This is a genomic window from Flavobacterium davisii (genome assembly GCF_042182265.1).
Lineage (GTDB): Bacteria > Bacteroidota > Bacteroidia > Flavobacteriales > Flavobacteriaceae > Flavobacterium > Flavobacterium davisii.
The window spans coordinates 2,418,528-2,476,198 of the sequence record NZ_CP097869.1; the positions used below are offsets into that span (position 1 = coordinate 2,418,528).

At 30.8% G+C, this 57,671-nt stretch carries 42 protein-coding genes, 6 tRNA genes and 1 pseudogene (1 of these 49 only partly in view); 34 read left to right on the top strand and 15 right to left on the bottom strand.

The genetic code is table 11. The features are described 5' to 3' along the window. The first annotated feature begins 239 nt into the window (after positions 1–239). The 7 genes and pseudogenes from NAB20_RS10255 (at position 240) to NAB20_RS10285 (ending at position 5,467) form a co-directional block, all read left to right on the top strand. Complete coding sequence (locus tag NAB20_RS10255; protein ID WP_181142886.1) at positions 240–383, top strand: hypothetical protein; 144 nt, start codon at positions 240–242, stop codon at positions 381–383. 150 nt (positions 384–533) lie between these two features. Continuing rightward, positions 534–998 (top strand): annotated as a pseudogene (locus NAB20_RS10260) (IS30 family transposase); the annotation flags it as partial. 165 nt (positions 999–1,163) lie between these two features. Then, complete coding sequence (locus NAB20_RS10265; RefSeq protein WP_375605087.1) at positions 1,164–3,023, top strand: hypothetical protein; 1,860 nt, start codon at positions 1,164–1,166, stop codon at positions 3,021–3,023. Beyond that, positions 3,007–3,762: a hypothetical protein gene (locus NAB20_RS10270; RefSeq protein ID WP_375605088.1), complete on the top strand. Its 756-nt coding sequence runs from the start codon at positions 3,007–3,009 to the stop codon at positions 3,760–3,762. Before NAB20_RS10265 ends, NAB20_RS10270 begins: the two co-directional genes overlap by 17 nt. A gap of 166 nt (positions 3,763–3,928) precedes the next feature. Further along, positions 3,929–4,612, top strand: a complete 684-nt coding sequence (locus tag NAB20_RS10275) for a hypothetical protein (protein ID WP_375605089.1) — start codon at positions 3,929–3,931, stop codon at positions 4,610–4,612. Between the two features lie 41 nt (positions 4,613–4,653). Then, positions 4,654–4,797, top strand: coding sequence for a hypothetical protein (locus NAB20_RS10280; RefSeq protein ID WP_375605090.1), 144 nt, complete (start codon positions 4,654–4,656; stop codon positions 4,795–4,797). Next, entirely contained in the window at positions 4,784–5,467 is a 684-nt protein-coding gene (locus NAB20_RS10285; protein ID WP_375605091.1) for a hypothetical protein, read from the top strand. Before NAB20_RS10280 ends, NAB20_RS10285 begins: the two co-directional genes overlap by 14 nt. A gap of 462 nt (positions 5,468–5,929) precedes the next feature. Here NAB20_RS10285 and NAB20_RS10290 read toward each other — a convergent pair. The 6 genes from NAB20_RS10290 to NAB20_RS10315 form a co-directional block, all read right to left on the bottom strand. Further along, a tRNA-Arg gene (locus NAB20_RS10290) sits at positions 5,930–6,003 on the bottom strand. Between the two features lie 28 nt (positions 6,004–6,031). Continuing rightward, positions 6,032–6,106, bottom strand: a tRNA-Pro gene (locus NAB20_RS10295). A gap of 16 nt (positions 6,107–6,122) precedes the next feature. Continuing rightward, a tRNA-Ser gene (locus tag NAB20_RS10300) sits at positions 6,123–6,206 on the bottom strand. Between the two features lie 48 nt (positions 6,207–6,254). Further along, positions 6,255–6,328, bottom strand: a tRNA-Arg gene (locus NAB20_RS10305). Between the two features lie 28 nt (positions 6,329–6,356). Then, positions 6,357–6,431 (bottom strand) — tRNA-Pro (locus NAB20_RS10310). A 16-nt stretch (positions 6,432–6,447) separates the two neighbouring features. After that, positions 6,448–6,531 (bottom strand) — tRNA-Ser (locus tag NAB20_RS10315). Positions 6,532–6,897: 366 nt separating this feature from the next. Here NAB20_RS10315 and NAB20_RS10320 point away from each other — a divergent pair. The 13 genes from NAB20_RS10320 to NAB20_RS10380 all read left to right on the top strand — a co-directional run bounded on the left by NAB20_RS10320 (position 6,898) and on the right by NAB20_RS10380 (position 24,058). Continuing rightward, on the top strand, positions 6,898–8,076 hold the full coding sequence (locus tag NAB20_RS10320; RefSeq protein ID WP_164849138.1) for an acetyl-CoA C-acyltransferase: 1,179 nt from the start codon (positions 6,898–6,900) through the stop codon (positions 8,074–8,076). Between the two features lie 81 nt (positions 8,077–8,157). After that, positions 8,158–8,919: a C40 family peptidase gene (locus NAB20_RS10325; protein WP_127823141.1), complete on the top strand. Its 762-nt coding sequence runs from the start codon at positions 8,158–8,160 to the stop codon at positions 8,917–8,919. An 86-nt stretch (positions 8,920–9,005) separates the two neighbouring features. Further along, the gene (mnmE, locus tag NAB20_RS10330) at positions 9,006–10,403 is read left to right on the top strand and encodes a tRNA uridine-5-carboxymethylaminomethyl(34) synthesis GTPase MnmE (protein ID WP_127823140.1); all 1,398 of its coding nucleotides are present in this window, start codon (positions 9,006–9,008) and stop codon (positions 10,401–10,403) included. 51 nt (positions 10,404–10,454) lie between these two features. Further along, a complete protein-coding gene (locus NAB20_RS10335; protein WP_375605092.1) occupies positions 10,455–12,899 on the top strand; it encodes a type I restriction-modification system subunit M in 2,445 nt (814 codons plus the stop codon). Beyond that, entirely contained in the window at positions 12,893–14,044 is a 1,152-nt protein-coding gene (locus NAB20_RS10340; RefSeq protein WP_375605093.1) for a restriction endonuclease subunit S, read from the top strand. The genes NAB20_RS10335 and NAB20_RS10340 overlap by 7 nt, the downstream gene beginning before the upstream one ends. A gap of 12 nt (positions 14,045–14,056) precedes the next feature. After that, complete coding sequence (locus NAB20_RS10345; protein ID WP_375605094.1) at positions 14,057–14,299, top strand: hypothetical protein; 243 nt, start codon at positions 14,057–14,059, stop codon at positions 14,297–14,299. Positions 14,300–14,395: 96 nt separating this feature from the next. After that, positions 14,396–17,461, top strand: a complete 3,066-nt coding sequence (locus NAB20_RS10350; protein ID WP_375605095.1) for a type I restriction endonuclease subunit R — start codon at positions 14,396–14,398, stop codon at positions 17,459–17,461. Beyond that, complete coding sequence (locus NAB20_RS10355; RefSeq protein ID WP_375605096.1) at positions 17,461–18,156, top strand: M48 family metallopeptidase; 696 nt, start codon at positions 17,461–17,463, stop codon at positions 18,154–18,156. The genes NAB20_RS10350 and NAB20_RS10355 overlap by 1 nt, the downstream gene beginning before the upstream one ends. Before the next feature lie 400 nt (positions 18,157–18,556). Next, positions 18,557–19,306: a DUF3800 domain-containing protein gene (locus tag NAB20_RS10360; RefSeq protein ID WP_375605097.1), complete on the top strand. Its 750-nt coding sequence runs from the start codon at positions 18,557–18,559 to the stop codon at positions 19,304–19,306. A 178-nt stretch (positions 19,307–19,484) separates the two neighbouring features. Beyond that, complete coding sequence (locus tag NAB20_RS10365) at positions 19,485–21,275, top strand: DUF262 domain-containing protein (protein ID WP_375605098.1); 1,791 nt, start codon at positions 19,485–19,487, stop codon at positions 21,273–21,275. Next, complete coding sequence (locus tag NAB20_RS10370) at positions 21,275–21,466, top strand: viroplasmin family protein (RefSeq protein ID WP_375605099.1); 192 nt, start codon at positions 21,275–21,277, stop codon at positions 21,464–21,466. Before NAB20_RS10365 ends, NAB20_RS10370 begins: the two co-directional genes overlap by 1 nt. A gap of 109 nt (positions 21,467–21,575) precedes the next feature. Further along, on the top strand, positions 21,576–21,794 hold the full coding sequence (locus tag NAB20_RS10375) for a reverse transcriptase-like protein (protein WP_375605100.1): 219 nt from the start codon (positions 21,576–21,578) through the stop codon (positions 21,792–21,794). A 122-nt stretch (positions 21,795–21,916) separates the two neighbouring features. Next, positions 21,917–24,058, top strand: a complete 2,142-nt coding sequence (locus tag NAB20_RS10380; RefSeq protein WP_375605101.1) for a UvrD-helicase domain-containing protein — start codon at positions 21,917–21,919, stop codon at positions 24,056–24,058. Positions 24,059–24,462: 404 nt separating this feature from the next. Here NAB20_RS10380 and NAB20_RS10385 read toward each other — a convergent pair whose 3' ends face one another. The 3 genes from NAB20_RS10385 to NAB20_RS10395 all read right to left on the bottom strand — a co-directional run bounded on the left by NAB20_RS10385 (position 24,463) and on the right by NAB20_RS10395 (position 30,595). Further along, positions 24,463–25,443, bottom strand: a complete 981-nt coding sequence (locus NAB20_RS10385; RefSeq protein WP_375605102.1) for a hypothetical protein — start codon at positions 25,441–25,443, stop codon at positions 24,463–24,465. A 14-nt stretch (positions 25,444–25,457) separates the two neighbouring features. Then, positions 25,458–27,545 (bottom strand): AAA family ATPase, encoded by a 2,088-nt coding sequence (locus NAB20_RS10390; RefSeq protein ID WP_375605103.1) that lies wholly within the window; start codon positions 27,543–27,545, stop codon positions 25,458–25,460. Between the two features lie 2,576 nt (positions 27,546–30,121). After that, on the bottom strand, positions 30,122–30,595 hold the full coding sequence (locus NAB20_RS10395; RefSeq protein ID WP_105196374.1) for a hypothetical protein: 474 nt from the start codon (positions 30,593–30,595) through the stop codon (positions 30,122–30,124). A 529-nt stretch (positions 30,596–31,124) separates the two neighbouring features. Here NAB20_RS10395 and msrB point away from each other — a divergent pair. Genes msrB through ytxJ form a run of 3 tightly spaced genes read left to right on the top strand, consistent with a single transcriptional unit; the run spans position 31,125 to position 32,529 of the window. Then, entirely contained in the window at positions 31,125–31,583 is a 459-nt protein-coding gene (msrB, locus tag NAB20_RS10400; RefSeq protein ID WP_235878020.1) for a peptide-methionine (R)-S-oxide reductase MsrB, read from the top strand. Positions 31,584–31,597: 14 nt separating this feature from the next. Then, positions 31,598–32,146: a peptide-methionine (S)-S-oxide reductase MsrA gene (msrA, locus tag NAB20_RS10405; RefSeq protein ID WP_105196375.1), complete on the top strand. Its 549-nt coding sequence runs from the start codon at positions 31,598–31,600 to the stop codon at positions 32,144–32,146. Between the two features lie 23 nt (positions 32,147–32,169). Next, a complete protein-coding gene (ytxJ, locus tag NAB20_RS10410) occupies positions 32,170–32,529 on the top strand; it encodes a bacillithiol system redox-active protein YtxJ (RefSeq protein ID WP_088392643.1) in 360 nt (119 codons plus the stop codon). Between the two features lie 202 nt (positions 32,530–32,731). Here the strand turns inward: ytxJ and NAB20_RS10415 are convergent, their stop codons facing one another. Beyond that, complete coding sequence (locus NAB20_RS10415; RefSeq protein ID WP_105196376.1) at positions 32,732–33,349, bottom strand: outer membrane beta-barrel protein; 618 nt, start codon at positions 33,347–33,349, stop codon at positions 32,732–32,734. A 712-nt stretch (positions 33,350–34,061) separates the two neighbouring features. On the opposite strand from NAB20_RS10415, the gene pheT reads away from it, so the two are divergent. After that, positions 34,062–36,482 (top strand): phenylalanine--tRNA ligase subunit beta, encoded by a 2,421-nt coding sequence (gene pheT / locus NAB20_RS10420; RefSeq protein ID WP_105196377.1) that lies wholly within the window; start codon positions 34,062–34,064, stop codon positions 36,480–36,482. A gap of 441 nt (positions 36,483–36,923) precedes the next feature. Here the strand turns inward: pheT and NAB20_RS10425 are convergent, their stop codons facing one another. Both NAB20_RS10425 and fahA read right to left on the bottom strand, forming a co-directional pair. After that, positions 36,924–38,114, bottom strand: coding sequence for a hypothetical protein (locus tag NAB20_RS10425; RefSeq protein WP_105196378.1), 1,191 nt, complete (start codon positions 38,112–38,114; stop codon positions 36,924–36,926). A 76-nt stretch (positions 38,115–38,190) separates the two neighbouring features. Next, a complete protein-coding gene (gene fahA / locus NAB20_RS10430) occupies positions 38,191–39,474 on the bottom strand; it encodes a fumarylacetoacetase (RefSeq protein WP_105196379.1) in 1,284 nt (427 codons plus the stop codon). 113 nt (positions 39,475–39,587) lie between these two features. On the opposite strand from fahA, the gene glyA reads away from it, so the two are divergent. The 3 genes from glyA to NAB20_RS10445 all read left to right on the top strand — a co-directional run bounded on the left by glyA (position 39,588) and on the right by NAB20_RS10445 (position 43,327). Then, positions 39,588–40,862 (top strand): serine hydroxymethyltransferase, encoded by a 1,275-nt coding sequence (gene glyA / locus NAB20_RS10435; protein WP_105196380.1) that lies wholly within the window; start codon positions 39,588–39,590, stop codon positions 40,860–40,862. Between the two features lie 137 nt (positions 40,863–40,999). After that, positions 41,000–42,064, top strand: coding sequence for a chorismate synthase (aroC, locus tag NAB20_RS10440; protein ID WP_088392657.1), 1,065 nt, complete (start codon positions 41,000–41,002; stop codon positions 42,062–42,064). 3 nt (positions 42,065–42,067) lie between these two features. Further along, the gene (locus tag NAB20_RS10445) at positions 42,068–43,327 is read left to right on the top strand and encodes a dicarboxylate/amino acid:cation symporter (RefSeq protein ID WP_127823129.1); all 1,260 of its coding nucleotides are present in this window, start codon (positions 42,068–42,070) and stop codon (positions 43,325–43,327) included. A gap of 413 nt (positions 43,328–43,740) precedes the next feature. Here NAB20_RS10445 and NAB20_RS10450 read toward each other — a convergent pair whose 3' ends face one another. Then, positions 43,741–44,316, bottom strand: a complete 576-nt coding sequence (locus tag NAB20_RS10450) for a GNAT family N-acetyltransferase (protein ID WP_105196382.1) — start codon at positions 44,314–44,316, stop codon at positions 43,741–43,743. A gap of 72 nt (positions 44,317–44,388) precedes the next feature. Here NAB20_RS10450 and NAB20_RS10455 point away from each other — a divergent pair, with 72 nt between their 5' ends. The 7 genes from NAB20_RS10455 to NAB20_RS10485 all read left to right on the top strand — a co-directional run bounded on the left by NAB20_RS10455 (position 44,389) and on the right by NAB20_RS10485 (position 52,540). Then, the gene (locus tag NAB20_RS10455; RefSeq protein WP_088394429.1) at positions 44,389–44,670 is read left to right on the top strand and encodes a hypothetical protein; all 282 of its coding nucleotides are present in this window, start codon (positions 44,389–44,391) and stop codon (positions 44,668–44,670) included. Positions 44,671–45,135: 465 nt separating this feature from the next. Next, positions 45,136–45,570 carry a hypothetical protein gene (locus NAB20_RS10460; protein ID WP_127823128.1) on the top strand — a complete coding sequence of 145 codons (435 nt, stop codon included), beginning with the start codon at positions 45,136–45,138 and terminating at the stop codon, positions 45,568–45,570. Positions 45,571–45,849: 279 nt separating this feature from the next. Continuing rightward, the gene (locus NAB20_RS10465) at positions 45,850–46,413 is read left to right on the top strand and encodes a Crp/Fnr family transcriptional regulator (RefSeq protein ID WP_235878014.1); all 564 of its coding nucleotides are present in this window, start codon (positions 45,850–45,852) and stop codon (positions 46,411–46,413) included. 95 nt (positions 46,414–46,508) lie between these two features. After that, positions 46,509–47,294 (top strand): type 1 glutamine amidotransferase domain-containing protein, encoded by a 786-nt coding sequence (locus tag NAB20_RS10470; protein WP_205728012.1) that lies wholly within the window; start codon positions 46,509–46,511, stop codon positions 47,292–47,294. A 61-nt stretch (positions 47,295–47,355) separates the two neighbouring features. Continuing rightward, positions 47,356–47,739: a VOC family protein gene (locus tag NAB20_RS10475; protein WP_088394435.1), complete on the top strand. Its 384-nt coding sequence runs from the start codon at positions 47,356–47,358 to the stop codon at positions 47,737–47,739. Positions 47,740–48,850: 1,111 nt separating this feature from the next. Further along, on the top strand, positions 48,851–51,025 hold the full coding sequence (katG, locus tag NAB20_RS10480) for a catalase/peroxidase HPI (RefSeq protein WP_127823127.1): 2,175 nt from the start codon (positions 48,851–48,853) through the stop codon (positions 51,023–51,025). Positions 51,026–52,168: 1,143 nt separating this feature from the next. Beyond that, positions 52,169–52,540: a hypothetical protein gene (locus tag NAB20_RS10485; protein WP_105196514.1), complete on the top strand. Its 372-nt coding sequence runs from the start codon at positions 52,169–52,171 to the stop codon at positions 52,538–52,540. Between the two features lie 373 nt (positions 52,541–52,913). Here the strand turns inward: NAB20_RS10485 and NAB20_RS10490 are convergent, their stop codons facing one another. Both NAB20_RS10490 and NAB20_RS10495 read right to left on the bottom strand, forming a co-directional pair. Further along, the gene (locus NAB20_RS10490; protein WP_127823126.1) at positions 52,914–55,316 is read right to left on the bottom strand and encodes a thiamine pyrophosphate-dependent enzyme; all 2,403 of its coding nucleotides are present in this window, start codon (positions 55,314–55,316) and stop codon (positions 52,914–52,916) included. Positions 55,317–55,494: 178 nt separating this feature from the next. After that, positions 55,495–57,671, bottom strand: the 3' portion of a protein-coding gene (locus tag NAB20_RS10495) for an aminopeptidase (RefSeq protein WP_375605104.1). 628 nt of this gene lie beyond the right edge of the window; the window shows 2,177 of its 2,805 coding nt (coding positions 629–2,805); the start codon falls outside the window, past its right edge; it ends in the stop codon at positions 55,495–55,497.

Sequence of the window (57,671 nt, forward strand, 5' to 3'; positions counted from 1 at the left end):
TATTCTTTTAACAAAAGATAAACTATTAAACTAAACTCAGGCATTCCTTTTTTATTTTCCTTTTCAGTTCATTATATTCTCTTTAAAAGAGGCAATCTCAGATTCTGTATTAGACTTCGTTGTAAAACAAAATTTTTTAATAAAATCAAATGCTCACGGAAAATTTTAAAAGATGAAATAATTAGCTATTTTGATGAATAAAAAGGGAGTACTATTTTTGCGAAAATGAAATTTTTTTTATGCTAGCTGTATCTAGTATTCTCACATTTTGTACATACGAAGATGTGATTAATTACTTAAATGGTAATTTGACTAATGAACAAAAAGAACAAGTTAATAAAGAACAACTAAATCAGAAAATTAAGCCACCTACACACGGATAAAATAATTTGTGTTTTAATAATTTTAACCGCACCCTTTTCTATTTGTATGAACTTGTTTCTAACACACAAGAAGTTGATTTTTAATTTTTTACATACAAAAGTATATATGGGTCAGAGACATTTTCAGGGGATTTGACTAAATTTGTTTGACACAGGGAAGGCGACTTAATACTGGGAAAGAACAGAGAATCTGCCATCGGAACCTTAGTTGAAAGAACTACACGATTTTTAATAATGGTACCTCTTAAAAAGAAAGATACCACATCTGTCAGAAAAGCTTTTGAAAAAGCATTTTCAAACATCCCAAAACATTTAAAATTATCGCTGACTTACGACAACGGAACCGAAATGGCGCAACACAAATTATTCACTAAAAACACCAAAGTAAAAGTCTATTTCACACATCCATATTCACCCTAGGAAAGACCCACAAATGAAAACACAAATGGACTTATCAGAGATTATTTCCCAAAAGGAACCGACTTTAATTTACTCTCCAAAAAAGATATTTTAGAAGTCCAAAATCAGCTCAATGATAGACCAAGAAAAACACTCGAATACGAATCGCCATTAAATACGATTTCAAGGTTATATATGTCCCAAAATTTTATTTGAAAAATGACTAATATTCAAAAAAATAAGGTAGTTTTATTCTCGAATTTTGAAATCAAATCATTCAAAATTTGGTGCAAAAATGCGGGAAATAAAACGGTAAATTTAAAAACCAAAAAATTGCGCTAGAAACTTGAAACCGCCTTGAAAAACTAAACGTAAAAAACTATGAGCAAAATAACATATGTTGGAGGTGATTATTTAGAATGGACTGGAGGCGACTATAAAATGTATGCAAAAGGAGATATAACCTATAATTCAAATAAAGCAATAAGTATAACTTCTGATGTTGGTATATCTTTTGGAGAACCAAAAAGTCCTCCAAAAAGAGAAATTGTAGAAAGCGAATGGAAACTAGAGAGCACCTACATTCACGACCATATAAAAAGTGTGGCGACAGAAATGGTTGCTAAATTTAATGGAGACAACACTGGAATTGTATACAAATTATACAAAGATATTGCAGATGGCAAAGTTGTAAATCCGCCAATTGTAGTAACCAAAAGTTTACATTCTGGTTTAGCTTCTTATGATGAGGATGAGAAAAAAATACTAATTTGGGAAACTTCGCTCTTGATGATAGAGAAATTTAATGACCGAAAAATAAAACTAATAGCATCACTAGCAGAAGCTTATGGCAAGTATATAAACCACACTTTAGAAGATTTGAAAAATTCTGGCGATAATTATGAAACCTATGATTATGACCTTTTTCGATTTGACGCACCAAGCGATACCAATGTTACTATTGCAAAATTAGAATCGCCAAGTTATAGTGGAAATCTTGATATTTTTTTTCCAAAACAAGAACAAGAAGAACCACAACATTTTAGACAAAACAGATACTCAAAAGGAGGTCCAAATCCAACAGATTATGACGATTATGAAAATTCAACTACGAATTCTGGACCAGGAGATCCCCATTTTAATATGGGACTAAAATTCAGTTTTAGTCTTGGAGGTGGTTTTACTACAAGTTTATATGCAGGAATTTCAAAAAATATAAGTAGTGGTGATTTTCACTTAATGCCAAGTTTCAATGCCGCCTTAACCTATTATGGCAATGGCGCACCCGGAACCTCCCCAATGAGTAAGCATTTAGTTACGCTCTCTGGCACACCTGCTGTAACACTAGGGTATAAAACAGGCAATGCACTCAATATGAATTTGTTTAACAATTTTACGGGTTCTGGAGTAAACAACCCTTTTGAGTATGCTTTTACGCTTGGCTCAACGGGGGTTTTAAGTACGGGAAAAGTTACCAGTAACTTCAAAAAAATGGGAGAAAGAGAGAAAGACCCTTATAATTCACAAGACAATCCACACAGACATCAAATTATAGGTGGAGCATCTATAAAAGTGGGTAATTTTATGATTTCTTCCTACAATGATATTTATAAGCCACCTTTGTTTTTAGGCATGAATTCAGACCAATACTGGTCGGCAGGTGTTAATATGCAAGCCAAATTAACAGATAAAATAAGTATGGCCTATGCCTTTGATTTATACTACGGAAAATCAAACAATAAAATGCCATATAATCTTGACAAAAATATAAATGGGCAAAACTATGATTATCAAAGATTGTTCGATGTTTTGCTAAACCGCGGACAAGAAACATTCAATTATACGGATGCTAATGGCAATTTACATCAATCAACTAAATTTGGTTATGGTACTTTTTGGCCTTCAAATAATATGCACGATGCTATTGATTTTCCTGAAAGACCTATTGAGCCAAAAAAGCCAATAGAATCGGAATTTACGAGTAAAGAAAAATTAAAAGAGGCTCAAGCTAAATATGAAGAAAATTTAATAAAATACGAGGAAGATAAGCTAAATTATCAGATTAGTATCAATTTAAAATCTAGTCCAACATTTCATCATTTGTGGGTGGTTTATAAGCCCGGAACAAATGAAATAGATTATGAAAGGCTTTTTAAATACCTTCAAGCTGAAATACCACAAAAAGAAACACAAGAATTCTACAAACTAGAGAAAAATAACAAAAATGCAAATGGACAATAACTTCTTTAAAATAACATTAATTTTATTATTTCAATTCTTTATCTCTTGTAGTTCACATAGTTTACAAAAAAAAGGAAGTTGGGAAGACAAAGAATTTGAAGACTTTTTAACAAAAAAGAATATATTATTTAAAAAGAAAGAAAACGGCTATTTATATTCAGAGAAAAGTAAAAGTCTTTATGATGATTATTTTGCTGAATTTCTTAAATATGAAACAAAAACTGAATTAGAAAAGAATCCTTATTTAAAAGTTAATCAAGTTTATACTTTTTATAGTGAGACAAGAACACAAACATTTGGCACTTTTATAGATGAAGGTGTGCAGTCGGTAACTTTTGTGATTTATTCGGATGAGGGTCGTTTTTGTTTGAGCACTTTCGATTTGAGTAAATATCCTTTCACTGCACCCAAAAATGGTATAATTAGGCTATCAAAGCCAGTAGTTGTAGAAGATTTTGGAGGATTTGAAATTACAAATGATAAAATAAAGACAAAAAAAAGAAACAAAACCCCTTTTAAAGAATGGTATGACCACGTAAATGGTTATGTAAAAAATGACACCATTCATTTTACAAATACATACGTAGGTAAAGAATATAAATTTGAAAAAAAATGGTACGCTATAAAGCATAAGATAAACTTCGAAGAAATATATCAACCAAATCTTAAAGCAGAAAAGTTTAAAGGCAGTAACGGTCTTGTAAAATACAGAGTTACAGGTGAGTTTAGCATAAAATAATTTAAGATTTAAAAACTTAGCCCAACCTTTCATCATTTATTTGTGGTATATAAAGAAGATAATAAAATAGATTATGAAAGGCTTTTTAAATACTTTCAAGCGGATATACCGCAAAAAGAAACGCAAGATTTCTATAGGTTAGCAGAAGACAATAAAAAGAAAATTAATGACGATAAATAAAATAATTCTAATTCTTTTATTATCACTAATTTTAAGTAATTGTGGTAGTAAAAAACCAGATATTAATGATGAATATCGAGAATATCAAATTGCTAGAGGAGAAAATCCAAAAGATAAGAGGCCTTTTAAACATTTTGAAGATTTTTTAGCTTATAAAGATTCTATAAAAAAACAAAACTTATTAGATAATCCTTTTTTAAAAGTTAATCAAGTTTATGTCCATTATAGAACTCCTAATTCTGTTGAATTTTCTGTTTATTCGGATAAAGAAACATTTTGTTTGAGTGATTATGATTTAGATATGGACGGAAAAATTCTAAGTTTACCCGATGAAAACGGTATGGTAAAAGTAATAAAACCTATTGTTGTTAAAGATTTTGGAGATTTTGAAATAGTTAACAATATTATTAAAACACGAAAAAGAAGTAAAACACCTTTTAATGAATGGTACGATTATGTAGAAGGCAAAATAAGCAATGATACCATTTATTTATCAAAAAAATATTGGGGTAAAGCTAAAAAAAATTACAAATTCAAAAAATACTGGTTAGCAAAAACTCGAAAGACAAATTACAAAAAAATATATCAACCCACTCTTAAAGCAGAGAAGTTTAAGAATAGTTATGGTCTTACTTGTTTTGAGGTTACTGGAGAATTTAGTGTAAAATAAGTAACAATTTAAAAGCTAATCCAACATTTCATCATTTATTTATGGTATATAAAGAAAATAATAAAATTGATTTTGAGCGATTAAAAACTTATTTAGATGCTGAATTACATCCAAAATCTAAATTATTGCAAGATTTCTATAGGTTAGAAGAAGACAATAAAAAGAAAATTAATGATGATAAATAAAATAATTCTAATTCTTTTATTATCAATAATTTTAAGTAATTGTGGTAGTAAAAAACCAGATATTAATGATGAATATCGAGAATATCAAATTGCTAGAGGAGAAAATCCAAAAGATAAGAGACCTTTTCAACATTTTGAAAATTTTTTAGCTTATAAAGATTCTATAAAAAAACAAAACTTATTAGATAATCCTTTTTTAAAAGTTAATCAAGTTTATGTCCATTATAGAACTCCTAATTCTGTTGAATTTTCTGTTTATTCGGATAAAGAAACATTTTGTTTGAGTGATTATGATTTAGACATGGATGGTAAAATTTTGAGCTTACCTGATGAAAATGGCATTGTAAAAGTAGTAAAACCTATTATTGTTAAATATTTTGGAGATTTTGAAATAACGAACAACATCATTAAAACTCGTCGTCATAGTAGAAGCCCTTTTGCGGAATGGTACGATTATGTAGAAGGCAAAATAAGCAATGATACTATTTATTTATCCAAAAAATATTGGGGCAAAGCTAAAAAAAATTACAAATTCAAAAAATACTGGTTAGCAAAAACTCGCAAGACAAATATTAAAGAGATATACCAACCCAATTTAAAAGCAGTAAAATATAAAAGTAAATCAGGTCTTACTTGTTTTGAGGTTACGGGTGAGTTTAGTGTAGAGTGACGGCTTCAAAAAAATAAGGCTTCTTGTAGCAAGAGTTTTGCAATGGTGTGGCTTTTGGGTTAAATAGATTTCTAATGCGCAATTCTATCTAACTTAGCTAAAATTATTCTATACAAGATAACATGGTGTTGCATCATTAATTGTCTTAAAGGTCTTCCAAATGGAAGCCTTTTTATATTTCAGCCAAAATTTAGGAGAGGATAAATTCACCATTTTATAGATAGACTTCGATCGCAAGTACAAGTTAGTTCTCATTTGTCAAAGAACAATACTTTCTTGCAATCTGGGTTTAAGGTAATTTGATTGAGGGTTAAATACACTTTTTAGGTTCAAAAGTCCTATTTATTTAGGGTGAATTTTTAAGAGATGACCTAGGTTAAAATAGGATAGGAGTGAATAAAAAAATGCACAAATCATCATATAAGAATTTTTGTGCATTTTTGTCATATAAAGGAAACTCTGTGATCCAATCAGGATTCGAACCTGAGACCTACTGCTTAGAAGGCAGTTGCTCTATCCAGCTGAGCTATTGGACCTTTTAGATATAATCTAAACTTTTCTTTGTCGGGGTGGCAGGATTCGAACCTGCGACCTCCTGGTCCCAAACCAGGCGCGATAACCGGGCTACGCTACACCCCGAAAAGTTCAATAAAAGCGGAGAGACAGGGATTCGAACCCTGGCATCGGTTACCCGATGACAGATTAGCAATCTGCTCCGTTACCACTCCGGCACCTCTCCTTTATTGTTTAACATTTTAATGAACGTTAACTCTTTAAGTTATTTTTGTGATCCAATCAGGATTCGAACCTGAGACCTACTGCTTAGAAGGCAGTTGCTCTATCCAGCTGAGCTATTGGACCTTTTAGATATAATCTAAACTTTTCTTTGTCGGGGTGGCAGGATTCGAACCTGCGACCTCCTGGTCCCAAACCAGGCGCGATAACCGGGCTACGCTACACCCCGAAAAGTTTAATAAAAGCGGAGAGACAGGGATTCGAACCCTGGCATCGGTTACCCGATGACAGATTAGCAATCTGCTCCGTTACCACTCCGGCACCTCTCCAGTCTTTACTTACAAGAACTTTATTTCGTTTTGCGGTTGCAAAGATATAATAAGATTATGTTTTTACAAGTATTTATTTGTTTTTTTTTCAAAAAAAATAAGGACTCTTTTGTTTTAAAACATAACATCTTAAGCATGAAATATTTAGATCTATTAAATAATATTAATAAACTTTTTATTTTATACCCTCAATACAAAATAAGATAAAAAAGCTAAATCAAAAAAAAGGATGATAAAAGAAATTAAAATCAGATTGAGATAAAACAAAAAATTACACTCAACTTCTTATACGAATTATCATTAAAAGAGTTTATTTTTTCTATTTTAAATTAGTATTTTCGCACAAACTAATTTAGAAAATCATTCATAATGAAAAAAGTAGTTATAGTATCAGCTGCCCGTACACCAATAGGAAGTTTCATGGGAGCTTTATCAACGGTTACAGCTCCTCAATTAGGTGCTGTTGCTATTAAAGGTGCTTTAAATAAGATAAATTTAGATCCAGCCTTAGTAAATGAGGTGTATATGGGAAATGTTATTCAAGCAGGAGTAGGACAAGCACCTGCTAGACAAGCAGCATTGTTTGCAGGACTTACAAACGAAGTACCTTGTACTACTGTAAACAAAGTATGTGCATCCGGAATGAAAGCCGTTATGATGGGAGCTCAGGCTATAATGTGTGGCGATGCTGATATTATTGTAGCGGGTGGTATGGAAAATATGTCCCTTATTCCTCATTATGTACACATGCGTAATGGTGTAAAATTTGGGCCTACCACATTCGTAGACGGTATGCAAAAAGATGGATTAACAGACGCTTACGATAATAATGCTATGGGAGTATGTGCCGATTTGTGCGCAACAGAACATAATATTACGCGTGAAGAGCAAGACAACTTTGCTATTCAATCCTACCAAAGATCAGCTTCCGCTTGGGAGGCAGGAAAATTTGATAACGAAATTGTTCCCGTTACAATTCCTCAAAGAAAAGGAGACCCCATTGTTGTTTCTAAAGACGAAGAATATACAAATGTAAAACTAGATAAAATTCCAGCATTAAACCCTGTATTTACAAAAGAAGGGACTGTTACAGCCGCAAACGCTTCAACAATTAATGACGGAGCAGCTGCATTAGTCTTAATGAGCGAAGAAAAAGCAAATGAATTAGGATTAAAACCATTAGCCTATATTAAAGGATATGCTGATGCCGCACAAGAACCCAAATGGTTTACAACAGCACCAGCTAAAGCTCTACCATTAGCCCTAGCTAAAGCCAATGTTTCCTTAGATCAAGTAGATTTCTTTGAATTTAACGAAGCATTTTCAGTAGTAGGATTAGCTAATGCAAAAATATTAGGTCTAGCTAATGAAAAAGTAAACATAAATGGAGGCGCCGTTTCCTTAGGTCATCCTCTAGGATGTTCAGGAGCAAGAATTATCGTTACGCTCTTAAACGTATTAGAGCAAAATAATGCAAAGATAGGAGCAGCAGCCATTTGTAACGGTGGAGGAGGAGCCTCTGCTATTGTAATAGAAAAAATCTAATAATAAAATCGGATGAGTTATAAGTTTTCCTTTATACTATAAAGATTACTTATAACTCATAATTTAAATAAAACATATACAATGTTTGGTATTTGTAATTTAGCTAATATTCCTTTACGTTTTGAACCAAGTGATCGCAGTGAACTCGTTTCACAAATCTTATTTGGTGAGCATTTTCAAATTATAGAACAAAACACCAAATGGTCTAAAATAAAATTAGCCTTTGATAACTATGAAGGCTGGATAGACAACAAACAGTTCAAAACGTTAGATGCTGAGCAATTTGATGCGCTTAATCATTCCGATTTGTTATTTAATGGCGATTTGATCGAATATGTTACCTCTACAGACAATCTATTAATACCCATTCCTCTTGGTGCCTCTTTAAGTTTTTTATCTATACCCACTATAAATACAGAAAATTATCATTTTGAAGGGTTAAAAGTAACAGGACAAAAACAAAAAAACGAAATTATTAATACAGCCTTTATGTATTTGCACAGCCCTTATTTGTGGGGAGGAAGAACTCCTTTTGGAATAGATTGTTCGGGATTTACCCAAATGGTATATAAACTAAATGGGTATAAATTACTTAGAGACGCTTCGCAACAAGCCAATCAAGGCGATCCTCTCAGTTTTATAGAAGAAAGTGAACCTGGTGATTTAGCCTTTTTTGATAACGAAGAAGGAACAATTATTCATGTAGGAATTATAATGGAAAACAATTACATTATTCATGCCAGCGGAAAAGTAAGAATAGACCGTTTAGATCATTTAGGAATATACAATGCCGAATTAAACAAACATACCCATAAATTAAGAGTAATTAAAAAAATTATCTAAAGCATCCTTTTTTAATAGATTATGAGCATTCATTTAATCTTAAAAAATATAATTAACTTTGTAGCCAAATTTTTTTAAGATTATTCATGAATCAAGAAACCATTGTAGCACTTGCCACTCCATCAGGAGCAGGAGCTATCGCTATAATCCGTATTTCGGGTAAGGATGCCATTGTTAGCGCACAAAGTGTTTTTAAATCAATTAAAAACAAAGAACTAACAAAACAAAAAACGCATACACTACACTTAGGACATATTATAGATGGAGATAAAATAATAGATCAAGTACTCCTTTCCCTTTTTAAAGGACCTAACTCTTATACAGGGGAAGATACCGTTGAAATTTCCTGCCACGGTTCTACATTCATACAACAACAAATCATCCAGTTATTACTCCGCAAAGGCTGTCGTATGGCACAAGCAGGCGAATTTACGTTGCGGTCTTTCCTTAACGGAAAAATGGACCTATCGCAAGCAGAAGCCGTAGCCGATTTGATAGCTTCGGATAATGAAGCTTCTCACCAAATTGCTATGCAACAAATGCGCGGTGGATTTAGCAATGAATTAGCCAAACTTCGTGAAGAACTCTTAAACTTCGCTTCCTTAATAGAACTCGAACTTGACTTTGCCGAAGAAGATGTTGAATTTGCCGACAGAAGTCAGTTTGTCGATTTATTAAATCGTATCGAATTTGTTTTAAAACGCTTAATCGACTCGTTTGCTGTAGGAAACGTGATTAAAAACGGAATACCAGTAGCCATTGTGGGCGAACCTAATGTGGGCAAATCGACCTTGTTAAATGCCTTGCTAAATGAAGAACGCGCTATCGTAAGTGATATTGCAGGTACAACCCGTGATACCATTGAGGATGAACTAGTTATTAACGGCATAGGCTTCCGTTTCATTGATACGGCAGGTATTCGTGAAACCAAAGATGTGGTAGAAAGCATTGGGATCCAAAAAACATTTGAGAAGATTGAACAGGCGCAAGTCGTAATTTATTTGTTTGATGGTTCCAAGTTTAAAGTTTCAAGTTCACAACTTATCCTTGAAATAGAACAAATTAAAAACAAATACCCTCAAAAACCGTTAATCGTATTAATAAATAAAAAAGATGTTTTAACATTAGAAGAAATTTCAACCTTAAACCTTAAACTTGAAACTTTAAACTTGAAACAAATTCTAATCTCTGCAAAACAGAATATTGGTATCGAAGAATTAAAAAACACCCTATTATCATTTGTAAACACAGGAGCCCTGCGTAATAATGAAACAATTATCACCAATACAAGACATTACGACTCATTACTTAAAGCATTAGAAGAAATTCAAAAAGTACAATGGGGCATGCAACAAGGACTCTCTTCGGACCTTATGGCAATTGATATACGCCAAGCATTGTATTATTTTGGAGAAATTACTGGAGAGGTTACTAACGATGAGTTGTTAGGCAATATCTTTGCGAATTTCTGTATCGGGAAGTAATATAGATTTTATTACTCAAGCAATTGAGTAAAAGCACAACAAAATTTTAAAATGGTAATTAAAAAATCAGAATTATACAGCTCGCTTTGGAAGAGTTGTGACGAACTACGTGGAGGAATGGATGCTTCACAATACAAAGATTATGTTTTAACATTGTTATTTGTAAAATACATTTCAGATAAATATAAAGGGAAAAAATTCTCAGCTATTAAAGTTCCAGAGGGTGCTTCATTTGATGATATGGTTGCATTAGTAGGAACACCAAATATTGGTGATGACATCAATAAAAAAATATTAAACCCTATAAAGGAAGCCAACAAATTAAATGATTTTCCTGATTTTAATGATGAGACTAAACTAGGAAAAGAAAAAAACCTTGTAGATACCGTTGGTAAATTAATTTTAATTTTCAATTCGCCTGATTTAGATTTTTCTAGTAACAATGCAAATGACGATGATTTATTAGGTGATGCCTATGAATATTTAATGCGTCATTTTGCTACAGATTCAGGAAAATCAAAAGGACAGTTTTATACATCTTCAGAGGTAAGTAGAGTTTTAGCAAAGGTAATCGGGATTACACCTCAAAATTCTACTAAACAAACAACTGCATACGATCCAACGTGTGGTTCGGGGTCGCTACTATTAAAAGTTGCTGAAGCAGCCGAAAAAACAATTGACTTATACGGTCAAGAAAAGGAATTTGCTACAGCTAATTTAGCCAAAATGAATATGATTCTACACGGCAATCCTGAGGCAGAAATTAGAGCAGATGACACCCTTTCGCATCCATTCTTTAAAAGTGATAACGACGACGAGAATTTAAAGTCTTTCGACTATATTGTATCAAATCCCCCATTCTCCCTCAAAAGTTGGAGTAATGGTGTATCTATTAAAAATGACCCATACAAACGTTTTGAACTAGGCTTTCCTCCTGAAAAGAATGGCGACTACGCTTTTTTGCTTCATATCATAAAATCAATGAAATCGACAGGTAAGGCAGCCATTGTTTTACCTCACGGTGTTTTGTTTAGAGGAAATGCAGAAGCCGAGATTCGTAAAAAGATCATTAAAAAAGGATTCATAAAAGGAATCATTGGTTTACCTGCTAATTTATTTTATGGCACAGGGATTCCTGCTTGTATTATCGTTTTAGATAAAGAAAATGCACACGAGAGAAGTCATATTTTTATGATGGATGCAAGCAAAGGATTTACAAAAGACGGTAATAAAAACAGATTACAAGAAAAAGACATTCATAAAATTGTAGCGGTATTTAACACCCAATTAGAAGTTCCAAAATACAGCCGTAAAGTTGAAATAAAAGAAATTGCTAACGACAAAAACGATTACAACCTTAATATTCCTAGATATATAAATGCACAAGAAGAAGAGGATATTCAAGACATCGATGCCCACATTTTTGGTGGCATTCCTGAAAGGGATATTGAAGCTTTAGGGAAATACTGGAAAATCTTTCCTAACCTAAAAAATGATTTGTTTGCCCTTCAAAGAAAAGGCTATTACGATTTAAAAATAGACCGAAACGAAATAAAAAATACGATTTTCAATTTTCAAGAGTTTGTAACTTACAAGAAAAAGTTACAAGACACTTTTGATACTTGGAAAACTACTACCCAAAACCAACTTTCTGCTTTTGAAAATGGCATTCATCCTAAACAAGAAATTGCAAAATTGGGCGAATCTATTTTGGCTACTTTTTACAACGACCCTTTATTGGAAGGTTATGATATGTATCAGCATTTAATGCAATACTGGGAAGAAACTTTACAGGATGATTTTTATGCCATTGCTTTAGAAGGTTGGAAAGCTGGAAACGACTGGGAACGACTGATTATAAAAGGCAAAACGAACAAAGACGGAAAAACAGCCAAAGATAAAACAGTAGAAGGCTTAGAAGGGATTATTGGAAAATTGATACCTCCTTCACTATTGATACAGGAATACTTTGCCACACAATGGGAAGCTGTTACTAGCTTTGAAGAAAAAATAGAAAGTATCAAAGCGGAGCTAGAAGAAATGCAACAAGAAAATGAAGTAGAAGATGGAATCTTTGCCGATTTGGATAAAGTGAATCTTACTAGCGTAAAAGCGTTATTGAAAAAAAGAAAAAGTGAAAAAGCGCCAAAAGAAGAAATAGCCGTTATTGAAAATTATATTGAGCTCAATGAAGCTTTAACTAGTATAGGTAAATTAATTAAAATCGAAAAAGCATTAATTGAAAAATTAGTGATAGAAAAGTACCCAAAACTAACCGAAAATGAAATCAAAAATTTGGTTATCAACAAAAAATGGATGCACTATCTTACCGAAGCTTTACAAAACGAACAAGAGCGTTTAAGCCAAACGGTAGCCAACCGCATAACAGAATTAGCAGATCGTTATGAAGAAACACTACCCGATATGGAAACCAGCTTAAATGACTACGAAAGCAAAGTAAAACAACATTTACAAAAAATGGGCTGGCAATGGTAGAGACTCAATTTAAAAATACGGATATCGGGTTGATTCCTGAGGATTGGAATTTAGTTAAAATAGAGGATATTGCTGGCGTTTTTGGAGGTGGAACACCTAGCACAATAAATAATAAATTTTGGGGAGGATCAATTAATTGGTTTACACCAACAGAAGTTGGTAAAAAAAAATACTTAACTAAAAGCAATAGGACATTAACCGAATTAGGATTACAAAATTGTTCTGGAAAAATATTACCTGTTGGTTCAATTCTAATCACTACAAGAGCTGGTATTGGAGATGTTGGAATCCTGACAATTGAATCTGCTACTAATCAAGGTTTTCAGTCATTAATCCCAAATTCAAAAATTAATCCCGAATTTCTGTACTATATTACAAAAACGTTAAAACCTGTTTTGTTACAAAATTCTTCAGGAAGTACTTTTTTAGAAATAAGCCCATCAAAAGTTAAGTCTATACAAATCCCACTCCCTCCACTCCCCGAACAACAAGCCATCGCCGAAGTATTATCGGATACCGATGCGTGGATAGAAAGCCTTGAAAAACTCATTGCCAAAAAACGCTTGGTAAAACAAGGGGCAATGCAACAACTTTTAACACCCAAAGAGGATTGGGAGGTGAAGAAGTTGGGGGAAATGTCTCAGATATATACAGGAAATAAAAATAATCAAGATAAAAGTGAAGATGGAATTTATCCTTTTTTCGTGCGTTCACAAAAAATTGAAAAAATAAACACTTACACATTTGATGGAGAAGCTATTTTAATTCCAGGTGAGGGAAATTTAGGGAGTATATTTCACTATATTAATGGAAAATTCGATTTTCATCAAAGAGTTTATAAAGTAAGTGATTTTAATGGGATTAATGGTAAATATTTATTTTGGTATTTTAGAATTTATTTTGGTAAACACGCTTTACAAAATACTGTAAAAGCTACCGTGGATTCAATAAGACTACCTACAATCCAAGAGTTTGAAGTATTTTTCCCTGAAATAAATGAACAAACCCGTATAGCCACCATTCTCTCTGATATGGATGCCGAAATAGAACATTTAGAAAAAAAACTCAATAAAGCCAAGCAACTCAAACAAGGAATAATGCAACAGTTGCTTACGGGTAAAATACGCTTAATTGCTGGGGATTAATTATATTTGAGTATGGAAAATGGGCAAATACTACTCTATCAAAACCAAGAGGGAACTATAAAAATAGAAGTTCGCTTAGAAGAAGAAACCGTTTGGCTTACACAGGACCAAATGGCAAAACTATTTGGTAAAGTAAAATCGACTATTAATGAGCATATCTTAAACATCTATGCAGAAAATGAATTGCTGGAAGAAAACAGTATTAGAAAAATCGGAATTTCCGATTTTTCTACAAAACCAACCAATCATTTATAGAATTTGAAAAATATAAAAAAGTTCAAATTGAAATACAAAAAGAACAAAACTTAAAAGAATTAGAAGCAGATATAAAAAAACTAAAAAACTAAAATTGTGACTATTAACCCTCTAGAACGTATTACACAAAATAGAATTATCCAGCTTTTTAAAAGTTTAGGATATACTTATTATGACAATTGGGAAGAGCGAGAAAACAACAGCAATGTTGAAGAGTCGTATTTGCGTACTTACTTGCAAAAACAAAACTATGCTACTACTCTAATTGAAAAAGCAATTGCAGAAACCTCCCAATTAGCCCATACTAACGCCAGTACTATTTACGAACGCAATAAGAATTTTTATTCCTTACTTCGCTATGGGGTAAAAGCAAAAGAAACAGTTGGCAAACAAAATGAAACGGTTCATTTAATTGATTGGGAAAATTGGGAAAATAACGATTTTGGTATTGCAGAAGAAGTAACGCTAAAAGGGAACAAAACACGTCGCCCAGATATTGTGTTGTATGTTAATGGAATTGCACTTGGCGTTTTAGAATTAAAAAGAGGAACAGTCGATATAGCCGAAAGTATTCGTCAAAACATTTCTAATCAAAAAGAAAAATTCAACGAAAACTTTTTTACCACCATTCAATTTATTCTTGCAGGAAATAATACACAAGGGTTACGTTATGGAACCATAGAAACTGCTGAAAAACAGTATCTAGCTTGGAAAGAAGACGAAACCGATAATACAGGCTATAAATTAGACAAATACCTTACCAAGCTTTGTAACAAAGAACGTTTCCTGGATATTATTTACAACGGAGTGGTTTTTGATGCAGGTAGAAAAAAACTACCTAGACCACATCAATATTTTGCCTTAAAAGAAGCACAAAAATTCATCCAACAAAAGGAAGGAGGTATTATTTGGCATACACAAGGATCGGGTAAAAGTATCTTGATGATTATTTTGGCTAAATGGATTCTGGAAAAGGTAACCAATTCAAGAGTCGTCATTTTAACAGACCGTACCGAGTTAGATAAACAAATTGCAGCTACTTTTGAAGGTATTGGAGAAAAAGATATAGCAAGAACACGTTCAGGTAATGAATTAATGTCTTTTCTAACACAGTCAAAACCTAGATTAATAGCATCGCTTATTCATAAATTTGGAAACAAAGGCGAAACAGATTATAAAACATTTATTGAAGAAATAAAAAGCAATCCCATACCAATACAAGGGAATGTTTTTGTATTTGTAGATGAATGTCACCGTACCCAAGGAGGAAAACTAAACGAAACAATGAAAGCGGTGCTACAAAACGCTATATTCATTGGATTTACAGGAACTCCGCTACTTAAAGAAGACGCAAAAACGACTATGGAAGTTTTTGGCAGATACATACATACCTATTTATTTAATGAAGCGGTTAGAGATGGAGTGGTAAAAGATTTAGTATATGAAGGCAGAGATATAGAACAACGAATTTCCTCACAAGAACGAATAGACGATTGGTTTGAAGCAGTTACAGAAAATCTGAATGATTTTCAAAAATCAGAGCTTAAGAAAAAATGGGGAACGATGCAAAATGTATTAAGTTCTCGCTCTAGAATGGATAAAATTGTGGGCGACATTTTATTAGATTTCAAAAAGCGACCAAGGCTATCTTCAGAGCGAGGAAATGCGATTTTAGTAGCATCAAGTATTTATGAAGCTTGCAAGTATTACGACTTGTTTTTAAACACACCATTTAAAAATAAATGCGCCATTATTACCTCGTATAATCCTCAAACCAAAGATATAACCACAGAGGATGGCGGTGAAGATAGCGAAACCAATAAAGAGTTTATTTACAAAATATACGAAAATATCTTAGAAAATGTTGTCGCTGTAGCAGGTAAGACTAAAACCGAAACTTATGAAGACAATTGCAAGGAACTTTTTATAAAGCAACCGGCAAGAATGAAACTGTTAATCGTGGTTTCTAAACTATTAACCGGATTCGACGCACCTGCTTGCTCCTACATTTACATTGATAAAAAGATGCAAGACCATACTTTATTTCAAGCTATTTGTAGAACCAATAGATTAGATACAGAGGATAAAGATTTTGGCTACATAGTCGATTATATGGAACTATTTGGCAAAGTTACCGATGCTATTGATGTTTATACCAGTGAAATAGACACCGAATCTATTACAACCGATGTTATTGAAATTCAACTGAAAGACCGTTTAAAACTAGCGTGTGAACGTATCGAAAATGCTTTAGAAGAACTAGAGGCTTTATGTGAACCCGTTGAAGCACCAAAAACCGATTTAGATTATATCCACTATTTTTGTGGAAACACTGAAATTCCTACTGATTTAAAAGAGAATGAATTTAAACGTGTTGCACTCTATAAAGCAATTGTTGCCTATATAAGAGCCTATGTCAATATAAAAGAAGAACTAGAACTTGCTGGTTATAACCAAAATCAAATAAATCGTTTTAAGGAACGATATGATTTTTATATCAATCTAAGAGAAGTTATCAGAGTTACAAGTGGCGAAACTTTAGATTTGAAAGCGTATGAAGCAGATATGCGACATTTAATTGATAACTACATTCAAGCAGAAGAATCTAAAACAATTACACCTTTTGAAGATATTTCGCTTTTGGACTTAATGGAATCGGATATATTCAGTGCTATAGAATCCTTACCAGAAGGAATTAAAAGCAATCCAGAAGCAGTTGCAGAAGTAATTGAAAACAGTATTAGATCAAAAATAGTTGAGAAACATTTATTAGACCCTAAGTATTTTGAAAAAATGTCGCAATTGCTTTATGAATTGATAGAAGAAAGAAAGAAAAGAAGTTTTGAATATAGAGAGTATCTTAAAAAAGAGTATCTAAAAAAAGCAGCTTCTTTAATCAAAAAAGTAAATGCTGGAAAAAGTGATGATACACCTACCTCGATGAATACAATTGGTAAAAGAGCTATTTACAATTATTTAGAGAGAGACGAAGAATTAACAATGGCTTGTGAAGAAGCCATTCAGTACGCTAAAAAAGATGGTTTTAGAGAAAATGTTCAAAAGCAAAATGAAATTCAAGCCGCCATTTATTCAGTAGTAAATGATGAAGAAAAAACCATTGAAATTTATAGAATTGTAGAGAATAATAAATCAGATTATTAATGCCTGAGATTTTAAAATTCAATGATATTGAAGTAGAGTTATTTCAAAAGGAGATAAAAAATGTACACCTAAGTGTTCATCCACCATTAGGAAGAGTTACTTTGTCTGCTCCTGAAAGTATGAATAAAGAACATCTTAGAATTTATGTAAGCTCAAAATTAGGTTGGATTCGTCGTCAACAAAATAAAATAATTGCTCAAAAAAGAGAACCAGAATATTTATATGTAACCAATGAAAGTCACTATTTTTTTGGTAAACGATATTTGTTAAGTGTTACAGAATCTGAAGATAAACCCCAAGTAATTTTACATCATAGCAAAATTGAATTAATTGTTCCCTTAGGTAGTACTATACAATTCAAAAAAGAAAAATTATATAAATGGTATAGAAAAGAACTTCAAAGCTATTTGCTTTCAACCATCGAGAAGTATGAAAAAATGATGAATGTTTCACCAAAGAGTTTCGGCATTAGAAAAGTAAAAACCAAATGGGGAAGCTGTAATGATGAGACCAAAACTATTTGGTTTAATATAGAATTAGCTAAAAAGCCTAAAGAATGTATTGATTACATTATTGTACACGAACTAGTACATCTTATAGAACGGAAGCACAATAAAAATTTCATAATTCTTATGAATAAATATATGCCTAACTGGCAGTTAAGAAAAAAAACACTTAGTGAGTTGCCTATTTAATTCTCAATTAATTTGATATGAATACATTTATCAATTTAACGGCCCCGCTCGTGCGCGAACAATGTCATTAAGTTAAGCCTCTCGTTTCATCCCGACGCAAGGAGAAATCACATAAAGTAAACAACACAGCACGCTCAAAAATTGAATTAGATAATGCGACTCCTCCTTGCGTCGGAGTGACAAACAGAACGGTGATTTATTCAAGAAAATTTTCATAATCTTGTCATTTCGACGTAAGGAGAAATCACATAATCTTTTTAAAATCATCGATATAACAAAGTGATTTTTGAATTAAATTTCCTTAACTTAATGACCTCGCTCGTGCGCGAAACAAAGTTCAGCGAAGCTAATCCTTTCGCGTTCGGCATAAAAACAATTAATGACAAATAACACACTTTAAATGAGTAACACAGCTAAAAAATATTATTTATTCATAGATGAAAGCGGTGATCATGGTTTGGTCACACTAGACGCTTCGTTTCCTGTATTTTTATTGTGTGGCATGTTAACAAGTGAGGAAAATTATGTAACCATTAGAGCGGAGATTAATAGTATAAAACATTCTTTTTGGGGTAAAAAAGAAGTTATTTTACATTCGAGAGATATTAGAAAATGTGAAAAAGAATTTCAAATTTTATTTGATTTAGCGCTTAAATCGGAGTTTTATGAACGTATTAATAAGGTAATTGAAGAGAGTAAATACCGCATTTTAGCTTCGGCAATTAATAAAGCCAAGTATATAAAAACGTATGGTAAATTATCAAATGATGTATATGAATTGGCGTTGTCTTTTATTATTGAAAGAGCTATTTTTAGTTTAGATGAAGTAAAAGGGGTAAGCAAACATTTAGAAATTATTATAGAAAAAAGAGGAAAGAAAGAAGATAAAAAATTAGAAGAACATTTTCAACGTTTAATAGCACGAGGAACAGGTTTTGTTGCCGCAGAACGCTTACAAGAAGTACAATTGAAAATTACTTTTAAAGACAAGAAAGAAAATAGTAACGGATTACAACTGGCTGATTTGATTGCTTATCCCATAGCGCGCTATGTAATTGAACCAAAACGTGCTAATCCTGCCTTTGACAAATTAGAGCCAAAAATTTATAAGAAAAATGGTAAACGCTATGGACTTAAGATATTTCCATAAAAAACAAAAGCCAAACAATTGTTTGGCTTCTGCTCGACCGGGGACACCCCAATCCTTTTATCTTTGATTTTGTAAATCAGTTTTGATAAGTCAAATATACAAAAAAAAATAATTTAATATCTTTTTTAACGCAATAAGTTAAGATGGTAAATCTAAAAATTAAACTATACAAGTAAAAATGCAAAAATACTCCGTAAACCAACACTTAATCGAAACACTTTTAACCTGGGTAAAGTCAGGTGAAATTGCCATACCTGAAATACAACGTCCATTTGTTTGGGGTAGCTCTAAAGTAAGAGACTTGATGGATAGTTTGTATCAAGGCTTCCCTGTAGGCTATGTTATTGCTTGGCGTAATCCAAATGTCCGTTTAAAAGACGGCAGTATGAGTGAAGGCAAAAAGATATTAATCGATGGGCAACAACGTGTAACCGCCTTAACCGCTGCTTTACTGGGGGAGTATGTTATTGATAAAACCTACCAACGTGTTAAAATCAAAATTGCTTTTAATCCTATTTTAGAAAAGTTTGAAGTACAAAACCCAGCTATTCTAAAAGACCATACTTGGATTCCTAATATAGCAGAAGCTGTAAGCGGTGAGATTAGTATTTTGAAATTAGTACGTAATTATTTAGCTGTTAATCCTGAAGCCGATGAAGATTTAGTTGAACGCGCTTTTACCAACTTAATCAACATTCCTAAAAAACAAATAGGAATAATAGAGTTATCGCACGATTTAGATATTGAAACCGTAACAGAAATATTCATTAGAATTAACTCTAAAGGAGTTGTTTTAAGTCAGGCCGATTTTGCCATGAGTAAAATTGCTTCCAATACTGAATATCAAGGCAACGTATTGCGTAAAGCCATTGATTATTTTTGTCATTTAGCCATTTCTCCAGAGTTTTACAAACATATCGTTGACAATGACCCCGAGTTTGCTAAAACGGAATTCTTTGCTAAAATGCAATGGTTAAAATCAGAAAACGAAGATTTGTACGACCCAGAATATACCGATTTAATACGTGTTGCCTTTACCTCACAATTCAACAGAGGGCGTTTATCCGATTTAGTGAGTTTACTATCGGGTAGAAATTTTGAAACACGTTCCTTTGAAGATAGTATTGCCGAACAATCTTTCGAAAAATTGAAGCAAGGGGTTTTCAATTTCATCAATGAAACGCATTTTAAACGTTTCATTATGATAATCAAGTCGGCTGGGTTTATATCGCCTAAGTTAATACGTTCACAAAATGCTTTAAACTTTGCTTACATCTTATACTTAAAATTGAGAGAGTTAGGCGTTAATTCGGTTCACATTGAAAGCTATGTAAAACGTTGGTTTGTGTATTCGGTATTAACGGGTCGTTATTCGGGTTCGCCTGAATCCGTTTTTGATTTTGATATTAAACAAATTCACAATCGCCCTTTTGATGCGTATTTAAAAGAGAAAGAAGAAGGAGAATTATCAGAGGCATTTTGGAACGCATCCTTACCACAAAGTTTAGATACTTCAGTAGCGAGTAGTCCATATTTTAATGTGTTTTTAGCATCCCAAGTAAAAGCCAATGATAGAGGTTTCTTATCTAAAGATGTATTGGTTGGTGATTTAATCTCTTTACGTGGCGATATTCACCATTTGTTTCCAAGAGATTTTCTAAAGAAAAACGGATTAGATAGAGGAAAATACAATCAGATTGCGAACTATGTGTATATGCAATCCGAAATCAATATTAAAGTGGGTAACAAACCACCTAAAGAGTATTTTGAATTGGTTACTTCTCAAATTGCTTCTGACAATAGATTAGTAAGTGGTTTGGCTTCACAAGAGGATTTATTAGCGAATTTAAAAGCGAATTGTGTTCCTGCTGAAATTATGACTATGGGATTAGAGGATTATCAGGATTTCTTAGTCATGCGAAGAAAGTTGATGGCTCAAAAAATTAAGGATTATTATTTTTCGTTATAATGGCAAAAAATCCCAAATTTTATGTAGTTTGGAAAGGAATAGAAACAGGAGTTTTTACTTCATGGGAAGACTGTAAAGCAGAAACCAATGGGTTTGATGGCGCGGTTTTTAAATCGTTTGAATCAAAAGAATTGGCAGAAGAAGCCTATAAAAATTCGAGTCAGCTTTACGTAGGACAACAAAAAAAGTAGTTCACAAATTATCTAAAGAAGAATTAGAACGAATTGGAAAACCTATTGAAGAGGCTATTGCTGTTGATGGGCTTGGGATAATACCTCAGGGTTAGTAGAATATCAGGGCGTGTATATCAAAACTGGAGAGGTGTTATTTCATGTAGGTCCTTTAGAAGAAGGTACTATTAATATGGTGGAGTTTTTAGCGATCGTTCATGCTTTGGCTTTGTGCAAACAAGGGCATTGGAAAGTACCAATTTATTCAGATAGTAAAACAGCCTTGGCTTGGATAAGAGAGAAAAAATCAAGTTCTCACCATTTGCCAAGTGAAAAGAATAAAAAATGATTTGATATGTTAGCAAGAGCTGAAAAATGGCTACATGCTAATACTTATGAAAACGAAATATTAAAATGGGAAACCAAAGCCTGGGGAGAAAATCCTGCAGATTTTGAAAGAAAGTAAATTTTATGTTAGAGAATAACAACCTATTAGATGTTTTAAACGATAAGCAAAAAGAAGCTGTGATTAGTGATAACAAGCGTCTTTTAGTTTTGGCTGGTGCTGGTTCAGGAAAAACTAAAACATTGTTACAAAAAATCATTTATTTAATCGAGGAAAAGAAAGTACCTCCATCAAGTATTTTAGCGATTACTTTTACAAAGAATGCTACAAATGAAATGATGGACCGTTTGATTGTTTCGGCAGATACTACCGGTATGTATGAACGCATCATTTTTAGTAAGGTATTGACCAAAAAAGAAAAAGATGCTGAACGTAGAAATTGGCAACGCAAATACAAATGGATTGAAGGATTAACAGTTCGTACTTTTCATAGTTTTTGTTATAGCGTATTGCGCTCTGATGGTGTAAAAGAATTTGATAATAAGTTTAAGATTATTGGAGATGAAAAAGCAACAGACATTGAAGATATTACTAACAGAATAGCTGATGAAACTGTATTTGAAGTATTTCACAAAATCTTCATTGAGAAATGTGATAACAATGCGTTTTTGCTAAAAACCAAGCGTTATATTTTAGATTATTTAGTAGATAAAATCCATATTTCTAAAGAATACGAAAATTCAAAAGTTACTGATGGAAAGTTTTATACTACTCTAAATGGTACAAAAGTAAGGTCCAAATCAGAACAATATATTGCTGATTGGCTTTACAGACATAGTATTTCTTTTGAATATGAACCTTTACTAAATGTAAAAGATTTTGATTTTCATCCTGATTTTTATATTCCTGATGCTAATTTGTATCTAGAGCACGTAAGTGATTTGAGTTATCCGATGGAAGCTAAAGAAAAACAGTTTGCCAAAGGAAAAATCTTATATGCCAAAACATTTGAAAAAGACACACAGGATTCAGCTGTATTCAATCATACTTTAGATAAAATTGTAAAAAGTAGATTACCGTATGATTTCCATCAAAACAAACAATTGAGCTTTTTAGAAGAGTTCAAGGGATATTTTGAAGAAGTAAAAGACTTTGTTCGTCAAATCATTCGAATTTGTGACATGATTAAAGTGGAGAATATCTCTATCGAGCAAGTGGTTAAAAGAGCTTCTGAAGACAAACATGAACGTATTAGAGTGTTTTATGAATTAGCAATTCCAATTATCTCAGAATATATAGCCTACACTACCAATAAATCTTACCTAGATTTTAATGATTTGATATCGAAGACAGCTTCTTTATTCTCAAATCATAAAGATGTAAGACAGCGTTATCTTGATAAATTTCAATATATATTAGTTGATGAGTTTCAAGATGTAAATAATTTGCAAGTAGAGCTTATACGTTTACTCATAAAGCCTGAAACCCAATTATTTTGTGTAGGCGATGACTGGCAAAGTATTTATGGTTTTAGAGGCTCCAATGTAGAATATATTATCAATTTTGAAAAATATTTTTCAAATACACAAGTAATCAAGCTCAATCAAAATTACAGAAGCGAGCGAAATATTGTAGAAGCAAGCAATGAAGTTATTAAATACAACAAAAACAAAATAGATAAAGAAATTGCTGCGGTAAAAGATTCGCAACAAAAAATAATTATTCAAAAAGGGAATAATTTAGATGACAATATAAGGTATTGCATTGAAAAAGTACAAGAATTATTAGAAGAGGGTTATGCTAAAGATGATATTTTATTCTTATACAGAAGAAATAATATGTTTATTAGCTACAGAAATGAATTCAAACAACATAATTTCTTTGTAAATGGAAAAACCATACATGCTTCAAAAGGATTAGAAGCAAAAGTCGTTTTCATTATTGGACTTACTGAAGGAAAAGGAGGCTTTCCAGATGTTTGGTTAGAAGATAGATTATTTCAAATTATCAAGAAAGCGGATTACAATTTGCTTTTAGAAGAAGAAAGAAGATTGTTTTATGTTGCTATTACTAGAGCAAAAGATAAATTATATTTAGTCACCGAAAAAGGGAATGAATCAAGCTTTTTAAATGAAATTCCAGATGAATATACTTCAAAAAGTAATCAATTAGGAAAAATAAATCATAGACAAAATGAATGTGTAAAATGTCATGCCCCTATGAAAGAAGATTGGATAGTTTGTCCAAAGTGTGGTAATAAAAAATGACACTTTCTTAATAAATAATACTTTTGCTATAAAACAAAAAAGTTATGCGGTGATTACCCTGTCTATTCACCGCATTTTTTGCGGTGAATAATTCGTATATTTACCACATTATACAAAAAACAATGGCAATCTACATACACCAACTTAAGAATTGGCCACATTTACAATGGGATGAGCAAGCTTTTATTTGGTTTTTATAAGCAATAGAAAGGGTATTACACCATTCTTGAATGAACTCAAAAAGGCGATTTAGACATAACTGAATGGATCATTTGGTTTTTAGAATGCTTAAAAAAGAGTATTCTTTTTTATTTTAATTTATGGTATAGAATGCAATTCTGCGCTAACTTGAATAAATTGTTAAGCAATATCTTTGTGCATTTTTGTATTTGGGAATAGTTTATTCACTCAACCATATCAATCAACCCAAGTTCTCTTGCAATATCCATAGTAATTTTACTCATAGGTCTTTTATGAATATCAACATCTTGAGTATAATTACCAACAATAATTCTTTTAAAGATTTCGGGATTAAGATTTAGTTTTTGAAAACCTGTTTTTAAAGATTTGATATAGCTTTCATTATAAATTTGACTTTTTATTAATAATTCTTCTACTAAATCATTTTGGGTTTTATAAATTCCTTCAATGTGAAATACATTATTGAATTTTTCAAACTCATTTGATTCATAATTAGGTTCTTCAAATTCAACTTCAATCGTATTTTTATCTCTTGTAACTAAATATTTTGCTTTTGAATTTGAAGCTAATTTAAATTTGTAATCTGATTTTTTGGTTTTAGAAATATCATTTGTATATAACTCAAAATTTATTTTTTTTGCGCTTTTACTTCCATTACAAGAAGCGCAAGCTGGATAAAGATTACACAGTGTAATACTTAAAAATGGATAATCGCTTTTAGAATAATAATGATCCACTTCAAATTTTGCGTGTCTTTTATTGGCTACTATTGTCAACTGAGAATTACAATACACACAAGATTTAATACCAATATCATTAAAATAATTTGGATAAAAAGTACTCCTCAAACCCTTATAGTCCAAACAAGCAATAATCTTATCTCTTATACCAGTTTTAGCAGTATATTCTTTTCCGTTTTTATCCTTTTTAATTTTAGTAGGAACTCTTTTAAAATCTGATTTTTCTATCTCTTTCTTAATTTTCTTTAAATCCCATAGAAGTATATTATCATTTTGTTTTTTAAATTTATTTATAACAAATTCCAAATATTCTTTGTCTTCATTAGAAAGACTCTCATTTAGCAAAGTAGTAAGTTTTGTAAGTGCATTTGTCCTTTGTAACTCAATTTGTTTTTGATAGGTGTTTTGAATGTTTCTTACTTTATCAAGAGGTATTGCTATCATAATTTTAATACAATTTATAAGTTTTGAAGTCTTTTTATTTGCACCTCAATAATAGACTTCTTTTCATCTGGAAAAGCTTCTATATACAACTCTATTAAACTAAACGATAAGATAGGTTCTCCAATAATATCTATTACATTCTTACAATAGTTTTTATCATATTTATCTGCAAACTGAACATTTTTAATTTTCTTAATCAGCGCATTTTTTTCTTGATTTAAATTTTTCTTATCAATCCCTAATTCATTTTTCTCTTCTTCATTACTACTTTTAGCTATCAAATTTTTAATTTCATTTATCTTTATTTTGAGGTTCTCAATTTTAATTTGAATTTTCTTATTAGTCAAAAAATCGATTACCACATTTATTTCATTTTTAGCAAACTCCCCCATAAATCCATCTTGTAAAAAGAAATCATTTGCTAAAATATCGTGAATATTAGCTCCAAATGTTAAGTCTTGATCCGCAATAACACTTACTTCTGTCTTATTATGTTTATCTCTTTTTAAGAAAATGATATTCTCTTTGGGTAAATCAGAAACTATAAAAGGAGAATGTGTCGTTAAAATAAGCTGTACTCTATTTTTAGGAAAAAACTTCTCAAAAAAATCAAGCAAAAAATTTAAATACTTTTTTTGCCATTGCGGATGAAAACCTAATTCTCCTTCATCAATTATAAACAATATATCTCTATTTTCTTTTATTTTATAAGCATTAATTCTTGAAAAGAAAGAAAGAAAATTACGTTCTCCTGTACTTAAACCATTATAATTAAATCCAAAAACATTTAGAATTAGATGTCTTTCATCAGTAATTTTAATATAATTAAGAGGTGGATTTAAGAAATCACTTGCTATTGTACTAATATGTTCTTTCGGTATTTTAAAGCCAAAAATTTCATCACAAATTATTTCCTTTGATTGAAACTTTTTAATAAAATATTCTTTTATTTCCTTAACCTGTTTAATAATTGACTCAGCGTTTTTAGAAAAAAAAATATTCTTTTCTATATAACTATACAAAGCATCAAATCTATCCAGATCAGGATTATAATTTTCTTTTAAATTGTCAATTAATTTTAGAATAGGAAATTTATCTTCCGAGGTAGAATTAAAATTATGTTTTAATTCATAGCTTAAAAAACAATACGTAATATCCCTTGATAAACTCTTGAAAAAATTCCCTTCTTTATCTTTGGAATCAGTATATAATGTTCCAAATTTTAAAATCTTTTCAATAGTTTGATTAAAGGTTTGAGAATTTGGAGAAATTATCTTATCTACACTATACCAGAATCGTTTACCAAATTCAGTAAAATTTACATTTATTGATTCAATATAAAAATCTATTTTAAAATTAAAATTATTCACAATATTCAAAAAATCTAGCATTCTTAACGATTCTTGATATTTATGTGCTAACAATTCACTTTCACCAGCAACCATATATCTATCATTACTTTTTTGAGATTCATAGTCACTTACAATCATAGATTCTGTAGCTATATTTATAAAATTAGGTACTCCATTATCATATTTAGCATAATCATTTTCTATACCGTCAACATTATGGATGTTGTCCATATTGATAAAAGAAGCGTATTTTATAATATAGTTATCTTCAAAATACGTTTCCATTAAATTGCCTCTACTAATACGAAAAGCTTCTTCTCTCGACAAATTCCGTTTAAACTCTCCACTATAAAAATTAGAAATATCTTCTGGATAGATAAAATTAAGTGTTTTGCCAAATAGTTCTTTTGGTGCCTCTACAAAATTAAGTCTATCACGGATAATGATTTTGTCAGATGTAACTAAAAACCCTTTAAAAAGATTTATCCTACCTAAAAAGAAATTTAATATTGCTTCCAGTAAATTTGTTTTTCCACTACCATTTTCACCAATTATGGCTTTTACATCAATAATATTACTGGGAAATAAGGAAAAATATTTTTCGTTCTCTAAATGCGTTAAAGTAACATTTAAAGTATCACCATCTTCTTGGCTGTTTACGATTGTCTCAAATTTAACTTTACTCGATAAGTTAAATCCTTGATGTTCTATATTATTATATTTTCTTACCCACAAGTATAGAAGTTCCATAGATTAGTTTTTAAATTGTTTATTTCTCAAACATAACATTTTTTTATAAAATCGGACAAACACTAAAAAAAGAGTCTGTTTCTCATTTCAAATAATTTTATTGACTATGAATTTAAATTTTATAAAAGTAAACTTAAATATTACAAATAACTCAAAAAAAGCTTAAACCAAAAACCTCGTCCGTACTCGAGTTCTAATTAATCCCTTTTAGATTCTAATTATACCTTCTGAGGTTCTAATTAATCCCTTTTAGGTTCTAATTAATCCCTCTTAGATTATAATTATACCTTCTGAGGTTCTAATTAATCCCTTTTAGATTCTAATTATACCTTCTGAGGTTCTAATTAATCCCTTTTAGGTTCTTATTAATCCCTTTTTGATTATAATTATACCCTCTGAGGTTCTAATTAATCCCTTTTAGATTATAATTATACCTTCTGAGATTATAATTAATCCCTTTTAGATTATAATTATACCTTCTGAGATTCTAATTATACCTTCTGAGGTTCTAATTAATACCTTTTAGGTTCTAATTAATACCTTTTAGATTATAATTAATACCTTTTAGATTATAATTAATCTCTTTTAGATTATAATTATACCTTCTGAGGTTCTAATTAATCCCTTTTAGGTTATAATTATACCTTCTGAGGTTCTAATAATACCATTTTAGTTTTGAAATTACCTAAACCAAAACTCACTACAGAATATACGAATCAAGAGATATTACACGATATTATTACAGTAAATTTGAACCTTAAATGATATTACTTCGTCTATTCGCTACGCTCGGGTCTAATGCGTAATCTGGGTTTAAAAATAGTACCTCTACAAAAACAACAAAAATGAGTGTTCGTTCTCGATGCGCTTCGCACTCAATGTCATTAAGTTAAGCCTCTCGTTTCATCCCGACGGAAGGAGAAATCACATAAAGTAAACAACACAGCAGGCTCAAAAATTGAATTAGATTAAGCGACTCCTCCTTGCGTCGGAGTGACAAACAGAAGGGTGATTTATTCAAGAAAATTTTCATAATCTTGTCATTTCGACATAAGGAGAAATCACATAAAGTAAACAACACAGCAGGCTCAAAAATTGAATTAGATTAAGCGACTCCTCCTTGCGTCGGAGTGACAAACAGAACGGTGATTTATTCAAGAAAATTTTCATAATCTTGTCATTTCGACATAAGGAGAAATCACATAAAGTAAACAACACAGCAGGCTCAAAAATTGAATTAGATTAAGCGACTCCTCCTTGCGTCGGAGTGACAAACAGAACGGTGATTTATTCAAGAAAATTTTCATAATCTTGTCATTTCGACGTAAGGAGAAATCACATAAAGTAAACAACACAGCAGGCTCAAAAATTGAATTAGATTAAGCGACTCCTCCTTGCGTCGGAGTGACAAACAGAACGGTGATTTATTCAAGAAAATTTTCATAATCTTGTCATTTCGACATAAGGAAAAATCACATAAAGTAAATAACACAGCAGGCTCAAAAATTGAATTAGATTAAGCGACTCCTCCTTGCGTCGGAGTGACAAACAGAACGGTGATTTATTCAAGAAAATTTTCATAATCTTGTCATTTCGACATAAGGAGAAATCACATAAAGTAAACAACACAGCAGGCTCAAAAATTGAATTAGATAATGCGACTCCTCCTTGCGTCGGAGTGACAAACAGAAGGGTGATTTATTCAAGAAAATTTTCATAATCTTGTCATTTCGACGTAAGGAGAAATCACATAAAGTAAACAACACAGCAGGCTCAAAAATTGAATTAGATTAAGCGACTCCTCCTTGCGTCGGAGTGACAAACAGAACGGTGATTTATTCAAGAAAATTTTCATAATCTTGTCATTTCGACATAAGGAAAAATCACATAAAGTAAATAACACAGCAGGCTCAAAAATTGAATTAGATTAAGCGACTCCTCCTTGCGTCGGAGTGACAAACAGAACGGTGATTTATTCAAGAAAATTTTCATAATCTTGTCATTTCGACATAAGGAGAAATCACATAAAGTAAACAACACAGCAGGCTCAAAAATTGAATTAGATAATGCGACTCCTCCTTGCGTCGGAGTGACAAACAGAAGGGTGATTTATTCAAGAAAATTTTCATAATCTTGTCATTTCGACATAAGGAGAAATCACATAAAGTAAACAACACAGCACGCTCAAAAATTGAATTAGATTAAGCGACTCCTCCTTGCGTCGGAGTGATAAACAGAACGGTGATTTATTCAAGAAAATTTTCATAATCTTGTCATTTCGACATAAGGAGAAATCACATAATCTTTTTAAAATCATCAATATAACAAAGTGATTTTTGAATTAAATTTCCTTAACTTAATGACATTGGCTTCGCGCTCAAACTAATGATCATTTCAATTATAGACTCAACCGTCTGTTCGAGTTCTTTTTAAAATAAAAAAAAACGTATCGAGAACTTCCTTTTTTAATCCAGTATATTTTAAGTCTAAATGGTATTAATCCCTTTTGAGGTATAGAACAAAAAAAGACCCCATTACTGGCGTCTCTTTCAGTTAATAAATTAAAAAATCAAGAATTATTCGGTTTTCTTTTTACTGGGTCTTTTCATAAAACGCTGACTCAAATCCTCATAAATAGGTTTGGCCGTAGCAATTCCTCTGTTGCTAGCTTCTTTCACCTGACCGTAATACAACATTGAGGCTTGTAGTGCCTCACTACCCGCTAACATCACCGTGTCATTAACATCGGTGGTTAACTGCGAAGCTAAATTGGCAATAGGACTTAAAACAGTCACTAACGCTTCGTCTTTTAAAAATTCCGTTTTGTCCATATAAGCCGGTACAAACTCAGGATTGGTATCTACATACGATTTTGTTTTTTGGACGGTAGCCACCGTTTTGTCCCCCATTTTAAATAAAGAAGAACGCTCCTCAATAGTTAATCCTTGCAAATAAGGTGCTAAAGCGGTTTTGCATTCTTGTAGTTTTTGAGTTACCGATTCAATCACTTCTTGTGGAATCGCGATGCTAATTTGATTTTTTACTGCCATTTTTTAGTTATTATTGTTTACAATTATTTCTACAAGTAAAGTATTTTTTGATTAAAAACCGATTTATTTAACAAATTTTTTAAAATATTTTTGCATATAAGACATAATTTTTGTAAATAACAAATCGATCATATATTACCATTTCAAATAATTTAAAATACCTTCGATGCGATCCAATGATACAATCCTATACAAACCACCGTATCAAATGATATCCGAAATGCAAAGATTAGTTACCGCCGTTTAAAAATCTTATGATCTTGTGGCAAAAGCATTTATTATGTCTTTAAAAAATACGATTATAGCCCGATTATATAACAAAATATTTGTAGCATGATAGCACTTTAGAAATGAATTTGAAAGAAAATAAAAAGGAATAGAGGAGGCTTTGCTAATTTATTTAGAGTCTAATGCTGAATTTGGTTTGAACCATTCGTAAGAACAAAAGGAATAATGAACAAGTTTTAGGGAAAAATACACTACTATTTTAAGGTTACTTAATTGTAACTTTGTAAATAAAATAAGGATTATGGAAAGCAAAGAATTAAATTGGGTAGAGATCATTCGACTGGCTACTAAAGGGAATTTAACGCCCGATAAAAAGATGGAAAGAACGGATGAGGAATGGAAACGTATGCTAACAGAAGAACAATTTCATATAACAAGAAGAAAAGGTACCGAAGCACGTTTTTCGGGAGCGCATTGTGCTCATTACGAACCGGGGATATATAGTTGTATAGGGTGTAATACCCCCCTTTTTGATGCCACAGAAAAATTTGATTCAGGAACAGGATGGCCAAGTTTTACACAACCAATAAAACAAAACACAATTCAATATATAAAAGACAACTCTTTTGGTATGATTCGAGTAGAAGTAATGTGTAATATATGCAATAGTCATTTAGGACATGTTTTTCCTGATGGTCCAGGACCTAGCGGATTGCGCTATTGTATAAATTCTATTTCATTGTATAAAAATCCAAAATAAGAAAAAAATAAAAGATGCGCAAAATAGAAATAGCTACTTTTGGAGGAGGATGTTTTTGGTGTGTTGAAGCAATAATTCAAAGACTAAAAGGGGTACAAAAAGTAGTATCAGGTTATACCGGGGGCAAAATAAAAGATCCTACTTATAAAGAAGTTTGTAGCGGTAGCACAGGTCATGCAGAAGTCGTACAAGTTACTTTTGATGCCGAACAGTTATCTTATACCGAATTATTAAATATTTTTATGACACATCATAATCCAACAACACTCAATTACCAAGGAGCAGATTATGGTACTCAATACAGATCCGTTATTTTTTATCATAATGAACAACAAAAAATAGAGGCAGAAGAAGTTATAAAACAATTAAACCCGATGTTTGAAAATAAGATTGTTACAGAATTAGCTCCTGTTCCTATTTTTTATCCAGCAGAAGATTATCATCAAGACTATTATAATAAAAATCCATATCAAGGATATTGTCAGGTTGTTATTTTACCTAAAATAACAAAATTAAACGAAATGTATACAAATAAACTCAAAAGAGATAATGAAAATGATTAATTAATATTTTAAAAAAAAGTTATATGGAAACACAAAAATGGCATAGCATAAAAACAGAAAGAGAAGTACTTGATATTATTGAAAAATCATACCATAAGCCACAAGTTATTTTTAAAGATAGCGTAACATGCGGTATTAGTGCATTTGCAAAAGAACGATTAACAAATGGTTTTAACTTAATAGAAAATATATGCGATTTTAATTATTTAGACTTGCTTGCTTATAGATCGGTTTCAAACTTTATAGCAACAACATTAGACGTAATTCATCAATCGCCTCAAATCATCGTTCTTATAGATGGAAAAGTAATTTATAGAGACTCGCATCATACTATTGAAGCACAAAAAATAGCCGATAAAATAAGTACATTCATAAAACAATAAGAAAAACGATTACAAATTGAGGCAGAAGTGTATCAAAATGTAAAAGAGACAGTCTTAAAAAAGCATTGAAATAGTTCTTAAAAAAATAAGAAAAAAACCTAAATAAAATATCTTTTTTAAGATAATGAATAACTCAATATGCTTTTAGACTGTCTCTTCATCAAAAAATTATTATAATTTTAGTAACTATAAAATGACAATTCTATAAGGTATAATAAAGACCTACGTTAAATCTATTACCTAAAGAATTAATGTCAAAATTGAAGCTGTTTTTTTCTTCCTTACTATTTGTGTCTTTATTTTTTGAAGTGTGAGATGAAAATCCTAAAACACCTAAAGACCCCACAACAGTCACTTTAGGAGAAAGTGCATAAGCAAATCCAGCATTTAGATTTGTGTTAAGTTCAAACGTATTATTTTTAATTTCAGTATTACCTAAAATTGTTTTTGTAGTATTAGTAGAATTTCCAGGTAATAATCCTAAATTAACACCTACAAAAGGTCTAAAAGATTTACTGCCTTCACCAAAGAAATAACGGCTGTAAATAGTACCTCCATATTGATTTTCTTTCACTTCTGTATTTCCATACTCCTTTGTAGAACCTTGCGTTGTAAATCCAACGCCTAATTGTACATTATTAGTTAAGAAAGTACCTACTTCAGGTGAAAAGTTCCATGTAGAACCGTCAAAAGTCGTATTACCTTCTACTTTTGCTTTAGTGCTAGAATACCCCATTTGTCCTCCCACATAGAAACTTCCTTTTTGAGCAAATAAACCAGAAGTAAGTAATAAGGCACTTGCAATTAAAAAATTTTTCATAAAAACGATGTTTTAAAAATTAATAGAAAACCTTTTTTCAAATTTTATTCCAAAAAAAAAGTTAAAATAATCTTATGGTGTTTTTTTATTTGTTTTTTTTATTCTTTTTTTAACTTAAATATAACAAAAATTGGTTTTATTAAAAAATAACCTTTATTGATAAAAAAATATTTTAATTATATGTTATTTGTTTTATATATATAACAAAATATGTTTTTTATGGTGTTTAATTTTTTTATTATGTCATAAAGTGATATTTCATGAATAAATGGCAGGAAATTGTGACAGTATAAGTTTTTGTTCTAAAGAGCTAACCCCAAATAGGTATTAGACTGGAAGTAGATGAACGAAACTTGATTTATTGTGTTTTGTTTTTTCAAATTCAAGCAGGTATTCCATTTTCGTTTACCCCAGATTACGCATTAGACCCGAGCGTAGCGAATAGACGAAGTAAATCTATTCCACTTTATTTTTCTTCCAAATGCAAAAAAGAGGGGTGAAAAAGTTAAAAAGGAATGTAAATAATAATAAAGAGTTACTGATAAAAAGAAATATGAATATAAAATTCCCCTTTATTTAGAACTTAAAAAGACTATTTAAAAAGGAATAAGAATACAGAAAAGAAGGCTAAAAGAGTGTGTAAAATTATGGTTAAACTCCTAAGTAATTTTTTATCTTTGTCATTGGTTTAAAAATTTGATAAATATTCAAAATGAAGATTTCATATAACTGGTTAAAACAATTTATTAAAACAGATTGGAGTTCTGAAAAGACAGCTGAATTATTAACTGATTTAGGTCTTGAAGTAGAAGGAGTTGAAAAGTTTTTTTCAATAAAAGGAGGATTGGAAGGTTTAGTAGTAGGACATGTATTGACTTGCGAAAAGCATCCAAATGCAGATAAACTTAAAATTACGACAGTAGATTTAGGAAGTGGAGAGCCTGTTCAAATAGTTTGTGGTGCTAGTAATGTAGCAAAAGGGCAAAAAGTAATAGTAGCTACAATAGGCACCCAATTATATGATAAAGAAGGAAATTCTTTTGAAATAAAAAAGGGTAAAATTAGAGGAGAAGAAAGCCATGGAATGATTTGTGCCGAAGATGAAATAGGAGTAGGTGATAGTCATGAAGGAATTATAGTTTTAGATGAAAATATACAAGCAGGTACATTAGCTTCAACTGTTTTTAATGTTGAAATTGATGAGGTTTTTGAAATAGGATTAACTCCTAATCGCGCAGATGCTATGAGCCATTGGGGAGTAGCTAGAGATTTAAGAGCAGGTATGATACAACAAGATATTAATACCGAATTGATTACGCCATCTGTAAGCTCCTATAAAGTTGAAAAAAGGACGTTAAAAATAGATGTAAATGTAGCAAATACAACATTAGTACCAAGATATTGCGGTGTTACTATTTCAGATGTAAAAGTCGGGCCATCCCCTGCATGGTTGCAAAACAGATTAAAGGCAATAGGACTTACCCCTAAAAATAATATTGTAGATATAACGAATTACGTTTTGCACGAATTAGGCCAGCCGCTACATGCTTTTGATGCGTCTAAAATACAAGGCAAAATAATAGTAAAAAATGCTACAGAAGGCGAAAAGTTTGTTACACTAGATGATGTAGAAAGAAATTTACATAAAGAAGACATCATGATTTGTGATGAAAAAGGGCCTTTATGTATTGCGGGAGTAATGGGAGGTAAAAATTCAGGAGTATCCGAAAGAACAACTTCTTTATTTTTAGAAAGTGCTTATTTTAATCCTGTTTCGGTGCGAAAAACAGCCAAACGTCATGCCATTAATTCAGATGCTTCTTTCCGTTTTGAAAGAGGAATAGATCCTACTATTACAGAATATGCTTTAAAACGTGCCGCAATCCTTATATGTCAAATTGCTGGAGGTGAAATGACTTCTGATATCATAGAAGTTTATCCTAAAAAAATAGAAGACTTTCCCGTTTTTTTAAATTTAGAAAAAGTTAAAAAAATTATAGGGCAAGAAATTCCTGATGAAGAAATTAAAAATATTCTTGTTTCATTAGATATAAAAGTAAACAGTATATCAAAAGTTGGTTTAGGTTTAACAGTTCCAGCTTATCGTGTAGACGTCATTCGTGAAATAGATGTAATTGAAGAAATTTTAAGAGTTTATGGTTATAATAATATAGAATTTTCACAAAAATTAAACGCTACAACTGCACATTCATCTAGAACAGAAGATTATAAGGTGCAAAATATTATTGCCAACTTGTTGGTAGGGAATGGGTTTAATGAAATGATGGCCAACTCATTAACAACTCCAAATTATGTGAATTTAAGTGATAGTTTACATGAAAAGCACAATGTTTTGATGCTGAATCCATTAAGTAATGATTTGTCGGCTATGCGTCAATCGATGTTGTTTTCAGCCTTAGAAACCGTTTCTTTTAATGTAAACCGTAAAAATGCAGATTTACGTTTGTTTGAGTTTGGTAAAACATATCACAAACAATTAGCTGGACATGAAGAAAAAATGCACCTAACGTTGACAATGACAGGAAATCGTTCTAAAGAATCTTGGACAAAAAGTCAAAAAGTAACAGACTTCTTTTTGTTTAAAGGTTATATTTTGAATATTTTGGAAAGATTAGGAATCAAAAATATCGTTACTATGCCAATGGAAAATGATATTTTAAGCGAAGGAATGATTTATGAATTAGGCACCTCTCGTTTGGTAGAATTTGGGACTGTAAAAAAATCAATACTAAAACATTTTGATATAAAACAAGAAGTCTTTTTTGCGGACTTTAATTGGAGTGCGATATTAAAGCATTTGTCAACAAATGTAAAATTTGTAGAAATTTCTAAATACCCAGAGGTACGCCGCGATCTTGCTTTATTAGTAGATGAAAAGGTTGAATTTGCAAAAGTTCTGGATTTAGCTAAAAAAACAGAAAAAAATTTATTAAAAGGAGTTGATTTATTTGATGTTTACCAAGGTAAAAACTTACCAGAAGGAAAAAAATCATACGCTATAAGCTTTTTATTACAAGATAGTACCAAAACGCTAACGGATTCACAAATTGATAAAGTGATGAGTAAATTAATGCAAAGTTTTGAAAGTGAATTAGGGGCTACTTTAAGATAATGTAATTAAAAAGTAAGAAAATAAAATACAATATTAATAAAAAGAGGTTTTAAGACCTCTTTATTTCCTAGTTAAAACCCCGTTTTAGAGTAAATCTAAAACGGGGTTTATTTTATATATAGCTTTTATAGCGATTACTGTATCAAAAAGTAAAAAAGGATGATTTTATTTTTTAAACTCTGATTATGCGTTAGAGATTTTCAAAAAACACATTTTATTGATTGTTAGTACTATATGGAATTAAGTACTAGAATTATCAAATAAATAAACCCTTTTATTTTAATAAGTTATAAAATTTGTTTTTTCTAATACTGAATTTGGGTTAAAGTGTAAAATAACCATTTGACTTATAGATTCATAACTTTTTTTTGAAACAAATTTTATTTTTTTACTTCGTTGAGATTTTTCGTTTAATTATTGAGATTGAATGATAAAAAGATTTTATCTTCTAAATTTGTTTGTTGTGATGATGCTTTTTAGTTGATTCTTTAAACTTTCTCCGGAATCATATACCATTTGCTCATTAGTAGGAAAAGGAACGACTCTATGAGTAAAATATTTTAAATAGCTATCATCACAAGCTCTACGATCACCATTATAATTTGCATAAATATTTTCAAATACAAAAGTATTGCTTAAAGGGAAACTGTTTGTTAATTGATTCGTATTTAGATTTATATAATCAATTTTAGCTGTAATATTACATGATTTGTATTGTCTATATTCATAAATAGTACTTCTAATAGTAATCATATTATCAATCATGATTACATTTCCTTTTTCATCTTTTACAGGTTGACCATTTGAGTTTAATTGAGGTTTTGTACCATCTTTAATTAATTTTTCTTTTGAGAACTCTCTTTCAGAAGTTTTTTCAGGTGTAATATTAATGGCTCTAAAGCTAATAAGTAATGCAAAATCATAATTAGTATCCTTTTGTTTGGTGCTGTGGTACACGGTCCAGATATCGTTTAATCCCAAAGTGCTAAAATCTAAAAGATCATTTTGCAAACGGGAAGGAATGATCATATTAGTTTCGTTTTTAGTATAGACATGCACAAAATCAGTTCCTTTATAATGGCATTCATCCATTAAATTTTTAGAGTCCTTATATCCAGGGTTTATATTATTTAGGTATTCAAAATCATAAAAAGCACGACGAAAACTCATTTTATCTTTTGTTTTCATTAGTTTTGACGCATTTTCGTATAGAAAATCCGACAGTTTAGCCTTAGTGCTGATTAAAGAATTGGAGTAGTTTTCAAAAGAAAATTGGGCATTCCTACCTTCTTTTATTAAGGATAAAGGTAATAAAGGTTGTATTTTTTCCTGTCTATTTTGTAGTTTAATATAAGTGTTGTATATCTTTTCTAAATGATTAGGATTACCTTCTTTTTCCCAAAGAGAAATAGCATCTAAGTCACGTTGTTTGGCTTTAGCAAAAGCATCTTCTAATAAGAAGATGTAATCTTGTTTTCCTTTGGAATTTTTATTTGTTTTTAAGTGATCAATGGATAGCGAAATGGCTCCGTCGTAATTGCCTTCATTTAGCATTGATTGTGTTTTTTTAACACCGCTACAGCTAAAGAAAGTACTAATGAATACTATGATTATGGGAGTAATTTTTTTCATACAATTAAAATTTAAAATGGATTAGGCAAAATTCAAGCCAAAAAATACTCCGAAAGGCTCGGAGTATTAAAAAGTTTTATTTTGTAGGAATGGGAGGTAATAGTTTACTTGAAACTTCACCAAATCCAATTCTTGTGTTTTCATTTTGACAGTAACCTCTCATGATTACAGTATCTCCGTCATTAATAAATTTTCTTTCAGAACCATCTTTTAAAGTGATAGGATTTTTGCCTCCCCACGTTAGTTCTAACATAGATCCTAGCGAATCTTCAGTAGGACCTGATATTGTACCGGATCCCATCATATCACCAGAATTTATACGACAACCATTAATTGTATGATGTGCTAACTGTTGCGTCATAGTCCAGTACATATATTTAAAGTTTGTATTGCTAATGATTGTTTCGTCTGCATTTTCAGGAGCGATACCGACTTGTAATCGGATGTCAAAAGCATAATCTCCTGTTTGTTGTAAATAAGGTAGCGGAGTAGGTTCCTGAACAGGGGATGCGCAACGGAATGGTTCTAGAGCATCCATAGTTACGATCCATGGAGAAATAGAACTTGCAAAATTTTTAGCTAAGAAAGGGCCTAGCGGAACATATTCCCATTTTTGAATATCACGAGCACTCCAGTCATTTAATAGAACCATTCCAAAGATATAATCTTCTGCTTCGCCTACTGGAATATTTTCACCCATTAGATTGGCATCTGTAGTAATGAAAGCGGTTTCTAATTCAAAATCGACTAAACGAGAAGGGCCAAAAACAGGAGCGGTTCCATCAGCAGGCATGGTTTGTCCCATAGGTCTATGTACAGGAATTCCTGAAGGAATAATAGTAGAACTTCTTCCATGATATCCTACAGGTATATGTAACCAATTTGGTAGTAAAGCATTAGCTGGATCACGAAACATTTTGCCTGTATTTGTAGCATGTTCTTTACTGGAAAAAAAGTCAGTATAATCACCTACAAATACAGGTAATTGCATTTCTACATCTTCAATTTTAAAAATAACGACATCACGATGTTTGATGTTATCTCTTAAATCAGCATTTTCAGCGTCAAAAATATCAGCAATACGATTACGAACTAATCGCCATGTTTTTTTCCCACAAGAAATAAATTCGTTTAAAGCGTCTTGAAGAAATACGTCGTCTGTTAAATCAATTCCTTCAAAATAGCCCAATTGATGCAATGCACCTAGATCGATAGCATAGTTTCCAATGCGAGTACCAACGGTTACAATATCGTCTTTTGTTAAAAAAATACCAAATGGAATATTTTGAATAGGAAAATCGCTAGTAGAAGATACTTCTAACCATGATTTTCTCTCAGGATTGTTAGCTGTAATAGGCATATTATATTTTTTTGTGATTTTAAATAAATTTTACACCTCAAATATAGTTTCTATTGGGATTATACCAAACACTTTTTGTATTTTTGACAATTATTTATAAAAAATATTCAAAAATGTTACGCGACGAACAAATATTCGATTTAATTCTTGATGAACAAGATAGACAAATTCACGGTATTGAATTAATTGCTTCAGAGAATTTTGTAAGCGACCAAGTAATGGAAGCAGCAGGTTCTTGTTTGACTAATAAATATGCAGAAGGATACCCTAACAAAAGGTACTATGGAGGTTGCGAAGTAGTAGATGTGGTAGAACAAATTGCTATTGATAGAGCAAAAGCTTTGTTTGGAGCAGCGTATGTTAATGTACAACCTCATTCAGGCTCTCAAGCTAATACAGCTGTTTTTGCAGCTTGTTTACAACCAGGTGATACAATTTTAGGTTTTGACTTATCACATGGAGGACACTTAACGCATGGATCTCCTGTGAATTTTTCAGGAAAATTATACCGACCTGTTTTTTATGGTGTAAATCAGGAAACAGGGATGTTAGATTATGACAAAATTCAAGAAGTAGCCACTAAAGAACAACCTAAATTAATTATTGCGGGGGCTTCTGCTTATTCTCGTGATATGGATTTTAAACGTTTTCGTGAAATAGCAGATTCTGTAGGCGCTATTTTAATGGCAGACATTTCTCATCCAGCAGGTTTAATAGCAAAAGGATTAATGAGTGATCCTATTCCTTATTGTCATATTGTAACAACAACTACTCATAAAACTTTACGTGGGCCACGTGGAGGTATGATCATGATGGGAGAAGATTTTCCCAATCCTTGGGGATACACAACGCCTAAAGGGGATGTAAAAATGATGTCTAATTTATTAGATATGGCTGTTTTTCCAGGAAATCAAGGCGGTCCTTTAATGCACATTATAGCTGCTAAAGCAGTTGCTTTTGGCGAATGTTTATCGGATGAGTTCTTTACTTATGCTATGCAAGTACAAAAAAATGCAAAAGCAATGGCAGAAGCATTTGTAAAAAGAGGTTATAACATCATATCAGGAGGAACAGATAATCACATGATGTTGATAGATTTACGTAACAAAGGCATTACAGGAAAAGAAGCTGAAAATGTATTAGTAAAAGCGGAAATTACTGTAAATAAAAATATGGTTCCTTTTGATGATAAATCACCTTTTATAACTTCTGGTATTCGTGTTGGAACACCAGCTATTACTACTCGTGGTTTAGTAGAAACAGATATGGACAAAATCGTAGATTTTATAGATCGAGTATTAACGAATCATACCAATGAAGAAGTTATTGAGCAAGTAGCTAATGAAGTAAATGAAATGATGAGTGAACGCGCTATGTTTGTTTTTTAGTTTACTATATTAATATTAAATAAGGCTGTTTTAGATAGACAGCCTTAATTTTTTGGAAATTTTTATAAATTTTCTATATAAACATATCTAAACTAAAAAACATTCTTTTTAAATATAGGTTAATAATAAGGAATCGAATGGCAGGAAATTCTTTTGGAAATATATTCAAAATAACCACTTTTGGAGAATCACATGGTCAAGCTTTAGGTGGGGTAATTGATGGATGTCCATCAGGTATTGAATTAGATATGGGACTTATTAGTCAAGAAATGCAAAGGCGTAAACCAGGTCAATCTTCTATTGTCACACAACGAAAAGAAGAAGATGAAGTACAGTTTGTATCTGGAATTTTTGAAGGAAAAACAACAGGAACCTCTATTGGTTTTATAATTCCCAATACCAATCAAAAATCAGATGATTATAGCCACATAAAAGATACTTATAGGCCGAGTCATGCTGATTATGTTTATGATCAGAAATATGGTTTTCGTGATTATAGAGGAGGAGGTCGTAGTTCTGCAAGAGAAACTGCTTGCAGAGTATTGGCAGGAGCTGTAGCAAAACAAATAATTTCTGAAATAAAAATCAATGCTTTTGTTTCTTCTGTAGGCGAAATAAGTATTAACAAACCTTATCAAGAATTGGATTTTTCTAAAATAGAATCCAATCCTGTTAGGTGTCCTGATTTAGAAGTTGCAGGATTAATGGAAGCTCATATTAAAGAAATAAAAAAACAAGGCGATACAATAGGTGGCACTATAACTTGTGTTATTCAAAATGTACCAATAGGTTTAGGAGAACCTGTTTTTGATAAATTACATGCAGAATTAGGTAAAGCAATGTTATCAATAAATGCTGTTCATGGTTTTGAGTATGGAAGTGGTTTTTGTGGTGCTAAAATGAAAGGAAGTGACCATAATGATCGTTTTAATTCAGACGGAACAACTCAAACAAATTTGTCAGGAGGAATACAGGGAGGAATAAGTAATGGTATGGATATTTATTTCAGAGTAGCTTTTAAACCCGTGGCAACTCTAATTCAAAAACAAGAAGTCTTAACTATTAATGGTCAACTGATAGAACAACAAGGTAAAGGAAGACATGATCCTTGTGTAGTGCCTAGGGCAGTACCTATTGTTGAGGCAATGGCTGCTGTAGTAATGGCAGATTATTATTTATTAAATAAAATTTATCAAATTTAAATAATGGAAATAACTAAAAACGAAGTTTCTAAGAAATCTATTTTTTCAAATCTGACTGTCCAAATCTTATTGGCAATGCTTTTAGGAGCAGCGTTAGGGATTTTTATACATAATAATTGTGACGATACTACCGCTAAGGATTTTAGTGGCTACATAAAAATGTTAGCTACAGTTTTTATTCGCTTAGTTCAAATGATTATTTCACCTCTTGTTTTTACAACGTTGGTTGTAGGTATTGCAAAATTAGGCGATATAAAAGCAGTTGGAAGAATAGGAGGGAAAGCCCTAGGATGGTTTTTTACTGCTTCTTTTCTTTCTTTATTAATAGGAATGTTTTGGGTAAATATTTTACAACCAGGAGCAGGGCTAAACCTAAGTGGAGTAGATGTAACTACAGCAGCGGAAGTAACAGAAAAAACACAAAATTTTTCGGCACAAAATTTCGTTGAACATATAATTCCCAAAAGTGTTGTAGAAGCAATGGCAACCAATGAAATTTTACAAATTGTAATCTTTTCAATCTTTTTTGGTTTAGCAGCCGCTTCTTTAGGCGATCATACAAAGTCTGTTATAAATGCTTTAGATAAAACATCGCATATTATATTAAAAATGGTGAATTATGTAATGAAATTTGCCCCACTAGGTGTTTTTGGAGCAATAGCAGGCGTATTTGCTATTCGTGATTTAGGTGAGCTTTTATTAACTTATGCTAAATATTTTGGTTCCTTTTTAGTAGGAATTACTTCGTTATGGATTGTATTATTAATTATTGGTTATTTGTTTTTAGGGAAAAGAATTAAAATTCTCTTAAATCATATTATTTCACCTTTGGTAATTGCATTTGGTACAACTAGTAGTGAGGCTGTTTTTCCTAAATTAACAGAAGAATTAGAAAAATTTGGTATAAAAGATAAAATTGTATCATTTATGCTCCCATTAGGTTATTCTTTTAATTTAGATGGAAGTATGATGTATATGACTTTTGCAAGTATTTTTATAGCACAAGCTTATGGCGTTTCATTAGACTTAGGAACTCAATTAACGATGTTATTAGTTTTAATGTTGACAAGCAAAGGAATAGCAGGAGTGCCAAGAGCTAGTTTAGTAGTTGTGGCAGCTACTTGTGGTATGTTTGATATTCCTGTAGAAGGTATTGCCCTAATATTGCCAATAGATCATTTTTGCGATATGTTTAGAAGTGCAACAAATGTTTTAGGAAATGCTTTAGCAACGTCTGTAGTTGGAAATTGGGAGAAGGAATAATGATAGTAAAAAATTAAAAAGATCCTAATTCAAATTTCAAATAGATAGATCGTATCATTTTTGATAACCCCATTTTCAGATAAAACACTGAAAATGGGGTTATCTGCATTAAGAACAAGAAATAAATTATTTCGATTCAACCCAGATTCCGCATTAGACTTGGTTGTGAAACAAAATTTTTCAATAAATTCAAGTGCTCACGGAAAATTTTAGAAGAAGAAATAGTGAACTATTTTGATGATTAAAATTTGAGTACGTGCTTGAATTGGAAGAAAAATAAAGTGGAATAGATTTACTTCGTCTATTCGCTAAGCTCGGGTCTAATGCGTAATCTGGGTTCAAAGTTCTTTTGTTTGTAATAAACTTCTAAGGAATAATAAGGGGTTGAAGATATTGGTAGACCTATTTAATTATTATTCTATAATATTTTTGAAGTTAAATTCTGATTTTAGGATAGCATAAATGACAGAATCCCAAAATTTACCCTCAAAATATTCATTTTCACGTAAATGACCTTCTTTTACAAAACCTAATTTTTCTAATACGCGTGCAGAAGCTTGATTTTTTGGATCTATTACAGCTTCTATAGAATGAAGTCCCATTTGATTAAAACCATATTCTAATATAAGTTGGACAGCTTCTGTAGCAATACCTCTGCCGTTATATTCGGGTAATATCATATAGCCTATTTCGGAACGATAATTTTCTTTTTGTATACGATAATAACCTAAAAAACCTATTAATTTATCATCTGGTTTTTCAGTAATAGCCCAATTGATTCCTTCATTTAATTCAATTTTATTATTTATAGTGTCTATAAGTTCTATAGCCTCTTCTTTATTTTTTAATAGCGGACGTGGTATAAATTGCATATTATCAGGATTACTTCGTAATGCAAATACTTGATCCACATCTTTATGGGTCATTTTTCTTAGTATTAATCGTTCCGATTCTAAATTTTGAAATGGTAAAAATGTAAAGGATTTCATAAAAAAATGCAAATTGTTGTAAAAAATGATTAAATTTATAATATCTCAGACCTATAAAATAAGTGTAAATATATGGAAACAAAATTTGAATTGATAGAAAAAGAATTAATAGAAGACTTAAATTTCCCAAATGAAGAAGTTTTAGAAGAATTAAAAGATAGAGCTCAATTAAAAGTAGAGTTGGAACGAGCGCAGGTATTAGGAAATTTAGAACATGCTAAAATTAAAATTTATTTTGAAGATGCCATTTCAAAAAGAGTAGTGGATACAACAATTTGGGGAGTAACAGATCAAGAGATAATTCTAAAAAAGGGAGTTACTATTCCAATAAATCGTATTTATAAAATAGTATAAGAATTTAAATTTTTACAAAAAATGATATTTGTAACTTCTGTTAGACTTTTAGATTAACAGAAGTTTTTTAGTTTTTAATCAAAATTCCGCATTAGAGATTTTTAAACCCTGATTACGCGTTAGAGATTTTAAAAAAACATATTTTATTGATTGTTAGTACTATATAAAATTACGAACTAGAATTACCAAATAAATAAACCCTTCTATTTCAGTAAGTTATAAAATTTATTTTTTCTAATTTGGAATCTGAGTTTAACCCGCATTTCATTATTTTGATTCAATGCGTATAATTTGAGATAAAGAATTTTGGTAATAAAAAAAGTATACATAATGATAGGTAAATAATACTTTGTCAGAATATCGAAAATGAGTTATATTTGGAAGAAAAAGGAATATAAAAAGTAGAAATATTATTTTGAAGCAAAAAATAATTTTTAGAATACTTTTTAAAAAAAATATATTCAGATGAAAAATAAACACCAAAACCTAAAAATACTGATTGTTTCTTTGAGTTTAATATTATTATTAATGTCTCTTACACAAAATGCTTATTATATAGCTGAAATGAAGGATTCAATAGGATCATTTGGGTTGACATCTTTTTTATTAGGTTGGTTCGATATTTTTGGACCAGGAATATCTTGGCTAGCTAATCCGTTATTGATTATTTCATGGATAGTATTAATTTTTAAAAATTCTAAAATATCTTTATACTTAAGCTTTATGGCTGTTGCCTTCTCATTATCTTTTTTGTTTTTTAAAGAGATAATAGTAAATGAAGCTGGAGAAAAAAGTGAAATTATAGTATATGGAAATGGATATTGGTTATGGTTGTCGAGTTGTGTATTAAATTTTTTCGGCAATATAATAGTATGTTATAAATTGAAAAAGATTCATTAGTAACTAATATTTTGTTGTGTAAGCAGTGTAATCATGAAATACCTATATAAAATGAAATAAAGGTTATTGAAATTAAATCTAAATGGAAAAAAATAAAAGAAGAAAAATAAAGCTCTTATTTAGTTTAGATTGTAAGTGCTTGAAAAATTAAAATGTCAAGCATATTAAAGAAAATCCGCTTAGCTTAACTTGGGACTTGTGCTGTTTTCTACTATATTTACCCAACAAAATTAAGATACTAAAAAAATTATACCAGCTAAAAAGACTGTTTAGAGAGAAATGAGTGAGATATTGAGAAGTCAAATAGAAAGAATTACACCATTAACAGACAAAGAATTTGAATATATTTTGTCTCACTTTACTATAAAAAAATTAAAAAAGCACCAATATCTGATTCAAGAAGGGGATTTTGTACAGAATGATCATTTTGTAACGAAGGGACTTCTAAAGGCATATTATGTTAATCAAGATGGAAAGGAACATATCATGCAATTTGCCATGGAAGATTGGTGGATTACAGATTATCAAGCTTATTTTAACGAAACAAAGTCGATATTAAATATTGATTGTATTGAAGCAACAGAAGTGCTTTGTTTATCCTTGTATAATAGAGAAAAATTGTGTGCTGATATGCACAAAATAGAACATTTTTTTAGAAAAAAATCCAACTCGGGTTACATGGCTTTACAAAGAAGAATACTTTCTTTTTTAAATAGTAACGCCAAAGAAAGATACGAGCAACTTCGTGAAAATTATCCTATATTATTTCAAAGAGTCCCCAAAACACTAATTGCTTCTTATTTAGGCGTTTCTAGAGAAACACTTAGCCGTTTGAGTTCCTAATTGTGATATAGCGCACAAAAAAGATGTGATTTACTTCCTATGTAAAAATAGAGAATGTCCTGAAATTTGCATAATCAATTTATAATAGTGTAGCCATGAGCAAACTATTCAAAAAAGTTTTAACAGGAATTATAGTAATTGTAATTTATACCATTTTTGGTGGTGTAAACCAAGCAAATGCGCAAAATTTAAATAGGAAAAAGATGAACAAAAAAATTTTATTTGTGGTGACTAGCCACGACAAATTAGGAGAAACAGGAGAATCTACAGGTTATTATTTAGGTGAAGTAACTCATCCTTGGGCTGTTTTAAGTGATGCAGGATATGAAATAGAGTTTGTTAGCCCTAAAGGGGGGCATCCATCCTATTATGGAGAAAATAATGAAGATCCTATTGACCAAAGATTTTTAGCAGATGAAAAATACCAAGCTAAAATTCAAAATACTATGAAACCATCCGATGTTAATCCATCTGATTATGTAGCTATCTTATATGCAGGAGGGCATGGAACAATGTGGGATTTTGCAGATAATGTAGAATTAGCTTTAATTGCTCAAAAAATATATGAAAATAATGGTGTAGTAAGTGCCGTTTGTCATGGACCAGCAGGTTTGGTAAATATTAAACTTAATAATGGAAAATATTTGGTTGACGGAAAAAAAATCAATGCTTTTACCAATGAAGAAGAGAGTGCTATAAAATTAGAAAATGTAGTACCATTTAGTTTAGAAACTAAACTTATAGAACGTGGTGCAAAGTTTGAAAAATCAGGATTGTGGCAATCTCACGTGACGGTAGACCAAAGAGTCGTAACAGGACAAAATCCACAATCAGCTCATGGAGTAGGAGAAGCTGTTTTAAAAGAACTTCAAAAACTTTAATCTAAAATTTAAAAATTATTTAAGGCAACTATTTTGTTGCCTTAAATGCGTTTAAGTATATATGTTAAAAAAGGTTCATCATATAGCTGTTATTTGTTCAGACTATCAGAAGTCAAAATATTTTTATACAAAAATTTTAGGATTAGAAATTATAAAAGAAGTATATAGAGAAGATAGAGAGTCTTATAAGTTAGATTTAGCATTAGATGGAGTTTATGTTATAGAATTATTCTCATTTCCTAATCCCCCCGTAAGAGTTTCAAGACCAGAAGCCTGCGGACTAAGACATTTAGCTTTTGAAGTTTTAGATCTAAAAGAGGCGATAGAAAAACTAAAAAAACACAATATTATAGTTGAACCTATAAGAACTGATGCGTTTACTCAAAAAAGATTTACATTTCTTCAAGATCCTGATGAATTACCCATCGAGTTATATGAAAATTGAAGTATACTTAAGCGAATTATAACTTAATTAGTTCTTTAAATAAAATCAATTAAAACTCTTTTTAATAAGTATTTAAAATGCTTTTTGTAAAGTAAATTTTAAAGTTTATTTTTAGAAAACTAGAAACCATAATTAAAGAGATCATATTGCCTTTGAAAATAAATGTTGAATAATAAATCAGTATGTATTTTTAAATTATAAGGATTAGATGCGTTATTTACTAGGCTCAAATTAAGAATAGAAAATAAAATTATTATTTATAAAAATAAGTCTCTATTAAATATATATCATTTTTTTTCTATCGTAACCTAATTATATTTTAGGTAAAAATAGGATTATTGATACCATGTATATTTTTGTTTCTTCATATAAATTGTATGACTTTATTTAATCCAAATAGGATATTAACTTCGTTATGAAACAAAAAACAATAAATTCAAATACTTGCAGAAAATTTTAGAAGAAGAAATAGAGGATTTTTTGGTGATTAAACTTCAATTCCGCATTAGACTTCGTGGTAAAGATAAAATGCGAGGATAAAAGTTTTGATTTAATGCCTTGTTTGTCACTTCGATCCAAGGGAGAAATTACATTTATTTAGCGTGAGTTGGACTTAATAAAACTTTTAACTTGCTAATAAACAGTTCTTTCGATTTCTTTGAGGAACTTTTTGTAATAGCTATACGACGAAAACACAAAGAAAGCCCTAACGGAAGCACAAATATTCTATGTAATGTGCTAAAAATCAATATTTTTTATATCGAACTCAGGTTAAAATAATATTATACAAAGGATCTTGTTTAAAAACTTTCAATTAGCTTAATAGTAAATAAATTACAAGAGCTTTCTTAAGTAATACACCTATTTTTGGTATATTTGAGTTATATAATGAACGAAACTTTTCATTATCATTACAATCCTTACCGTATATTTTGAGGTGAAAAAAATAATGTAAAAAGTAAAAATATGGAATATTTAGAATTACCTGTTTGCTACTTAAGTTAAGTTTACACTTTTATAAAAGTAATTATTCAATCTGTAAATAATTTAAAAACGGTTAATATCTATAGATTATAAATGAAAAATAAATAAAATTTAAACTGAAAAAATTATGAACAATTCAAAAGAAGGAAAATGCCCTTTCCATCATGGTGCTAATACAGAATCGCAGAACTCTGTTATAAATAAGTGGCCCAATGCACTTAATCTTGATATTTTAAATCAACATGATAGAAAAACCAATCCGTTTGATAAAGATTTTAATTATGCTGAAGAGTTTAAAAAACTTGATTTAGAAGCTTTAAAAGAAGATCTAAAAAAACTGATGACTGAAAGTCAAGATTGGTGGCCTGCTGATTGGGGACATTATGGAGGTTTAATGATTAGGATGGCATGGCATGCGGCAGGGACATATCGTTTAGCAGATGGAAGAGGTGGCGCAAATACAGGAAATCAACGTTTTGCACCTCTTAACAGTTGGCCAGATAATGGTAATTTAGATAAAGCTCGTAGGTTGTTGTGGCCTATTAAGAAAAAATATGGGAACAAGATTTCTTGGGCAGATTTAATGATACTTGCAGGAAATATGGCTTATGAATCAATGGGGTTTAAAACATTTGGTTTTGCAGGAGGTCGTGAAGATATATGGCATCCTGAAAAAGATATTTATTGGGGAGCAGAAAAAGAATGGTTAGGTAAAGAAAGATATTCAGATGATACTGATAGCGAATCTCTAGAAAATCCTTTAGCAGCAGTACAAATGGGGTTAATTTATGTTAATCCAGAAGGTGTTGATGGTAAACCAGATCCGTTAAAAACAGCTCAAGATGTTCGTACTACTTTTAAACGTATGGCTATGGATGATGAAGAAACTGTAGCATTAACAGCGGGAGGGCACACTGTCGGAAAAGCGCACGGAAATGGGAATGCTTCCATTTTAGGACCTAATCCAGAATCATCAAATATTGAAACACAAGGTTTTGGTTGGATGAATCCAGAAGGAAAAGGTAATGCTGAGGATACTGTAACCAGTGGATTGGAAGGAGCGTGGACAACAACTCCAGATAAATGGAATCACACCTATTTTCATCTTCTCTTAAATTATGAGTGGGAATTAAAGAAAAGTCCAGCAGATGCTTGGCAATGGGAGCCCATTAATATTAAAGAAGAAGATAAACCATTGGATGCTCATATAAAAGGAGTACGTAGAAATCCTATCATGACAGATGCTGATATGGCTATGAAACTTGATCCTGAATATAAAAAAATAGCAGAAAAATTCTATAATGATCCGACTTATTTTGAAGATGTATTTGCAAGAGCATGGTTTAAATTAACACATCGTGATTTAGGTCCCAAAAGCCGTTATCTTGGAGCTGATGTGCCAAAAGAAGATTTAATTTGGCAAGACCCAATTCCAGTTGTTGATTACAAATTGAGTGATAAAGAAATAGAGGACTTAAAAGAAAAAATTTTAAATTCAGGATTGACAAAAACAGAACTTATTAATACAGCATGGGATAGTGCAAGAACATTCCGTAGTTCTGATTTTAGAGGAGGAGCAAATGGAGCAAGAATTCGTTTAGCACCTCAAAAAGATTGGGAAGGCAATGAGCCTCAAAGGTTAGAAAAAGTATTAAATAAACTTTATGAAATTCAAAATGAATGGACGAATAAAGTGAGTATAGCAGATTTGATTGTCTTAGGAGGTTGTGCGGCCATCGAAAAAGCAGCTAAAGAAGGAGGCGTAAATATAAAAGTACCTTTTGATGCAGGACGAGGAGATGCAACAGAAGACACAACGGATATTGAGTCTTTTGCGGTTTTAGAACCAATTCATGATGGATATAGAAATTGGCTTAAAAAAGACTATGCCGTTACTCCTGAAGAATTACTTTTAGATAGAACACAATTGATGGGACTTACAGCTCCAGAAATGACCGTATTAATAGGCGGTATGCGAGTTTTAGGTACTAACTATGGCGATACGAAGCATGGTGTTTTTACAGAAAGAGAAGGTGTTTTAAGTAATGATTTTTTTGTGAATATTACAGATATGAATTACACTTGGAAGCCAGTTTCGGAAAATCTTTATAATATTGTTGATAGAAAAAGTGGAACGACAAAGTGGACGGCTACACGAGTTGATTTAGTATTGGGATCAAATTCTATTTTACGTGCCTATGCTGAAGTTTATGCGCAAGATGATAATAAAGAAAAGTTTGTGCATGATTTTGTTAAAGCATGGGCAAAGGTAATGAGTTCAGATCGCTATGATTTAAAATAATAGCGTATAATACTTAAAAATAGAGAGTGTCTAAAAGTTTTTTACGATTGTTTCAAATAAATTGATAATACTTTTTAGATACTCTCTCTCTTTTATAATAAATTAGGTGTATAAGAAAAGGTGCCAATGCTATCAAATCTTATTTAGTTGGTTCCAAAATATTTTTCTGAAACCATTTTAGATTTTATCTAACTCCATTAAATGATTTCTTAAAGTATTATTTTAAGATTTTTTACCTTCCTTGATAGATTTTTAAAAAAAAATACTCATTTAATTCATACTATGCGTTAGAAAATTATTATAAAATTTCGATCCAAGAAAGGTTGTAATGTAAATAAGCAAAATATAGTACTGATAATGTCATTTCAATAGAAGAATTGATAAATGATAATTTCTAACGCAGAATTTTGGGGTAAGTATACCCGCATTTGATAAAAAATCAGTGTATTCTTATTTTTTACTTTTTCATCTTCATTACAAAGTTTATTATGTAATCTGAGTATAATTCATATTTTGTTTTAATAAAATAACATGGTATAACTACCTATTGTTTTTGTATATTTTATTTGTATTAAAATGTTGATTTTTAGTTTTTTTTTATCATCAACCTATCATTTTAATTTAAGTTATGTTGTCGTTTTTTTACAATTTTAAAAAGAATGGATAATTTAGTTTTGTACCCAATAAAATAATAATATTAATATGTCTTAAGGGAACTGCAATAGATATAAGAAATAAAAAAATAATATTTAACGTAAAATAAGATTGTAAAGCGAAAAGGAGCTATAAGCTGTAAACTTGTGTTAATCATACGAGATAATGATCTAATTTGTTTTCTTGAATAGAATTTAAGTAGACTGTTAATTATTTTTTCTATAAAGGATTAAAAAACTGAAATAGAAACAATTCTAAAGATTTAGAATGTTGGGGGGGAAGATTTTGTTTTAATTGTAGATTAAGAAATGATTCATAAGTGAATAATTGTATTTTAAACTTAATATAAGATCTAATTTTCTAAAATAATTCTATTATAGTTCATTTTTAATTATCGACTATTCGTTTGAGTATCAGTTTTTTTAGAAACGTAAGTTTGTAAAGTTATCCTTCTGCGTATTAATTAGAATAATTTAAAAATAAATGAAAATGTATGATTTTTTAGAACAATTTGGAAGTGATTGTGAAACGATACCTGGTTTTTTACGTGTAGCCATTTCAGAAGTAAATAGTGGAATTTGTTTATATGCTAAATCATCAATTCCAGGTTTTGATGCAGAATTAGCTTCATCATTTAATTTACAAGTTGTTAAAGCCAAATTGAATGCCATTGAAGCCTTTCATTTAAATCAATCTATTGAAGATATTTTGATTACATTGACAGAAGAGGTTCATATCTTAGATATATCAAAAGATAATACTTATTTTATTTATTTAGCAATTGACTCTTCTCAAGCTAATTTGGGTATGACAAAAGCTTTGTTAAATAGATATAAAAAACAGTTAGAAGGAAAGTTGTAATTAAGAGATATTTAAAAGGTGTTTAAAATGGATATTATTCCTCGTTAAATTATATAAATATATTAGATTTTATAAATCTCCCTTTGCGAAAATTATTTAATAAAAACTAGTTTTATTAATAGAGTTATTTATTTGCGTTTTCATGATTGTAGTGCATAAGTGAGTTTGTTACTTAGATAGAAAGGGAATATTATCAGTATTATACCATTTAAGGTTTAAATTTACTGTAATATCTTTTCATTCGTGTATTTTGTAGTGAGTTTTGGTTTAGGTAAATTCAACCCAGAAATGGTATTATTCAAAATAAATAAAATAAAAAATGGAACGAAATAATTTTCGTTCCATTTTTTATCATGATATTTAAAAACTAATTTTAATATAAGTTAGGGAACTTACTAGGATTAGATTCGTGCATAATGTCATATACTTTTTCGAAAATATCTTCTATTGATGGTTTTGAAAAATAATCACCATCAGTGCCATAAGCAGGTCGATGTGCTTTTGCTGTAAGAGTTTCAGGTTGGCTATCTAAATGTTTATAGGCTTTTTGTACTTCTATGATTTGTTGTAAAATATAGGCAGCTGCACCACCAGGAACATCTTCGTCTACAATTAATAAACGGTTTGTTTTAGCAACTGATTTTGCTATATCGTGGTTAATGTCAAAAGGAAGTAATGATTGTATATCAATAATTTCAACATCAATACCTATTTCTAGTAATTCTTTAGCTGCTTGTTCAACTAAACGCAAAGTAGAACCATAAGATACTATGGTTATATCTTTTCCTTCTTTTATTGTTTCTGTAATACCTATAGGTGTTTTGAATTCACCTAAGTTGGTAGGCATTTTTTCTTTTAAGCGGTAGCCATTTAAGCATTCTACTACTAATGCAGGTTCATCTGTTTCCAATAAAGTGTTATAAAAACCAGCTGCTTTTGTCATGTTACGAGGTACTAATACATGAATTCCACGAATTGCATTGATGATCATTCCCATTGGGGATCCTGAATGCCAAATACCTTCTAAGCGATGACCACGAGTTCTGATGATTAGAGGTGATTTTTGACGACCTGCTGTACGGTATTGTAAGGTGGCTAAATCATCGCTCATGATTTGAATAGCATACAGTAAGTAGTCTAAATATTGAATTTCGGCTATAGGTCTTAATCCTCTCATAGCCATTCCTATTCCTTGGCCTAGGATAGTAGCTTCGCGTATACCTGCATCACTTACACGCATTTCACCATATTTTTCCTGCATCCCTTCTAACCCTTGGTTTACGTCTCCAATATTTCCAGAGTCTTCACCAAAAATTAAGGTTTGTGGGTATTTTGTAAAAAGGGCATCAAAATTATCTCGTATAACTAAACGTGCGTCTACTTCCTCTGCATTTTCGTCGTAAGTAGGTTTTATTTCATTGATAGTTAATACATTATTTTTTGATTGAGAAAATAGATGAGAACTAAATTTAGGTTGGATTTGTTGAGTATACTGTGTGATCCAATTGGCTAATGTAGTTCTGCCGTTTTCTTGTATTAGCATTCTGAGTACTTTTCGCGCAGTTGTGATTATATCTTTGCGAATAGGTTCTTTAATGCTATTTAAATCATTAGCATATTTTTCTATGAATATCTTATTGGTTGATTCAGATGCTATGTTTTGTAAAACTGTTACTAATTCATCTCTTTCTGATTTGATGGGATTTGAAAAATTGGCCCAAGCTGTTTTTTTACCTTCTAAAACATCTTTTTTGGCTAATGTATCAATTTCATCTAATTCTTCTGTTGTGGCTAAGTTGTTTTCTAATAGCCATTTACGCATTTGAGATAAGCAATCAAATTCTGTTTCCCAAGCTAAACGTTCAGTTGATTTATAGCGTTCATGTGATCCGGAAGTAGAATGACCTTGTGGTTGTGTTAATTCGTTTACGTGGATTAATACAGGTACATGTTCTTCTCGAGCTATTTTAGACGCTTGTTGATAGGTTTCTACTAGAGCAGGATAATCCCAACCTTTTACATTTAGTATTTCAAAACCTTTATTTTTTTCATCTCTTTGAAAACCTTTTAGGATTTCGGAAATGTTTTCTTTTGTTGTTTGATAACGAGCATGGACTGAAATACCGTATTCATCGTCCCATACACTCATTACCATAGGAACTTGTAAAACACCAGCAGCATTAATTGTTTCAAAGAACAATCCTTCTGATGTAGAGGCGTTGCCAATAGTTCCCCAAGCAACCTCATTCCCTTTTACAGAAAATAGGGTAGTGTTTATTCCTTCTACATTTCTAAAGATTTTAGAAGCCTGTGCTAAGCCTAATAAACGGGGCATTTGTCCTGCTGTAGGAGAGATGTCAGCGCTTGAGTTTTTTTGCTTAGTTAGGTCATTCCAATTACCGTTTTCATCTAGTGAATGTGTAGCAAAGTGACCTCCCATTTGACGACCAGCACTCATAGGATCGAATGCTAAATCAGTATGTCCGTAAAGACCCGCAAAGAATTGCTCAATTGTTAAAGCACCTATAGCCATCATAAAAGTTTGGTCACGATAATAACCTGAACGAAAATCACCATTTTGGAATGCTTTTGCTAAAGCAAGTTGGGGGATTTCTTTTCCATCTCCAAAAATTCCGAATTTCGCTTTTCCTGTTAAGACTTCTTTACGACCTAATAAACTACACTCGCGACTAATGCGAGCAATTTTGTAATCATTTAAAACTTCTGTTTTAAAATCTTCAAAAGTTAATTCTTTTTTTTCTTCTACTTGTGCCATTTTCTTAAATGTAAGTACGCAAATTTAATTAAAAAGCGGTTATGTTGCGCTTTATTTTGAAAAAATAAAATTTAATTATTCGTATTTTTATTTAGATATAATCTTTTTTAATTATTTATTTTTTATTAAAATAAAGTTTTTTATAATGAAAATTTATTAAAATATTCTTTTTTTTGTTTTAAAACCATTTTCTATTGAAAATACCTAAAAGTGTTTTCGGATTAATAGTAAATTGGAAACGTATTTTTTCAGTATAATTTTTTTGACCGATTTCCCATCCATTTTTTGAATAGATAGGGCAGAATATCTCAAAATAATCAGGAACTATGTTTAAATGAATTCCAGAATCGTAAATAAAATTAGGATCATTGTATTTGTTTTTGTATAATCCTATATCGCCGTATAGCTGAATCCATTTCCATAAAGAAGAAGTTATATTGAGTGCTGTAAGCCATTGATTAGCATAAGGATTGTTAAATTTAGATTTAAATCCTCCCTCAGCTATTATGATTTGTTGACTAAAAAAACCTGATTTTTCACTTCTCCCATAGAAAGAGTAATCAAAAAGATAGTCTTTTGGACGATCTAATCCAAAATCATAATAAGAAGAATTGTTGTTTTTGTAGAGAAACAAGCCTCCGTAAAAACGAAATCCAATTTGATAATTGTTTTCAAAAAGTTTTCTGTAACTAATTTCATTAATGTATTTAGCAAATTCATTGCTTATTTGTAGCTGATTTGATACATGATATCCTTTTGCGGTTTCGTTATTTCCAAATGAATAGCGAGCGTTAAATACAGAATAGTTTAATGGGGATAAGGTGTCTTTCGATAGAGGGCTGAATTCCTTTTTTACAAAAACTTGCCTGAAAGAAAGGCTTTTGTATTCATTTTTGGTAATGTCAGCATTTCGGAATCGAAAAGTAAGTGCTGGTATAATTCTAAAATAAGAAGCGTTTTGAATATAATGAAAATAGGAACTAGATAAGGTAAAACGGGTTTGAAAGTTATCTTTAGAGGGTTTGTTTAATGAATAACCTATAAAACCACTACCTGTTAATGATCGGGTATTGAATGAATAACTTGGACTTATTTCATAATTAAAAGGACGTGCTATAAAACTTTCATTGTTTAGAATTAAAGATGCTAATACGCCATCATATACGTTGTAATCAATATTGGGGTAATAAAATATTTGATTGCGTTTAGAATCTTCTAAATCTCTAAAAAAAGTGAAATGGATAGGCCGATTGGGTTTTAAAAAACCAGTAGTTTTGTAATTGTTTTTTTTGTTTAATTCTGGATAATAATTATTTTGATTAATGACAAATTGGTCTAATTCTTTTTTATTAAAAGTTAAAATAGTATCTTTTTCAAAGTTAGGAATAATCCATTTTTCAAATATTTTGTCTTTGTTTTTATAACCACTTAAGGTGAAAGGGAGGTTGGTGTTTTGATTTTTTTTAATTTCTAATTGAATTTGATTATCTCGATTTTGAATTTTCCCAAAATAAAAATCAACGGTTTCTTTAGATGGTACTAATTCTTGAAAAAACCAATTTATATCTTTTTGTGTGTTTTTTTTTAAAATGTTTTCAAAATCAATATTACTACAAAATTTTTCTTGATTAATCTTTAAAAATTCTTGGATGCTTTTTTTTAAAGATTGATCTCCTAAATAGTTTTCAAGATATTTAAAAGCTAATCCTGCTTTGTATTTAAGGGCAATTTGTTCGTTAAATTTGCTTAATTTATTTTTAGGTGTAGTAAGAGCTTGATCTAAAGTTTTTCTGGCCATCATTAGATAAGCGTGATAATATTGTTCGTTGAATTTAGCGTTTATTAGTTCGTAACCTCTTAGTATCTTAAATCGGTTAAGAGTTCCTGCTAAATTGGCATTAGGGTAATATTCTTCTATATATTGGATTAAATAGTAGTATTGAATAGCATCTAATAAATAATGGTCTTTTCGCCAGTCGATATTTAAATTAGATTTTAAAAAATTTTGTGAGTAAACTTTTAAAAATTTTAGTTCATATAAAAAACTATTAGAAAAAGGGCTTAAAATGCTTGGTAGTTGATTGAGACCATAAAAAGGATTTCGATCATAATCAATTTGAGAAATAAGAAGGCGTTTTGTCTTAGATTTTCCTAAATGAGTTTGAAAGTAGTTGATAATTCTATCAATAATAAGGAATTTTTGAATATCATTAACGTTTTTACTATCTAAATTGGTTATGATGGAAATATTGTCGTTAGATAATGTTTCGAAAGTTTTATTTTTTTCTATTATAAATTGATATTCTTTTAAGTTTTTGCTTTTAAAAGTTTTTGAATCTATTGAATCTAAATTAG

What these genes read in the sequence shown, in the direction of transcription:
- NAB20_RS10255 (WP_181142886.1), top strand. Translation starts at nt 240, where the DNA reads ATGCTAGCTGTATCTAGTATTCTCACATTTTGTACATACGAAGATGTG.
- NAB20_RS10265 (WP_375605087.1), top strand. Translation starts at nt 1,164, where the DNA reads ATGAGCAAAATAACATATGTTGGAGGTGATTATTTAGAATGGACTGGA.
- NAB20_RS10270 (WP_375605088.1), top strand. Translation starts at nt 3,007, where the DNA reads ATGCAAATGGACAATAACTTCTTTAAAATAACATTAATTTTATTATTT.
- NAB20_RS10275 (WP_375605089.1), top strand. Translation starts at nt 3,929, where the DNA reads ATGACGATAAATAAAATAATTCTAATTCTTTTATTATCACTAATTTTA.
- NAB20_RS10280 (WP_375605090.1), top strand. Translation starts at nt 4,654, where the DNA reads ATGGTATATAAAGAAAATAATAAAATTGATTTTGAGCGATTAAAAACT.
- NAB20_RS10285 (WP_375605091.1), top strand. Translation starts at nt 4,784, where the DNA reads ATGATGATAAATAAAATAATTCTAATTCTTTTATTATCAATAATTTTA.
- NAB20_RS10325 (WP_127823141.1), top strand. Translation starts at nt 8,158, where the DNA reads ATGTTTGGTATTTGTAATTTAGCTAATATTCCTTTACGTTTTGAACCA.
- mnmE (WP_127823140.1), top strand. Translation starts at nt 9,006, where the DNA reads ATGAATCAAGAAACCATTGTAGCACTTGCCACTCCATCAGGAGCAGGA.
- NAB20_RS10335 (WP_375605092.1), top strand. Translation starts at nt 10,455, where the DNA reads ATGGTAATTAAAAAATCAGAATTATACAGCTCGCTTTGGAAGAGTTGT.
- NAB20_RS10340 (WP_375605093.1), top strand. Translation starts at nt 12,893, where the DNA reads ATGGTAGAGACTCAATTTAAAAATACGGATATCGGGTTGATTCCTGAG.
- NAB20_RS10345 (WP_375605094.1), top strand. Translation starts at nt 14,057, where the DNA reads ATGGAAAATGGGCAAATACTACTCTATCAAAACCAAGAGGGAACTATA.
- NAB20_RS10355 (WP_375605096.1), top strand. Translation starts at nt 17,461, where the DNA reads ATGCCTGAGATTTTAAAATTCAATGATATTGAAGTAGAGTTATTTCAA.
- NAB20_RS10360 (WP_375605097.1), top strand. Translation starts at nt 18,557, where the DNA reads ATGAGTAACACAGCTAAAAAATATTATTTATTCATAGATGAAAGCGGT.
- NAB20_RS10365 (WP_375605098.1), top strand. Translation starts at nt 19,485, where the DNA reads ATGCAAAAATACTCCGTAAACCAACACTTAATCGAAACACTTTTAACC.
- NAB20_RS10370 (WP_375605099.1), top strand. Translation starts at nt 21,275, where the DNA reads ATGGCAAAAAATCCCAAATTTTATGTAGTTTGGAAAGGAATAGAAACA.
- NAB20_RS10380 (WP_375605101.1), top strand. Translation starts at nt 21,917, where the DNA reads ATGTTAGAGAATAACAACCTATTAGATGTTTTAAACGATAAGCAAAAA.
- NAB20_RS10385 (WP_375605102.1), bottom strand. Translation starts at nt 25,443, where the DNA reads ATGATAGCAATACCTCTTGATAAAGTAAGAAACATTCAAAACACCTAT.
- NAB20_RS10390 (WP_375605103.1), bottom strand. Translation starts at nt 27,545, where the DNA reads ATGGAACTTCTATACTTGTGGGTAAGAAAATATAATAATATAGAACAT.
- NAB20_RS10395 (WP_105196374.1), bottom strand. Translation starts at nt 30,595, where the DNA reads ATGGCAGTAAAAAATCAAATTAGCATCGCGATTCCACAAGAAGTGATT.
- msrB (WP_235878020.1), top strand. Translation starts at nt 31,125, where the DNA reads ATGGAAAGCAAAGAATTAAATTGGGTAGAGATCATTCGACTGGCTACT.
- msrA (WP_105196375.1), top strand. Translation starts at nt 31,598, where the DNA reads ATGCGCAAAATAGAAATAGCTACTTTTGGAGGAGGATGTTTTTGGTGT.
- ytxJ (WP_088392643.1), top strand. Translation starts at nt 32,170, where the DNA reads ATGGAAACACAAAAATGGCATAGCATAAAAACAGAAAGAGAAGTACTT.
- NAB20_RS10415 (WP_105196376.1), bottom strand. Translation starts at nt 33,349, where the DNA reads ATGAAAAATTTTTTAATTGCAAGTGCCTTATTACTTACTTCTGGTTTA.
- pheT (WP_105196377.1), top strand. Translation starts at nt 34,062, where the DNA reads ATGAAGATTTCATATAACTGGTTAAAACAATTTATTAAAACAGATTGG.
- NAB20_RS10425 (WP_105196378.1), bottom strand. Translation starts at nt 38,114, where the DNA reads ATGAAAAAAATTACTCCCATAATCATAGTATTCATTAGTACTTTCTTT.
- fahA (WP_105196379.1), bottom strand. Translation starts at nt 39,474, where the DNA reads ATGCCTATTACAGCTAACAATCCTGAGAGAAAATCATGGTTAGAAGTA.
- glyA (WP_105196380.1), top strand. Translation starts at nt 39,588, where the DNA reads ATGTTACGCGACGAACAAATATTCGATTTAATTCTTGATGAACAAGAT.
- aroC (WP_088392657.1), top strand. Translation starts at nt 41,000, where the DNA reads ATGGCAGGAAATTCTTTTGGAAATATATTCAAAATAACCACTTTTGGA.
- NAB20_RS10445 (WP_127823129.1), top strand. Translation starts at nt 42,068, where the DNA reads ATGGAAATAACTAAAAACGAAGTTTCTAAGAAATCTATTTTTTCAAAT.
- NAB20_RS10450 (WP_105196382.1), bottom strand. Translation starts at nt 44,316, where the DNA reads ATGAAATCCTTTACATTTTTACCATTTCAAAATTTAGAATCGGAACGA.
- NAB20_RS10455 (WP_088394429.1), top strand. Translation starts at nt 44,389, where the DNA reads ATGGAAACAAAATTTGAATTGATAGAAAAAGAATTAATAGAAGACTTA.
- NAB20_RS10460 (WP_127823128.1), top strand. Translation starts at nt 45,136, where the DNA reads ATGAAAAATAAACACCAAAACCTAAAAATACTGATTGTTTCTTTGAGT.
- NAB20_RS10465 (WP_235878014.1), top strand. Translation starts at nt 45,850, where the DNA reads ATGAGTGAGATATTGAGAAGTCAAATAGAAAGAATTACACCATTAACA.
- NAB20_RS10470 (WP_205728012.1), top strand. Translation starts at nt 46,509, where the DNA reads ATGAGCAAACTATTCAAAAAAGTTTTAACAGGAATTATAGTAATTGTA.
- NAB20_RS10475 (WP_088394435.1), top strand. Translation starts at nt 47,356, where the DNA reads ATGTTAAAAAAGGTTCATCATATAGCTGTTATTTGTTCAGACTATCAG.
- katG (WP_127823127.1), top strand. Translation starts at nt 48,851, where the DNA reads ATGAACAATTCAAAAGAAGGAAAATGCCCTTTCCATCATGGTGCTAAT.
- NAB20_RS10485 (WP_105196514.1), top strand. Translation starts at nt 52,169, where the DNA reads ATGTATGATTTTTTAGAACAATTTGGAAGTGATTGTGAAACGATACCT.
- NAB20_RS10490 (WP_127823126.1), bottom strand. Translation starts at nt 55,316, where the DNA reads ATGGCACAAGTAGAAGAAAAAAAAGAATTAACTTTTGAAGATTTTAAA.